The organism is Acinetobacter kanungonis, assembly GCF_009939195.1.
In the GTDB taxonomy this organism is placed as follows: Bacteria; Pseudomonadota; Gammaproteobacteria; order Pseudomonadales; family Moraxellaceae; genus Acinetobacter; species Acinetobacter kanungonis.
Map to the genome: position 1 here is coordinate 288,357 of NZ_JAACKC010000003.1, position 57,671 is coordinate 346,027.

Below are 57,671 nucleotides of genomic sequence, written 5' to 3' on the forward strand. Positions count from 1 at the left end.
CGTAACGACTTGAGAAAAAATATGAAAACAGTTGGAAATGATTTGGTTCGTCATCAATTACATGAAAATCGAAAATGGTATTTGGCACTCGGCATTTTGCTGACAGTCTTTGGTTTTGTTTTATTGGCTGCTTTACCATTCGCAACACTCTCGGCAGTGTATTTGTTTGGGATGTTGATGATGATTGGTGGTGTATTGCACTTGATTGCAGCATTTAAAATTTTTGAGGGTGGTTATCGCTGGCTGTGGGCGGCATTTGCTATTTTCTATCTCATCGCAGGTTATTATGCCTTTACCACACCTGTAAAAACCGCGATTGTACTGACCAGTTTCTTGGCGATTTTCTTGGTGATTGCGGGTATCGTGCGCAGTGTGAATGCCTTTATGTTGAAACCTTTGGCAGGTTGGGGCTGGACGCTGTTTTCAGGGATCCTCACCTTTGTGACTGGGGTGATCATTTTGATGTCACCGACAGCGCCGTTTTGGGTACTGGGGATGTTCCTTGCGGTCGATATTCTGTTCCAAGGCATCAACTACTTAACTTTGGCATCGTATATCAAACATGAAGTGCCAAAGAGTTCGGCTGATGTGTAAGGTGATTGTTCATTCAGCTTGAGAAGAGTGCTATATGCACTCTTTTTTATTGCGTATGATGGGGTGGGATTTTTAGCGAATTACAATTTTGCCATGACTAAAACTTTTGTCCTTGCGCCTGATTCATTTAAAGAAAGTATGACAGCCCAACAGGCTTGTCAGGCGATGCAACGCGGCTTGCAGCGGGTTTTTCCAGAGGCTGAGTATATTCATGTGCCTATGGCGGATGGCGGTGAAGGAACGGTAGATGCCTTGGTTGCTGCCGCACAGGGTGAGAGGCTGAGTTGTACGGTGTCTGGACCTCTTTTGGCACAGAAAGTAGAGACCTATTTCGGTTTGATTGATCAAGGGAAAACGGCTGTGATTGAAATGGCGAAAGCCAATGGCATCCATTTACTTGAGCCATCATTACGGAATCCATTACTCACCACCACCTTTGGAACAGGAGAAATGATCAAACTGGCACTTGATCAGGGGGTGTCTAAAATCATTATTGGTTTAGGTGGCAGTGTTACCAATGATGCAGGCATGGGCATGGCACAAGCCCTTGGCGTACGCTTTTTAGATGCACAGGGTCAGCCTGTTACTCAAGGTGGAGGGCAATTACATCACATTTTTCAGATGGATCTTTCAGGCTTGGATGTGCGATTACAGCAAGTTGAACTGGTAATCGCCAGTGATGTGAATAACCCACTTTACGGTGAAAATGGCGCATCACAGGTGTTTGGACCACAGAAAGGTGCAAGTCCAGAAATGGTGCAGCAATTGGATCAGAACCTTGCTTATTTTGCCAATCTAGTTCAATACCAACGCCAACTTGATTATGCCCATGTTGCAGGGGCTGGTGCGGCAGGTGGCTTAGGTTTTGGACTGATGACTTTTGCAGGCGCAAAAATCCGCTCTGGGGTAGAAATCATCATTGAAGAAATACGATTGGCTGAAAAAATTGAACAGGCGGATTATGTGCTGACTGGTGAGGGGGGAATCGATTTTCAAACCAAATTTGGCAAAACCCCCTATGGTGTAGCGCAAGTGGCAAAAAGACTGAATAAGCCTGTCATCGCCTGTGCAGGTGCGATTGGTAAAGGCATTGAGGAGCTATACACAGAGGGCTTTACGGCAATTTTTGGTATCGTAGATGGGGCCTGTGATTTGCAAATGGCATTAAGCCATGGAGAACAAAACTTAGCGCGAACCTGTGAAAATATTGCGCGCTTGCTGGCGATGCGTTGATAGTCATCCTATTGACATGGAAAAGTTGCAATCTTCATTCCCATACTGGATTCGGTTTTATGGCGGGGATTTGCTAAACTATGCTTCGATCTAGCACGATGAGACATTATGAGTTTAGCCAGCCTAATTGATGAATTAAACCCGCAACAAAAACAAGCTGCCACGACTGCATCGCAACACAGTCTGGTGCTCGCAGGGGCTGGCTGTGGCAAAACCAAAACCATTGTGGCACGTGCTGCCTATCTGATTGAGCAGGGAATTCCTGCCAATCAAATTCAAATTTTGACCTTTACGCGACGTGCCGCCAGTGAAATTGTGGCGCGAGTTGAGTTGGCTTTGGGTGAACAAGCCAAAGGGCTTCGCGCATCAACTTTTCATACCTTTTGTATGTACTTGCTACGTCGAGTGCCGAAAGCCTTTGGTTTGGAGCAATTCTCGATTATCGATCGCGATGATCAGTTGATGATGTTCCGCCTGATTCGCGGCAAAGACGACAAGAAAAATCCCAATCAGTTACCTAAACCACAAGAGCTATGTGATTTATATTCTTTTGCACGCAATACCCGTCAAAAGTTGAGTGATGCTTTAGAAAAACAGCATCCTGAGCATATCGTGTTTAAAGATCAAATTGCCAAGATCATGCAAGAGTACGAGACACGCAAGCGTGCGCGCGGTTTTCTGGATTATGATGATATTTTGGCGATTGTTGCCTCAGCACTCGCGCAATCTGAGGGCTTGGTCGATTATGTTGCCTCCATCTGCAAGCACATGCTAGTTGATGAAATGCAGGACACCAATCCGTTGCAATGGGCTTTGCTTGAACCGTTAAAGGATAAAGTCAGCCTGTTTTGCGTGGGAGATGATGCGCAGTCGATCTATGGTTTCCGCGGGGCTGATTTTGAAAATATCCACCATTTTAAAGAACGCGTTCCAGATGCGGTGGTGTATAAACTGGAAAAGAACTATCGCTCCACCCAAGAAATTTTAGACTTATCCAATTGGTTGCTCGATCAGTCAGAAATTCGTTATGAGAAGCGTTTGGATGCGCATCGTGGTGAGGGCATTAAGCCCCGCATGCATATTTTCCCGAATGAGTTTGATGAAGCGAAGTGGATTGCGATTGATATTAAAGAGCGTCATTACCTACAAGGGCATCAATGGTCGGATCATATGGTTTTGGTGCGTTCCAGTTTTGCTGCGCGGCATATTGAAGCAGCCTGTATTGCAGCCAATGTGCCGTACCGTTTTATTGGCGGGATGAAATTGCTGGAAACTGCGCATGTCAAAGATTTACTCAGCCTGTTACGGGTCATTGCCAATCCACTGGATGATATTGCGTGGATGCGCTTTTTGACCTTGTGGAATGGTGTGGGCGATGTAGGGGCGAGTCGTTTAGCACAGCAATTGTTGCTTGAGCCTGAGTTCGAGGCAATTTTTACCAAGTTGGAACAGTTTGGGCGTATTCCCGATGAAACTTTGCTGATCATGAAACAGATGACGGTGCTGAAACAAGAAGTACACGCTTGTGTCAGTTTGGGGATTCAAGCGCTTGAAATGCAATTGGCAGAAAACTACAAGAAGGACTGGAACCGTCGCCAAGGGGATTTTGACTTGGTGAAACAACTGGCAGCCAAACATGCACAGCTGAGCGAGTTTCTGGAAGAATACGTGCTTGATCCTGTTTCCATTTCAGAAATTGAACGCCAGTCGGATAGCGATGTGGTCACGCTGATTACCATTCACTCTGCCAAAGGCACAGAACAGAAAGTCTGCTATGTGGCGAATGTGACGCCAGGGCAGTATCCACATTCACGCGCACAAGGTGATTTTGATGAGGTGGAAGAAGAACGCCGTGTACTCTATGTGGCGCTCACACGGGCGAAAAATGAATTGATTCTGACCAAGCAGAATTTAAGCTTATGGGCGCGTGATCAAGTGGATGAGCAGGGACGCAAAGTAGAAAGTTATTTTCTAAATGATTTACAGCGTCAATTGTGTACCATGGAAACGCATCATAAAACCCGTCAACAGACGGTGAAAAGTGCTTTAATTGAACGTCAGTCAATTGATTTAGATTTTGGGATAAATCTCGATTAAACTATCGCTATTGCGAAGCTCAAAAGCCAATTTCATGCTGCTTTTGAGTATTTGCCTATTTTAAGGTTTAAAGATGAAAATTTTAGTTCGTAATTTAGAGCGTACTGTCAAAGAAGATGAATTGCTGAAGCTGTTTCAACAATACGGCACGGTAGAAACTTGCCAGTTAGTATTGGATGCTGAAACAGGTAAATCCAAAGGTTTTGCATTTGTGGAAATGCCCCATGGTCGCGAAGCGGTGAAAGCGATTAAAGCACTCAACACCTTGCGTTTACATGGCACGGGTATTCGCGTCAAGCAAGCTGAAGACAAGCCGCAGGCTTAAATAAAAAGGAGCAGAATATGCTCCTTTTTTTATGAGTAAAATAATGAAAAAGTTGTACCAAGCTTTATCTATAGTGGCGCCATCTGGTGAATATATTGTTCAAGGCGTAAAGACATTAGAAATTCGTTCTTGGCGACCTGAGCAGCTTCCTCTTAAAAATTTACTGATCGTGGAAAATACTCACTATTTGAATACGCATGGAGATGAAGAAGAAGGTCGAGCGATAGCATTTGTTGATATTCAATCCGTTCATGTGTGGAAAAACACTGAAATTGAACCTGCGAAAGCTTCTTATTGGGAAGATGGTTATTGGGCTTGGGTAATTGAAAATGTTAGACCTATCAATCCACCCATAAAAACTATGGCTCGTCGTAAAATTTATTGGATCGAACTGGAACAGATGTAATTTTTTTATTGTGCATTGAATTCAATTAAGTTTAATCTTAGTGCTGTAACAAATGCCCAAGAAATAGGAAATTCGTATGTCCCGTGTTGCTCGCTTCCATGCCGACCGTACCAATCAGAAATTATATTTTGCACGTTTGTCGTGTCAGCAAGCCGAGCAAATCGATCATGTTCAACAAGCACAGGCCTACCGTGAAGCAGCGGTCTTTCATTTACATGGAGCAGTTCTTGCATTTTTACAGGAATTAGTGCGTTATTACCGTCTAAATGATTTTCAGCCGACCTTGAAGTCGATTGAAGAACAGATGGCGGCCAAAGGTCAGGTATCACCTGAAGTCGTGGTGATGCAACAACTCTCGAAAGATGGTTTTATCGCAGAGCTTAAGCGCGCTTATCGCATGTGTCAGTATGCACCAGAACCAAGTGCGCCAGAGCCAGAGGATGAAACTTCTTCGAATCTCATTATTAAGGTGACGCAAACACCTCAGGCATGGTTGCCAGACACCAAAATTTTACGTGAGTGGCATCGTGATTTGACCCAGTTAATCGATGGTTTTCGTAATGAAATGGTGGAATTCTAGGCAAAACCAAGCAAATGCTTGAAGTTTCGTTTTTTGACCCGATATTAATAAGTCTAAGCGATGCAAAGCGCAACTGCCTTTGCCACCATGTTGAACATGGAGAAATATATGTCTATAGAGCAATTGAAAGAATTATTTGGGAATCAGGAAGCGGTTCTAGAATTAGTTCAACTAGAAGATGGTGAGTTGGCGTTGCGAAATGCAGGCTCGGAAAAAGATCCTTTGGTTAAAATTCAATTTAGCGATGAAGTTAAAGCATTGCTAGGTGATCAAACTGCCGTGATTGCACAACACATGATACAGGCAGCGTTGTTTGGCTTGCTTGAAAAACAAGTGAATGAATGGCAAGCCGAGGTTGTGGACGAAAAACCACAGTTTATGAGCTAAGTTTCATTAGCGAAAAAAGCGCACATGAAGTGCGCTTTTTTTATGTTTAAAGCTTAATGACTTGGTGCTTGGTGATGGGCAATCTCAATTTGATTGAGAATATGATTGCTCATATTTTTCGCCATTTCTTCTTTGGCTAAATACACTTCACCGATATTTTCTTTACGGATCACTTCGGCTTCTTGTTTGCTTTCTGCACAGATCAACACTTGAATCTGCGGGTTCAGGGTTTTGGCAATGTCGACAATTTTGTGAATATCAATAATATCCATTGGAGACAGCACCAATAGCCGTGCATGTTGAATGTGCGCTTGAATCAGGACGCCTGGTTCAGTGGCCACACCTGAAACGGCAGCAATGCCTTTTTCACGCAGGTCTTCGACGATCTCACGGTTTTCTTCGGCAATCACGACTTTAATCTCTTCTGCCATCAAGGTTTTGGTGATGCGACGTCCAACTTCACCGTGACCGACAATCACCACCTGATCACGCAGATAATCCTGCGAGACTTCATCAGGCAGCATGGCGAGAGGGTCACCACTACGTTCCAAGAGGCGTGCAAGGGAGGAGCGTTCACGAATCCAGTTCTGAATCGGTTCAATTGCAGAGAAGATAAACGAGTTCAGGGTAATTGAAATTAAGGCGCCTGCCAGAATTAAATTCTGTCCTTCCAGTGAAAGGAGTTTTAATGAGACGCCCAGCGTGGCGAGAATGAAGGAAAACTCACCGATTTGTGCGAGAGATGCACCCACCGTCAATGCAGTATTGATCGGGTAGCGGAAGAACAGCACCAATGCCATCGCGGCAATAGTTTTACCCACCATGATAATCCCGACCACAGCCAAGACATGTTCAGGCTGTTCCCATAAAATGCTTGGGTCGAACAGCATGCCGACTGAAACGAAGAACAGGATTGAGAAAATTTCACGCAAAGGTAAGGTTTCTTCTTCCGCACGATGGCTAAAGTCAGACTCCTTGACGACCATGCCTGCAAAGAAAGCACCAAGTGCCATGGAAACACCAAAGACCTTATATGCGCCAAAGGCAATCGATACGGCAGCAGCAACCACAGTCAGGGTAAACAGCTCACGTGAGCCTAGACGGGCAACAAACTGCATAATCAGCGGCACTAAACGCTTGCCGACAATTAGCATGAAGGCAATGAATCCAGCGACTTTCAAAAGGGTGAGTCCTAGCGTCAGCCAGATATTGCCACTCTCAGCATGCGCTGTCATAGGCTCTCCACCGAGCAATACGGCGGTAGCAGGAAGCAAGACCAAGACCAAGACCATGACCAGATCTTCAACCAAGAGCCATCCGACCGCAATTTTACCATTAACCGAATTGAGTAGACCTCGATCGCCTAAAGCTTTAAGTAATACCACCGTACTGGCACATGATAAGCTCAGACCAAACACTAGTGCCGAGCCAAAGCTCCATCCCCAGAGCATGGAAACACCAATCCCCAGCAAAGTCGCCACGGCAATTTGCAGAATCGCGCCCGGTAAGGCAATGCGTCGCACTTGTAACAGGTCATTCAGGGAAAAGTGCATGCCTACGCCAAACATCAGGAACATGACGCCCAATTCGGCAAGTTGGTTGGCGAGTTGAATATCCGCAACAATCCCCGGGGTGTTGGGGCTAATAATAATGCCCGCAATTAAATATCCGATCAGCGGGGGGAGGCGTAAACGTGCGGCAAGATAACCAAAGATCAGCGCTAAGCCAAAACCAAAAGCCAGTAATATGATGAGGTCTACATTATGTGGCACTAAAAACTCCTTAAACACAAGTTAAGGGTGAAAAGAAAATAAGCACAAAGAATGCCAAAAAGTTATTTAAGTTTATCAAGGCGCATAAAAAAAATGCAAAAAAAAACGACCCAAGATTAGGTCGTTTCTTTTTAAGAATCTAAAATTATTTGATTTTAGCTTCTTTGAAGATTACGTGTTGACGGATTTTTGGATCAAATTTTTTGATTTCCATTTTTTCCGGCATAGTACGTTTGTTTTTAGTAGTGGTATAGAAATAACCTGTACCAGCTGTAGAAACTAAGCGAATCTTATCACGCATTGTCCTGACTCCTTACTTAGATCTTTTGACCTTGAGCACGTAGGTCAGCAACAACCTTTTCAATGCCCAATTTGTCGATAATACGCATACCTTTAGTGGTTAAACGAAGACGTACGAAACGTTTTTCGCTTTCTAACCAGAAACGGTGGTGATGCAGGTTCGGCTCGAACCGGCGCTTAGTTTTGTTGTTGGCGTGTGAGACGTTGTTACCAACGACTGGACGCTTGCCGGTAACTTGGCAAACCTTAGACATGGTGTAACTCCATTGATTTAGCCAACAGCAAATCTGTATGGCCAGTCAAAAATAAACGGATTGAATTCATTCAAGGGGCGTTTTATACCAAAAATGCGCTTAAAAGACAAGCGATTTTTCGTAAAACGGGACACGATCTGGTGCAATAGATCATGCCTTGATCACTTAGCGAAGAAGAGTTTTCAAAATCAATTTGTGAATCGGCTTATTAAACGGTGGGAGAATGTATTTAAAGCTGTAAAGCTTTGGATTCGACATCATAGACCGTTCATGCGACAAACTGAAGAAACCTTCTGGACCATGATATTTTCCCATTCCCGATGCACCAACGCCACCAAATGGTAAATCGTCTTGTGCAACATGGGTTAATACCGTGTTTTGTCCAAAATGCCCTGAATGGGTACGCTGTGCGACATATTCCGCACGCGCCTGATCAAAGTCGAAGTAGTATAAAGCAAGTGGACGAGGACGGCTATTAATAAAGTCGATTACATCGTCAATTTGTTCATATTCCATGATGGGCAAGAGTGGACCAAAGATCTCATTCTGCATAATCTGCATATCTGGGGTGACGCCAGCAACCAGCGTAGGCGCGATTTTACGCACATCACTGAGTTGTTCTTGCAGCGGGTTAATCTCGATAATCTGTGCACCACGTGTTTGTGCATCATCTAAATAGCTTTGCAGACGCTGATATTGCTTGTCATTAATTATCGCGGTGTAATCCTGATTGTCCTTGAAGTGTGGATACATCTCTAAAACGCAGGCTTTAAACTTTTCAATGAATTCTGGAGTTTTGCCTTTGGGTAGGAACATAAAATCAGGCGCAACACAGGTTTGACCAGCATTCCAGAGTTTGCCCACCGCAACCCGCTGTGCGACATCGTCCAGATCAATAGAGGGATGGACTAAGACAGGGGATTTGCCGCCTAACTCCAAAATAACGGGGACTAAGTTTTCTGAAGCGGCTGCCATGACCGTTTTACCGACATTGGTCGAGCCTGTGAAAATAATTTTGTCAAAAGCCAAATGACTAAAGGCATCGGAAATGACACCACCACCATTAATGACCGCAACCAGTTCCTGTGGGTAAATTTCAGATAACGCGAGTTCAAGTACACGACCAAAATTACAAGAAGAGCTGGAAACCTTAATCATGGCATGGTTGCCTGCTGCCAATGCGCAAATCAGCGGACCGACAGACAGTAATAAAGGATAGTTCCACGGTGCAATAATGCCGACCACGCCTAAAGGCTGGTATTCCACCCATGCTTTGGCGGGCTGATGGATGATTCCGACGTGTCGCTTGGAGGGCTTCATCCATTTGGACAAATGCTTGCTATAATATTTAATCTGCTCAAGGCAAGTGAGTAATTCGCCGATTTTGGTTTCGGCAATAGAACGGTTACCATAATCGAGGTCAATTGCTTCTGCGAATTGATCTTGGTACTTAACCAAGATACGCTTAAGCCGTGCTAAACGATCAATACGTTCCTTTGCTGTGGGTAAAGGATAACGTTGGTAAGCATGTTTTTGTTGTTCAAGTACGTCGTGTAAGTATTGAAGATCAAAAGCATGTGGTGTCATTGCCGTTGTTTTTGTTTGACTGTTCATGACGCACTACCAGTTACATTAAAGCGGATAATTAAATTTTTAGAGCAAATGCTCTAAATAGTCAAGTCACTTACTGTGTTAGTTTTCTAACCCATTGAATATATGGTTACTTTAGGATGTCTCACTCCAAAACGGTGAAAACCAAAGAACGCATTTTGCAATTAAGTTTGCAGCTGTTTAATGAACGTGGTGAACGCTCAGTCACGACCAATCATATTGCGGCTGAATTGGGTATGAGCCCAGGCAATTTGTATTACCACTTTCGCAATAAAAACGAAATTATTAAGGAGTTGATGGAGCAATACCAGAGAGAAACGCTGGAAATGCTCGCACTTCCTGATGATCGGGCATTGGATGTGAATGACAAAATCAGTTATTTCCAAGTCTTAAGCAACCAACTGTGGGCCTATCGTTTCCTACACCGTGATGTGTATCACTTGGTGGAAAATAATGAAGATTTCCGCAAAATGTATCCGCGTTTTGCAGGGCAGGTGATGCAACAGGGTCAAAAGATTTATCAGGCTTTTGTAGATGCAGGGCTGATGCAAATGACGGCCTCTGAAATTGAAGCTTTGGTGATTAATCTGTGGATTGTACTCACTAACTGGACCAACTTCTTATATATGTCGGGTCATATCAGTGACTCGAACCATTTGGAAGAAAAGTGGGTCTGGCAGGCACTGCGTCAAATGGTGTTCCTTGAAGGGGCGTATTTACGCGGTGAAAGCCGTGAAACGTATGAGCGCTTACTGGAAAGTTTTGGTCCTTCAGAGCTATTTGCCAGTCTGTCACATGCGAAAAACAATTGAAGCTGAAACAAGCTATTTAGAAAGCGTTTAAAACGCGCTAGAATACTCGGCTTATTTAAATTAGGTGTAACAAGAACCAACATGAACATGACCACTGCTAACACGGCACGCTTACTGATTACTTGTGAAGATAAGCCAGGTATCGTGCAGGCTGTATCGAGCTTTTTGTATCATCAGGGAGCAAATATTACCGCACTTGATCAATACGCGACGGAAGCTACGGGCGGGCGTTATTTCATGCGTGTTGAGTTTGAGTTAGACCATTTGCAATCACGTAAAGAAAGTCTGATTCAGACCTTTGCGGTGAATGTGGCAGAGCGTTATGCCATGCAATGGCGTTTTGCGTTTGTTAGTGACGTGAAAAAAGTCGGTATTTTGGTGTCTAAAGTCGACCATGCTTTGCTTGAGCTGTTATGGCGTCATGCACGTGGTAGTTTGCCTTGTGAAATTACCAAAGTGGTGTCGAACCATCCTGATTTGCGTGAAGCGGTTGAAAACTTCGGTATTCCATTCGAAGTGGTACCAGTCAATAAAGAAAACAAACGCGAAGCTTATGCAAAAATTGATGAGTTGATGCAAGGCAATGATTTGCTGGTACTCGCGCGTTATATGCAAATTCTGGATGAAGAGTTTGTGAAGCACTGGGAAATGAAGATCATCAATATTCACCATTCGTTCTTGCCAGCGTTTGTGGGGGCAAATCCTTACAAACAAGCCTATGAGAAAGGGGTGAAATTGATTGGTGCGACTGCGCATTACGTGACGGCCGATTTAGACCAAGGCCCGATCATTGAGCAAGATGTGGAGCGCGTGAATCATGACTTTACTGTTGATCAATTGCGCGAATTGGGTCAGGACGTTGAACGTAATGTTTTGGCGCGTGCTGTGAAATGGCATTTAGAAGACCGTATTATTGTGGATGGCAATAAAACAGTTGTTTTCCAATAACTATTTTTAGCATATGCGAAAAAGGACCAGTTTTTTAACGGTCCTTTTTTTATTTTGATTCAAAAAACTCATCAAAACAGTGAAATTAATAGTTGCAAATGAAAACACTTCTCATTTATTATTGCGATACTTTAATTGTACTAACCGATGAGCTTGATTGTTAAATCCACGATTAAACTGTCGTGAGCAGTCGCTTCTTTTAGGTCGCAGATTCTAATGAGTCAAATTTCTACCCCGTCTATGCAAGCTCCAAATCCGATGAAAAAGAAAGTCATCTCAGCCTTAATTGCAGTTGCCATTGGGCATGTTGGGGTATTGTGGGCGGTCAGCCACATGAAAGCGCCTGAACTTCCGATCATAGACAAAGAGCCATTAAAAGTACGATTTGTCAAAATTCAAGAACAACCAAAACCTTTACCGCCAAAGCCGAAAGCTGAACCGAAAAAAGAACAGCCTAAGCCTAAGGAAGTAAAAGAGGTCAAAGTGGTGGAAAAACCGCAGCCACAACCTCCGAAGAAGGTGGAAAAAGTTCAACAAGTTAAAAAAGCAGAAACCGTCAAACCTGTTACACAGCCGACAATCCAGCCACAAAAACCAGCTGTGGTCAGTACACCTACGGTCGAAACCAAAGTGGTCAGCAAGCCTGCACCTGTAGCAGAACCCGTACCAGAAAGAGTGGCACCAACACCGACAACCAAGAGTGTGTCGATTGGTGGTTCTGGGGTGCAATGGAGTCGTTCACCAAAACCAAGTTATGGCAATAGTGACTTGAAAGGTGAGACTCGTACCATTGTGGTGCTGATTGAGGCGGATGAAAAAGGTAAAATTACCAATGCTCGTGTGACTAAATCGACGGGTGTTGCTGCTTTAGATGAAAAGATTTTACGCGCAGTGCGTAGTGCAAAATTCAAACCGTACAAGGAAAATGGTGTTGCTTATCCAATTCGTGCAGAGCAACCATTTGAATTGACATTGAATCCTAACGGCTAACTATTTCAGGAGTTCGAGTATGAACTTTTCAGTTTATTGGCAACATGCGGATGCGGTGAGTAAAACCCTGTATTTCGTATTATTGGCAATGTCTATCGCAACATGGACGATTTTTATTTTACGTCTGATGGGCACACGTCAACTTAAACAACAAGCCCATGCTCAACTTGCAGCGGCATTGTCGAAGTTAAAGGCGAAATTACAACCGCTCAGTTTTGAACAGCGTAAAGCCGTTGCTGAACAAGCGTTATTGCGCCAGATTTCTGTTGAAAAAGCCAATGCTGAAAAAGGCGTATCGGTACTCGGTACCATCGCATCGATTGCACCCTTTGTCGGTCTATTCGGTACGGTTTGGGGGATTTTCCATGCCTTGGTTGCGGTAGGTAAAAGTGGTCAGGCAGGTCTTGCTCAAGTGGCAACTCCAGTGGGTGAAGCCTTGATTATGACGGGTCTTGGTTTGGCGGTCGCGATTCCTGCGGTATTGGCGTACAACATTTGTGTGCGTGCCAACCGTACCTTGTCGAATGAATTACAAGATCAAGCGCACAGCTTATTGATTGACACCATGTTGCAACAAGAAACTGCGACACAACAAGTTGAAGCGAAAGCAACACAACAAGGTTTAGTTGGAGGTCAAGTTTAATGGCTTTTCAATTGGGTGAAGACAACGATTCGGGCATGAATGAGATGAACCTCATTCCGCTCATCGATATTATGTTGGTATTGATGATCATCTTTCTGGTGACTGCGACCGTTGCCAACCCATCAATTCCATTAACCTTACCCAAAACCACTGCGGATATTGTGAATCCACCACCTGAAGCGATTACTGTTAGTATCAATGCCAATGGTGAAGTGGCTTGGAATGACCAAATCATCACTTTAGACGAGTTACAGACCCGTTTTAATGATGCAGGTCAGGCAGAGCAAAAACCAACGGTACAATTGCGTGCAGATAAAGAATCACGTTATGACACCGTTGCTCAAGTAATGTCACGTGCGAGTGAAGCCGGACTCAGTGATATTGCTTTTGTGAGTGAAAATTAAGCCTCTTCGAGGTAAAAAAAGCGACCTCATCGGTCGCTTTTTTTATGCCTGCTTATTCGCTTTTGAGTAGGGACTGGAACTTACTGTGAAGTTTCAACAGCTTCGGTGGAATGGCAAAGTTACAGTAGCCTTGTGACGGATTACGGGCAAAGAAATTCTGGTGATACTCTTCCGCAGGATAGAATGTTGGTGCAGGACTGAGCTCAGTCACAATGTTGATGCCTTGAGCTTTCAATTCATCAATGATTTGCACGGCTTGTTGCTGTTGTTCTGCATTCAAATAATAAATCACGGAGCGATACTGTGTGCCAATATCGTTGCCCTGACGGTTTAAAGTGGTTGGATCATGTGTGGCAAAGAACACTTCAAGCAATTGCGTGTATTGAATTTGCGTTTCATCAAAATCAATCAGAATCACTTCGGCATGCTGAGTATCGCCACGACAGATATCTTCATAACTCGGATTTTCGGTCAGCCCACCTGCATAACCACTTACGACCTTGCTTACGCCTTTCAATTGTAGAAACACGGCTTCGACACACCAAAAGCAGCCTCCGCCAAATAATGCCTGTTGCATAACAATTTCCTTAATTCAATTTTGCTCGCCACTATAAGAGAACATTGTGGCACAACGATGTAAGTTGAGTTGTAAATATGAAAAAGGTCTGTAATACAGACCTTTATATAAAGATGAGATTAACGCGGCTGTTTGGCGCTGGCAAATTCAATCAGTAAATTACCATGACGATCCATCAGTTTCAGGGTGTTGTTATACACCTGATAGTTGGTCACATTCGCCAGTGCAGCATTAAATTGGTTGGGAATGGTGCTATCAATACACGCCATTTTGGTCGATGCCATCTGAGACAGCACCAGTGTATCGCCCGTCGCTTGATAGGTGCCCATCAAACGGTTACAGCCATCGGCACCAGCAACACGTTTGGTTGCTTCATTAAATTGCAGTGCTGGAATATTGCGGGCACTTGGATTGGTTTTAATCATTTGTGAACCAATTTGAATCGCGATCCAAGTATGGTTTTGCAGCATTTGTAGATTATTCATCTCAGTAGCCGAAGACGTTGGCGTAGATTGGCAACCTGTGAAAAGCAAGGCAGAGCCGAGTAGGGCAACACTTAAGGTTTTTTTTAACATGTTGTAATTCCACTTTTTTTGACTTTATCCGATATTTTATAAACAAAGCAGATGCAAATTTCCAGTTGATTATCGTATTTCTTGTTGTCCTTTGCCGCTGTGAGGACGCAACTTAATGCGTTGGTAGTCCTTGACGAATGGTGCGGGAATAATCTTGGACTGACGCTAAAGATTGAACTTTGGGATTGACATGGGCACGACGATACCATTCATGCATGCTGTAACGATGTGAGATTGCATTTAAGTCATAGAGATAATTCGGTAAATAGCCCGAAGCCAAAAGACGGTAATCGACAGGGAGTGGTTTTTGGGAAACCTCTTGAATCATGTCAAATACCAGCGTGGTGCAGTTACTGCTGAGCGTGTTATACCATTTGGGCTGCTGTGCCAGTTCACTGGCTTTATCTAAATATTCCAGAAATAACGCTTGGCTTTGCGCTTTGGACATCTTGATTGGAAAAAAATAAACCTGCTCATGGCGAATATTGCTGCGGGTATAAATGATGTCCGTTTCATTGGCTGCGACCAAATTCAGCTCATATTTCCGAAAAAAGCCACCGATTGCAGAAAACTCTTCGCCTTGTTCTTTCCGAATTTCAATGGAAAAGGTGAGCGGGGCTTGATTGGCAAAATCAAAACTCACCAGCGTGTGGGCAATTTGAGGTCCTGTCCAGTAGGAGGTAATGATATTGACCCCAGTAATTTGATTTAAATCCAGTACACGGGTTTGCCAAGCGGCTTGATAACTGCCATCTGCATGCCAGTGGAAATCACGCACATTGTGCAAGGTCACCTGATGGCCTTGCATCTGATAACTGAGTAGTCGAGAGACTTCAGGATTCCAGTCACGGTCTTGTCGCGCATCTAAGCCAAAGTACCAGCCCAGCGCCAAGACCAAGCCAAAAACATACAACAGAATGTCTTTGTTGCGACTGATCAGATGCTGACTAAAATAGATGCCCAAGATACTGAGGGAAAAGCATGCCCATGCGAGCATTAAGCCGTAGGTCACGACGGCATGAATCGGCTGCTGAATCCACAGGGCGAGGCACAGCCAAAGTGAAGATAGCAGTACAAACAGACTAAAAATACAGTGGATCAACCATTGTAGTGTTCTGAACAACAATGAACCTGATCCTTTTTGCTGCATCTTCAGCCACTCATGTAGATGGATTATTTGGTGTAGGTTGCAAACTCGAATGCAATCCCAGTTTTTTCATCTTGTTGTTTTTCTGAGCTGACTTTTTTAAATTCAGCTGGAATTTCAGGATAATACGCATCACCCTGTACATCAAGCTCGACATGGGTCAATTCCAGACGATCTGCAATCTGCATGGTTTGCTTAAAAATTTCACCGCCACCAATAATGAAAATGCTCTCTGGCTTTTCTGATGCTTGTACATCGGCAACCGCCTGATTCAGCGCTTCTTCAATGCTATACGCCACTTTGGTGCCTTCAAAATACCAGTGTGGATCGCGAGTAATCACCCAATTGACACGCTTGGGTAAGGTACGTCCCATCGACTCCAGCGTTTTACGTCCCATCACCACCACACCGCCTTGGGTGATGGCTTTAAAATGCTTGAGGTCGGCAGAAATATGCCAAGGTAAATCGTTATTTTTGCCGATACAGCTTTGCTGATCCATTGCTACAACATGCACGACTTCTAAATTTTGGAATGTCATTAATCACTGACCTGTTGAATTATTGTGATGAAACGATGCTCCCTGACGGCAGAAAGCATCTCACCTGTAGCTTAAACGGCAACAGGGGCTTTAATGGCTGGATGTGACTCATAACCGACAATTTCAATATCTTCGAATTTAAAATCGAAGATATCTTGAATCTCAGGGTTGAGTTTTAACTGACACAAGCCCAGCGGCTCGCGGCTGAGTTGCAGTTTGGCTTGTTCAAAATGGTTGGCATACAAATGTATGTCGCCACCTGTCCAGACAAAATCACCAACCCCTAAGCCACAGACTTGCGCAATCATATGCGTCAGCAAAGCGTAGCTAGCAATATTAAATGGCACACCAAGAAATACATCTGCACTACGCTGATACAGTTGGCAAGACAGTTTGCCATCCTGTACAAAGAACTGGAACAGAGTATGGCAAGGCGGTAGCGCGACTTGTCCTGCTTCTTGAGGATTCCAACCTGACACGATCAGACGACGTGAATTTGGATTGGTTTTAATCTCATTCACCAACCAAGCAATTTGGTCAAAACCGTCTTGTGCATACAGACCATTTTCGATTTGGGTTGCACCGAAGTTACGCCATTGATGACCATAGACGGGACCGAGTTCACCTTCAGGGCGACCAAAACGAGCCGTCTGTTCAGCCGTTGCCCATTCATCCCAAATGCTGACTTTGTTGTCTTGTAAGTATTTAACGTTGGTGTCACCTTTGAGGAACCACAATAGTTCAATCACAATCGAACGGAAGTGGACTTTTTTGGTGGTGAGTAAAGGGAAACCTTGATTCAGGTCAAAACGCATTTGATGACCAAATACCGAGCGCGTACCTGTACCTGTACGGTCGCCTTTATCACCACCGTGATCGAGGATGTGTTGTAGAAGGTCTAAATACGTTTTCATAAAACTCTCAAATAAATAATTTGGGCAAGCAAACCTGTTTTGGAATGACCTGATTGTCCCAATCTAAATTCTAAAATATGGGGTCGATTATACTGAATTGTGTGGTGTAAAGCACCCACGATTGGAAAGCTCAGTTAGGGTGGCTGATCTGATAAAAAGTTATGTGAAATGTATTGAATCAAGCAGATTAAACGCGTTTTTTTATGAGAAGTAAATTAGAGTATTGATTATTTTTTGTGCATAAGGGTCGCCCCAAGCGATCATGTAATGTCTAGAAAAAGAGTAAGTTATCTGTTGCTCTGTTACATGTTTATATTTTTTTACATTTTACGTATGAAAAATTAAGTTTCACGAGCTACTATCAGCACTCAGTTTTTTGTGTTTGATGTAAGAAGTTTGAGGTTTTAAGGATGATTTATGATGTTAATACGGGTATGAGTGATGTTCATGCTCCTGCCGAAACACAAATCATTATTCGTTCGAATGCGCAACAAAAACCAGATACCAAACGCTCAAACACAGAACGCAATCGTAACTACACCTCAAGTAATTCTCAGCGTGTTGATATTGATAAATTCACGCAGAAATTAAGCAGTATCACGCGCCGTACCAGCACCCAGAAATGTGCCAAGAGTATTCGTCTGGCATTACAGTCTGCGGGTGCAAATGTACAGGGTCATCCTGTTGCGGCTGCGGATTGGGGCAATACACTCGAGCGATTAGGCTACCGTCGTATTAGTCCATCGTTTGACCAACCGAAAAAAGGCGATATCTATATTATTGACCGCACCAAAGGTCATACTTATGGGCATATTGCGGGTTATTCAGGTTCGGGTTGGGTGTCTGATTTTCAGCAATCAGGTTACGCTGTGTATAAGAATGCTAATGTGCAATATAGTTATTATCGCCTAGATCACTAATCCATGTGTGTGAATCAGGCATAAAAAAGACCGTTTATTTGAAACAGATAAACGGTCTTTTTTTGACTGAATTTTAAGTGCAATTATTCATACGGTTGATCATGGCGTTTGGCACGATTGCTATAGATCGAAACCAAGAACAAACCAATCAGGTTAAAGCCAAGACACTGTAACCACATAATCCATTTATGCTGTTCAGGGAGAATGTATGCCAAGCTGAAAAGGCCAAACAGTTGAAAGATATAAATCCCGTTATGGAGCGTATTTCGATAAGCTGAGGCGGGTGCAAGCTTTAGATAGACGCTATACAGCTCATGCGTCAGCATACCCAGCATCAGGCTTAAACCGACCCACAAAGCGGGCAATTCTACGACTGTTGAACAGAGAAAAATTCCTATACAGACGGCAATACTGCTGACCAGCTTGATCTCGCGGCTACAACGCGGTGAATACCAAAAGTCCAGCATCAGTGTTGGTCTTGCTTATGCTGATTCAGCAGTGATAAGGGTGAAAACAGGCAAATGGCTAAAGTCATAAAGCCAATACCTTGTGCACCCGGGATCAGGATGTCCCCAGACTGGAGATGCATAAAGATTAAGGCCAAGAGCAGTGCCAGCGGAATCCAAGTCAGCACGCGATAGAACAGTCCTGTAGGATTTTTCGCTGCAAAATGGATTTTACAGTAACGGCAAATCAGAAACACAATTCCTGTTCCCATAAACATTAGAATCGCATCAGGTTGTAACGGTTGCATCCAATACAGTGCTGCTGTCACTGAGCCAAGCAGTACCAACAGTGCCAGTTTTTTGAACACCGCGATTTTGGGATCAAACCAGAATTCGAGCATAATTTTCAGGAGAGGGTCAGTATAAGAGTTTAAACTTTAGCATATGCCAGAGCACGACGCACGGATCGTGCTCTAGAGCATGGGAGGAAGGCGATTAAGTGTTTTTGAGCGGACCCCAATCGTAAATTTTCTTCTGATAGGCATACCACATCATCCAGATACCAATCAGAATCATTGGAATGGTCAGGAATTGTCCTTTACTCATCCATGCAATGAACAGTTGTCCATTGTCGGGTTCGCGGAAAAACTCGACCACGAAACGTGCAATCCCATAACCAATCAGGAACAGGGCGGATACTGCCATACGCGGACGCGGTTTAGAACTGAACCACCAGAGTACGATAAACAGAATAAGACCTTCACACAGCGCTTGATAGAGCTGTGACGGGTGGCGGACCAATTGCAGCGGATCGGTCGGGAAAATCATGCCGAGTGCAAAGTTAGGATCAGATACAGGGCGACCATACAGTTCACCACCAATAAAGTTGCCGATACGACCAAACATCAAGCCTGTCGGGACACACGGTGCAATAAAGTCTAAGGTCTGGAACCAGGTCATCTGATATTTTTTACACCAAAGCAACATGGCAATCATGACCCCAAGGAAACCACCATGGAAACTCATGCCACCTGTCCAGACTTGGAATAGCCACAATGGATTGGCAAGGAATTGTTCAAAGCCATAAAAGAATACATATCCAACACGACCACCAATCACGACACCCAGTGCGCCGTAAAAAATCAGATCGGAAACCATGTCCGAGGTCCAGCCTGTTCTGAGTTTGGCACGATACGTAGCAAGGCCCCATGCAAAAAGGAAAGCCAATAAATACATTAGTCCATACCAATGTACTTGTAAGGGACCCAATGAGATCGCAATTGGGTCGATATTTGGATAGGTGAGCATTCCTGTTCCTAGTCATTCTGTTTTGTACAGATTTTAGCGGAATACAATGAAAAATGTTGTACATTCAATGTGTAAAGATATAGAGCAAATTTTATGTGTATTGTGGCAATCGCATGGCATATTTTAGAACACACGCCGTTATGTCTCATTTCTAATCGGGATGAGTTTTATCATCGTCCTACACAAGCCTTATCCGCATGGTCGAACAGTCCAGTCATTGCAGGCAAGGATTTACAGTCTGGTGGAACATGGATGGGAGTGACCGCGACAGGACGTTGGGCAATTGTGACCAATTTTCGTGATGGACGCGATCAGCAAACTTATCCCACTTCACGCGGACATCTAGTACAAGCCTTTTTAGAGTCGGATCTGGCACCTATTCGTTTTGCCAAAGAACTGGAGCATCAACAACGAGAATATGCTGGGTTTAATTTGTTCTTGGGGGATCGGGAGCAGGCAATTTATATGAGTAATCGTGGGGAAGCACCACAAGTACTGGCCAAAGGGGTATATGTGGTGTCCAATGGTTTGATGACCGAGCATTGGGAGAAAACCCGACATTTGCGTAAACGCTTTACCCAAGAATTATTACCGATGCTGCAACGTGAACAAAGTTCAGAAGCCGAGCTGCAATATGCAGTGTGGGATATTTTGGAAGATGAACGAAAAATTATTCCAGAACTGTTACCTGATACGGGCATTAGTGCCGAGATGGAAGCACTTTTGTCGTCGACCTTTATTCAAAGTCCTGTCTATGGCACCCGTTGTTCCAACTTTTTAAGAATGAGGCATGAGCGCTGGGATTGGCAGGAGAAGTCACAGCAAGGCGTAACACAAGGGCAAAGCGTAGAACTGAATATTCCCTTATTGGATTCATCTGAAAGATAAAAAATGCCGACACTTGGTCGGCATTTTCTAAAACAGAATATTATGCACCCGCAATGACACCGCCATCTTTACGGGTAATCACCACAGTTGCAGAACGAGGGCGTGCAGTCGTGTTGCTAGCATCCGTTTGCGTTGCAGGCCAATGGCTGGTCGCAGCATCATAGCTGTCAGAATCTTCACCAGGATGCTGAACATTAATGAAGATAGCCTTGTAGTCTGGTGTCATGGCAATGCCTGTGATCTCACATTCCTTAGGACCCACCAAGAAGCGACGTAAGGTTTTGTCAGTGACTTGAGCACCAGCGATGGTCGCTTGACCATTGATTGCTGTTGTTGCTCCACCATCACCAATTTGACCTGGAAGTGCCGCCAACATCATACAGTTGGTGACATCGGTATAAGCACCATCATCAGTTTGAATCCAGAGTACACCACGTGGGTCGAACCACATACCATCAGGTGAAGACAAATCATTATTGTCAGTTAAACCTGACAAGTTAATGTTTGAATCCATTGAAGCTTCAGAGCCGAATAGATAGATATCCCAAGCGAAAGTTGTCGCGGTAGTTTTGTCGCCCGCTTCTTTAAAGCGAATGATATGACCATTGACGTTACCTTTGCCACCTTCAGGGTCACTATAGTTACGTGGGTTGGCTGCATCGGTTGGATAGTCAGTGCCGCGTTTCGAGTTGTTGGTCAAAGTCACATAAACTTCGCCATTTACAGGGTTGACTGTAGCCCATTCTGGACGGTCCATTTTGGTTGCACCCATAGCATCGGCTGCAAGTCGAGCAAACGTGACGACATCCGCTTGCGAGCTAAATGGATAGACACTATTGGATGCATCTAAACCATTCTTGCCGTAGCTGAGTTCTAGCCATTCACCTGAACCATCACTGTTGAATTTAGCGACATACAACGTACCGTTATTCATGTATTTGTCGCCAGCGGTATATCCACCATTCACATCTTGACTGTCCCAGTTGGCAGAAGATACAAATTTATAGATGTATTCACCACGTGAGTCATCACCCATATAGAAAGCTAAAGGTTCGCCTTCTACCGCACGACAAGCGCTATCTTCATGTGCAAAACGACCCAAAGAGGTACGTTTCACTGGGTTTGCACTACGACTGAATGGGTCAATCTCGACCATCCAGCCAAATGTATTTGGACCATTACGGTAGTCTTCAGTCGCTAGGTCAGCGACGACATTGGCATTCCAGCGGTCATAGAGGTCTTGAGATTCAAGTTGACCTTGTGCAGTTTCCCAGCCATAACGTGAGCTAGAACCTGCTTTTAGACCATAGCGCTTAAGGGCAATGATTTCTGAAGCACTGCGGTTTGCATCATCTGTTGAGCTACGAGCAAAATAGCCAATGAAGTTTTCTTCTGTGGTGAGGTAGGTGCCCCAAGGAGTGTAACCATTGCCACAGTTATTATGCGTACCACGGGTTTGTTTACCCGCTGGAGAAAACTTGGTTTTGACCAAATCTGAATCTGCTGCAACACCAGCAAAGTCCATCACGGTCGATGCAGTAATACGACGGTTAAACAGTGAGCTTTTTACAATCTCAACTTTTTGTGTAGCGCTGTCTTTCTTAATATGAACAACGGATACACCATGTGCATTGGTTTCACGAATCACTTCATCTTCAGGGCGGCGACCATCGACTTTGGTGGCGCCTGTCGGGTGCAAGAAGGTTTGGTTGATATATTCGTGGTTCATGACCAGTAAACCTTCGGTAGAAACCGTGTCATCGAATTTACTGGTACTGCTGTTTAAACCGAAGTAGTGCATACCATCATGGCAGTCACCAGAACGGAATTGGAAGCTTGGACCTGATGGAACATTGTTGTCATCCCAATCCGCATAGCTCGGATTAATTGAGTCACCTAGTGCATACAATACTGTTGCTTCATAGCCTTCAGGTACAGTCACAATGTCATTCAGGTTTTTATCGACCACAGAGAAGGTTAATTCTGTTGGTTTTTGCTCTGGATCTACAGTTGTGCTTGGCGGTGTTGAATTATCATCATCGTCACTACACGCGGTTAATGAGGATGCCAAAGCTAGCGCGACTGCACCGCTTGCGGTTTTCCCAATCAAGCTACGACGAGTCATACGTTGTTCTAAAATGTCACGGAAGTGCACATTATCAGAGGTGTTGTTATCTAGTTCCTGATCTTCATGATATGGCGTCAGCTCGGTCATGATTTTTCCTAATTCATCAATGAGTTATAAAGTCCTCATTAACTTATGGAATAAATATGACAAGACTTTTACCAAACAGTGAAAATCTGGTGAAGAAATCAAGTCATTTTGATGAAAAAGGCAGACCGAAGTCTGCCGAATTAAAGTGATGATATGTTTTATGCGAGGCGACGTTTTTTTTCAATCAGCTTGCCAAATAAAAGCCCCAACTCAAACAGCATCCACATTGGGACTGCCAACATAATCATCGACAAGGCATCGGGTGGGGTGACAAACATGGAGACAAAAAAGCATCCCACCACAATAAAGCGCCTTTTTTCGACCAGTTGCTGCGTCGAAACCAGACCAATTAAAATCAGCAACAGGGTGATCACGGGTATTTCAAAGGTCAGACCAAACACCAAAAACAGTTTTAAACAGAAGGTGAGGTAACTATTAATATCGGTCATCGGCGCCACAGTTTCAGGCGTTACACTCATAAAGAAATGCAAGATTGAAGGCAAAGCCACATAGTAGGCAAAGGCAATGCCTGCATAAAACAAGCTGATACTGCCCACCAATAAAGGTAGCGCCAGCGTTTTTTCTTTTTCATACAGTGCAGGTTTAATAAATGCCCAGATTTGATAAAGAATAAACGGCATTGCCAACATCAGAGCTACAAAAAAGTTAAGCTTAAAGGGTGCCATAAAGGTTGCGGTGACATCGGTCGCAATCATTGAAGATGAAAGCGGTAACTGCGCACGCAAAGGTTCAGACATTAACTGATAGGTCTGATTGGCAAAAGGCAATAAGCAAAAAAACAGGACAATCAATAAGCCGACAATTTTGAATAAATGCTGTCTTAAGGCAACCAAATGTTGGGTAATCGGCATTTCTTCTAAAGGGGCTTGCGTAGGTTGCATCGCACTGGGCAGATTTTGAGACTCTACAGGCATGTTCATACCGCCACCTTTAATTCAGGCAATTCAATCAGAGGATCCAGAGAAGTTGTGGGCTTCTCATTTTCAAGCTGTTTGAATGTAGAAGCAGGATGTCGATGAAGCATGGCCTGCTTTTGCTGTGAGCATGGAATATAAGTCAAAACTAAATTCTTATTTTGAGTAACGCTGTTTTGCTGTTGTTGTTCGACCGCGCTATGGTTTTGTTGTTGTAATTCCTGCATTTGGGCCTGCATTTTTTGCTCAAGCTCTTGAATGCGCTTCATTTCATTTTGCATTTGTTCACGTAATTCAGACATGCGTAATTCACGATCAATGTCATTTTGTACATTGCTGATCATGCGTTTCAATTTGCCATACCACTTGCCCGCAAAGCGTGCAGCTTCTGGCAATTTTTCTGGCCCAAGCACCAATAATGCAATGATGCCGAAGGTCAGCAGTTCAGTCATTCCAATATTGAGCATTGAATGATTACCTGTAACTTATGAGCGTGTTGAAGTTTTCACTTCAGCAGTATTTTGATGTTCTAAAGTACGTGGTTCATTCAGTGCTGAAGTCGCTTCATCGTCTTTTACTGATTTTTTAAAATCTTTAATGGCACCACCTACATCTTTACCCAAATTTTTCAGTTTCGATGTGCCAAACAGTAAAATCACCACAATTGCAAAAATCAGCACATGCCAAATTGATAAACCAGCCATCATAATTTCCTCATTTTTATTTATGCCTTATCTCAACAGCTCAAGATGACAGGGATGTGACGATAGGGTTGCAATTTCAAGACAGCGGATTAGGCGCATCGTCGGAGCAATGGGTGTTATGATGATTAGGTGAAATTTCAAGGAATATAAATGTGGCTTTGCTGTTGCCATTATTGGCATTTTTAACAGGTTTAATGCTTGCCACGACACCAGTTGCTTCGCAATTAAAAACAGTGCTATCTAGCCTGTTAGCCCGTTGTTTTATTCCCATCGTGATTATTTACAACATGGTGTTTTACCAAGCTGGCAGCTTGAGCTTGATGCTATTTAGCTTTGTGGTCGCTATTCTGCTGTTCTATTTTTTCCTTTATTTTTCGAAAAACAAGCTGAGTGCCTTGTGCTTTAGTTATGTCAATATGGCATGGTTGGGCTTTCCTTTTGCCATCGCTTTGTTTGGTGCAGAAATCAGTCCTGCCATGGTGGCGTTATATATCGGGGGTTCTATTTTTGGCAACCTCTGGGCGGTGACTGCAGTCAGTGATGCGCCGCAGCCTATCGCTGCTATTTTGAAAAAAGTAGCATTTTCTCCCCCAATCGTTGCTTTAAGTTTGGCAGCATTATTCTGGTTGTTTGGTATACAGCACTGGCTACAACAGCATGGGGTAAATTGGATTTATACCGCAGCGAAGTTGGGTATGAGCTTTTCAGGCATGTGTGTTTTGGGGATGTGGCTGCGGCACACCAAAGTCCAAGCCGCTGATTTGTGGCGAAGTAGCCAAACGGCTGCACTAAAATTATTGTGCGGTGTAATGCTTTGTGGTTTGACCTATCGTTTTGTTCCGATTCCACAGATTGAACACTACATTGGAGTCATGTTCTTGTTGTTTTGTTTACCACCCGCAGCCAATATTGTGGCGTTGGAAACCCATTATCAGGGCACGGGAACTTCAGCTAAATATATTGCTTCGGGAACAATGGTGAGTTGCGTGGTGGTGAGTCTCTATGGGGTTTTATTACATCTGTTGTCTTGAGGAGAATCCCTCTCTTCTGAATAGAGAGGGATTGATGCATCATTGAGCTGGAAAATTATTTTTCCAGACTGTGTTTGAATAACTGCATAGCTTGACCACGATGGCTGATTTTATTCTTTTCTTCTTTGCTCATTTCAGCACTCGAAATGCCCAGTTCAGGTAACCAGAATAATGGGTCGTAGCCAAAACCATTTTCACCACGTGCTGCTTCTAACACTTCACCTTTCCAGATGCCTTGGAAAATTTGTGGGAGTGGATCATCGGCATGTTGTACCAGTGCCAAAACACACACGAACATCCCTTCAATCGCTTCACCATCTTTGCGTAGCGGCTTCAATTGCTCTAATAGCTTTTCATTGTTGGCAGCATCATCGCCGTGTTTACCTGCAAAACGTGCAGAATAAATGCCTGGTGCACCACCTAAAACTGGGACACAAATACCAGAGTCATCTGCAATCGCTGGCTTGCCTGAAATACGGCTGGCATGACGGGCTTTGATGATGGCATTTTCAACAAAACTGAGACCATCTTCCACGGCATCTTCAATATTAAGTTGACCTTGTGGTACTACGTTTACTGGCAGTTGCAGTTCAGCAAAAAGTTTCTCAAATTCAGCAATTTTACCTTTGTTGTTACTGGCAAGCACTAATGTGCCTTGAGATAACCACGCATTTGCAGACATTGTATTTGTGCTCATGAATTGAAAATAAAGGTCTATATTTTAACTGAATTGGATTGTATAAAAGCAGCAAAATCCATGAAGATTAAAACCAACAGCTAACTTTGAATAAGAAAACAGAGATAAATGAATATGATTCGCCCAGCCACTCATACAGATTTAGAACAAATTGAAAGATTAATTCAACCTTATATTGCTGACTTTGCCATAAGTCGTGAAGGTGAAGAAAAATTTTCTTCAGCCGCTATTATAAAATTATTAAACACTGAACAGGTTCATTATTATGTGTATGAACAGAATGAATCAATTTTAGGCATTATTGCATATAAAGAACCCGCCCATCTCGTACATTTTTTCGTAGATATTACTGTACAGAAGCAGGGAATTGGTCGAAAGCTGTGGAATTATGTTGCCGCTGAACTACAGGAAAATATCACTACAATAAGCGTAAATTCAAGTTGTTATGCGCAGCCTATTTATCAAAAATTTGGTTTCGAGACTGTATCGGAAGTGATTGAAGCATATGGTTTAAGATATATGATGATGCAAAAGAGCAGAACTGCCGAAAAGAAAAAAGCACCCGAAGGTGCTGTTTAGAGTCAGTGCAATATTATTGCGCCTGAATCCATTTGTCGGCACGGTCACGTGCCAAACGAATCTGGTCTTGAGTCAAGTTAGCAGCCAAAGCGGTTTTCTTGCCTTCTGACATGCTAATCACTTTATTGTCGAGCATGCCATCACGCGTTGAAAGTTCATACCACTGGTAAGCACCAATGTAGTTTTTCTTTTGCTCTTCCATCATGGCAAGGTTGAAGCTGGCACGGTTGTCACCATGGCTAGCCGCCTTTTCAAAGTATTGGCGAGCCAAAGTTTCATTCTTGGCAACACCGACACCATCAGCATACATACGACCGACATTTAACTGGGCAGGGGATAAACCCTGATCGGCAGCAGCTTTAAACCAAGCAAATGCCTGACGGTCATCCTGCTTGATGTCTTTACCTGTTTGGTATTTGGTGCCTAAGTAAAACTGTGCAGCAGGTTGACCCGCTTTAGCAGCTTTGACCAAGTTATCAATATCCATGGTTGAAAATTGGGCAGCTTGACTAGAAATTGAAGCAGATGGCGAAACGTACTCAGCATGAGACTGAATGCTAAAAAGTCCAAAAACTAGTGTGCTTAATAATAATTTTTTCATAGCGAGCTCACTCGATAAATTGCGACTTCACCAAACAGATTCGGGATATGTTTACTAAGTAAACTACCTTGCTGATCCCCATTAACGGCGAGTCGATTAATTATTCGGATGTTGTTTTCTGCACAAAGTGCTTCAAAATCTCGAAAAGTACATAAGTGGATGTTTGGAGTATTATACCACATATACGGTAATGCTTCTGAAACAGGCATCATTCCTTTTAAAGCCAAGAAAGAACGGGTCTTCCAATGCGCAAAGTTTGGAAAGGTAATAATAGCCTGTTTCCCCACACGCACCATATCACGTAACAATACGTCTGGCGCATCTACAGCTTGCAAAGCTTGTGCCATCACCACATAGTCAAAAGACTGGTCGGCAAAACGGCTTAAACCTAAATTTAAGTCCTGCTGAATAATATTTAACCCGCGGCTGATCGCAATTGCAATCTTTTCCTGATCAATTTCTAAGCCATATGCACGAATATTGTGCTGTTTGCTCATGTGAGCCAGCAATTCGCCATCACCACAGCCCAAATCGAGCACTTTGGAGTCGGGTTTAATCCATGCTTCAGCCAGTTGATGATCGATACGCATTACACAGCCTCCTTAGGGGTAGATTTAAGGTGTTCTTCACCACCTAAAAATGCACGTAATGATTTTACATACAGCGGAATTGGGAACAAGAACGAGTCATGACCTTGTTCTGCCTCAATGTCGAGATAGCTGACAGGTTTATGGTTGCTAATCAATGCATCCACAATTTCTTGTGAACGTTCAGGCGTAAAGCGCCAGTCCGTGGTAAATGAGACTACCAAGAATTTACATTGGGTATTCGACATGGCTTGCGTCAATGAATGTTCATATTCACGTGACGGATCGAAATAATCCAGTGCCTTGGTCATAATCAGATAGGTATTGGCATCAAAGTTACGACTGAACTGTTCACCTTGATAACGCAAATAACTTTCGACTTGGAATTCGACATCAAAACCATACATAAATTTGCCTGACTTCAAGTCACGACCAAATTTTTGTTTCATGGCTTCTTCAGACAGGTAGGTAATGTGACCGACCATACGTGCCAAAATTAAGCCGCGTTTTGGATAGCTGTCATGTTCTAAGTAACGGCCTTGATGGAAATCTGGATCCGACAAAATGGACTGACGCGCCACTTCGTTAAAGGCAATATTCTGTGCAGAGAGTTTTGGTGCGCTGGCGATGATCACGCATTTCTGTAAGCGCTCAGGATAATCCACAGACCATTGCAAAGCCTGCATGCCCCCCAAAGAGCCGCCTATAATTGCATACCAAGTCTGAATGCCTAAGCGATCTGACAACATGGCTTGCGTTTTGACCCAGTCACGTACCGTCACTAAAGGAAAATCTGGTCCATAAGGACGATTATCATTTTCTGGATTAGGCGAAGTAGGGCCTGTTGAGCCGCTACAACCACCAATATTATTTAAGGCAACTACAAAGAATTTTGAAGTATCAATCGCTTTTCCAGGACCAATACATAAATCCCACCAGCCTGCTTTTTTATCATCTTCATGATGATAACCCGCTGCATGATGATGTCCCGACAAGGCGTGACAAATGAGAATGGCATTCGAGTGATCTGCGTTGAGTGTGCCGTAGGTTTCAACCATCATTTCGAAACGTGGTAAAACACGACCACATTCTAGTTCTAACGGCTCTTCGAATTGGAACTTTTGTGGGGTTACGAGACCCACTGAGTCAGCTGGAAAAGACACAGAAATACTTCGCCTTAAATTTTTTAGAACAATAAACAAAAGGATACCACTTGAGGGTATCCTTCTAAAGTCATTTTAGTGCTAAATATTATTGCTAATACTTATACTGCAGCAGCAATTACTTGGTCAGTGCTAAGCACACCTTGTGCAATTAAACGGTTGGTACATGCAAGGATGGCTTCAATTGAGGCAGTCACAATGTTGTCATGTACACCCGCACCAAAGGCAGATTTACCGGTACCTTTTACTTGAATTTCAATCAACGCCAAGGCTTTGGCATGTGCACCTGAACTGATGCTACGTTCTTCATAGTTCAAGACATCAATTGGTAATTGAAGCGCATTTAACATGGCCGAAATTGGACCGTTACCTTCGCCACGTAAATGTTGAATTTCACCATCAAGTTCGATATCCAACTCAATCACTTGGTTGCCATTTTCATCTGACAAGCGGTAATTTTTCGCTGAATAATGCGCGTCTTTGGTTTCAACATAGGTATCTTTGAACAAGTTCCAGATTTGTTGTGCTGAAACTTCAACACCTTCTTCATCCGCCACTTGCTGTACCACTTGAGAGAATTCGATTTGTAAACGACGCGGTAACACCACGTTGTAGTTCGATTCTAACAAGTAGGAAATACCACCTTTACCTGATTGTGAATTGACACGAATTACCGCATCGTAGTCACGACCCAAGTCTTTCGGATCGATTGGTAAGTATGGCATGTCCCAGATTTCTTCATTTTTCTGGTATTCAAAGCCTTTCTTAATCGCATCTTGGTGTGAACCAGAGAATGCCGTGAAGACCAAGTCACCTGCATATGGATGACGTGGGTGTACAGGCAAACCAGTACATTCTTCAACAGTCGCAATCACTTCATTAATGTTCGAGAAGTCTAAGTTTGGTGCTACACCTTGGGTGTACATGTTCAAGGCAATCGCAGCAACGTCGACGTTACCTGTACGCTCACCATTACCAAAGACACAACCTTCTACACGGTCAGCACCTGCCATAATCGCCAATTCAGAAGCTGCGATACCACAGCCACGGTCATTGTGGCAGTGCACAGAAATAATCACGCCGTCACGACGGGCAATGTTACGGTGCATCCATTCAATTTGGTCTGCGTAAACGTTTGGAGTCGATACTTCGACTGTAGCAGGTAAGTTCAAAATCACTTTATGGTCTGGGCGTGCATCCCAGATTTCAGTCACGGCATCACAGACATCTTTGGCAACTTCTAATTCAGTTGCAGAGAAACATTCTGGGCTGTATTGGAAGACCCATTCAGTTTCTGGTTGTTGTGCTGCATATTCTTTAACTTTTGTCGCTGCGTTAATCGCTAATTGTTTTGCACCTGCAACATCCACATTCAATACTTTTTGGCGGAATGTTGGAGAGTTTGAGTTGTAGATGTGCACAATCGCGCGTTTTGCACCTTGTAACGATTCGAAGGTACGTTGAATCAAATGGTCACGCGCTTGAACTAAAACTTCAATGTATACGTCATCAGGAATATGACCTTCTTCAATCAATTTACGAGTGAAGTCAAAGTCAATTTGAGACGCAGAAGGGAAGCCAATTTCAATATGTTTAAAGCCAATTTTGACCAACATTTGGAACATTTTAAACTTCTGTTCCATGTCCATTGGTTCAAAAATTGCTTGGTTACCGTCACGAAGGTCGGTACTCATCCAAATCGGCGCTTGGGTAATTTCGTTGTTTGGCCATTGACGGTCAGGCAAGTCTACACGCTGGTACATGCGACGGTATTTTTTACTTGGATCAGCCAACATCATGAGGAACTCCTTGTGTAGTGCCTGTTGCGCGGTCTTATTAAAATGCAACGCACTACTAATATATGGTGTCTATTTAAACAAAATTAAAGGGATATTCAGGGGGATTGCTTAAAAAAAGCAAAATTTTTATACGCGCGCGTGGCGCAGCATCAGGAGATTCAATTGAGGTTGAGCGTGAGTCGGAAAAGCAAAAATATCATTCGTTTTCATCATGTAACCATCAAGATCAATACAAAGGTTTCACTTATGCAAGTATTCGCATAGCATCAATGCAGTCTAGGCGAAAATTGCACTTGGTGCAAAAAGTTCATAATTTATTCTAATCGGATTGCAAGGGAAATGTTTTTCTAATTTTGCAGTATTATTTTAATATTAGAAAAAATTTCCCAAGATTGTTTTTCTTTATGAAAAATATACTAATAAAGTACGCTAAATAATTATAATTCCGACCACATACGAATCAGGTTGTGATAAATGTTGGTCAGTTTCATGACTTCAGGATAAGCATCATCATGATCTTTACGTAATTGACGAATGCTTTCATCAAGATTGAACAGCAGATGGCGTTTCTGGTCATCACGAATCAAACTCTGTACCCAGAAAAATGAAGCAAAACGTGTACCGCGAGTAATGCTACTGACTTCATGTAAGCTGGTTGCTGGATAGAGCACAACATCGCCAGCAGGTAATTTCACCTCATGATAGCCATAGGTGTCTTCAATCACCAAATCACCACCGTCATATTCATCGGGTTCACTTAAAAATAATGTACAGGATAAATCTGTGCGCATTTGTTGTGAGGTGCCGCGAATCAGGCGAATCGAATTATCAACATGAAAACCAAAACTTTCATGTTCATCATAACGGTTAAACAGTGGTGGAATAATTTGATGCGGTAATGCCGCGGCTTGAAATACTGGATTTTTCCAAATGGCTTGAATCACCAATTCACTCAGGTGATGGGTGAGTGGATCATTTTCCGAAAGTTGTTGATTTTGTTTAACTGAGGCAGAAAGGGTACCTGCTGTTACTTTCCCACCGACCCAATTTGCTGTTGCCATTAATTGGCGGAATTCAGCGACTTGTTCTTTGGATAAAACATTTGGAATGTGATGAATCACAGCCTATATCCTTCTTCATAAATGGTTATAAAAATAGCCTCTGGGCAGAGGCTATTTTATCTTAACTTAAGTTAATTCCATAATTAATTTATGGGATTAAGTCTTAGTACTTAAAGTTGATTGCCAATACGGCATTGCGACCATTGCCTTCAAATGCATAGTGAGCTGCGTGTGCGCTAGTGAAATAACGTTTATCTGAAATATTATTTACATTCAGCTGAACATTCACATTACGGTTCACATCATATTTCGCCATTGCGTTGTAAATGGTATAGGTCGGTAAGTATTTTGGTGCTGTCGTATTTACAAAAACTTGGTCACGATATTCTGCACCAGCACCCAAAGTTAACTTCGGCATAACACGGTAAGTTGACCATAATGTTGCGCTGTTTTTCGCGACGAATGGTAGTGGTTTACCTTCTTGTGCGATCGCATTGTATGCTGCTTTAGTGATTTCGCTGTCTAAGTAGCTATAACCCGTTGAAACTTCCCATTTGTTGGTAATTTTACCGTTTAAGCTGACTTCGAAGCCATCAACACGGCTTTCACCTGCATTCGCTGTTGTGGTTGAATCAATTTGAATGCGGGTATTTTGCTTTTCAGTACGGAAAATTGCAGCAGTTAAGTTGGCACGATTATTAAACAAGTCCCATTTGGTACCAATTTCAAAAGTACGAGCTTCTTCAGGCTTTAATGCATTAATAATATCCGTCGTACCTAAAGCATTGTCACTACTATCGCCTTCTGCAAGAACACCTACAGGGTTTGCAGAGGTTGCGAAGCTGGTATAAATACTACCATTTTCAGTTGGCTTGTAGACCAAACCTGCTTGATAAGTGAAAAAGTCTGAGTCACTTTCATAAATGGTGCCTTTAGGAATGGTAACTGTGGAGTTGTATACCCCAGCAGTTGTTCCATAGACGTCCTTATTATATTTCTTCTCAGTTTCAAATTTATCCCAACGGATACCTAAGTTAAGCAACCATTGTGGGTTAAATTCAATGCTGTCTAAAGCATACACAGACATGGTTTGGCTGCGAGTGGTAGACTGACCTTTAATGCTGCCAATGGTATCGGTAAACGAACCGTTACCAGGGTTGTTTAAGCTAGTACACCAGCCATTAAGTGCAGCAGCGCTTGAATCACATGAATTGATATTTGAAGTTAAGATTGTTGAAGTTGTTTGACCTGCTGCATTGGTAAAGGTATGCATGCCTTGATCAGTTTCTTGCAGGCTCCATTCGGTTCCCACATTAAACGAGTGTTGTAATGCACCAGTATTGAATTTACCGCGCAATGATAATTGGTCGCTATAAGCATCAGTATCTAAAATACGGGTTAGTGCACGACGAGCGATTGTGCCTCTATAGATATTACCATTTGAGTCATCAGCATTCGTATAAACATAATTAGATTTAGATTTGTTATACGTGGCAATGTTCGCCAAGGTTAGGTTGTCATTAAAATCATGTTCAAGCTTGAATGTGCCAATTTGATTTTCACGTTTATCAAAATCACGTGCTTTCCAACCATAGTAAGTCCCAGCTTTTACATCAACGGGTTTACCATCACCTGGATTTGCAGTCACACCTGTAGGTGTTTTTGTCGGGTTATTAAATGGAATGCCAGCATCAGGTTCATCATTACTACGTAAATAATAATAGCCTACAGAACCGCGAGTATCAGAGCCTAGACCAAAGGCGAGACTAGTTGCAATACCAGCACGCGCAAATTCAGCACCATCACTTTGTCCTGCTTTTTCATTTTCGTGCCCCATCACAATGACACGGCCCGCCATACCATTACCGAAGTCTTTGTTGGCATCTAATTGAATGTGTTGGTAGTTGTCGGTTCCGCCTTGAACGCTGCCTTGATAAGTGTCGCCTTCATGAGCAACTTTAGGAATCAGGTTAATGCTTCCGCCAACGCTACCACCGCCACCAAGAGCAGAAGATGAGCCTTTAATGACTTCAACTTGTTCAATGGCAAACATATCACGGCTTTGTGAAGTGGTATTACGAACACCATCAACATAAATAGAAGATTGACCGCTATAACCACGGATATAAGGCATATCTGTAAATGGTGTGCCACCTTCACCAGCACCTAAAGTAATGCCTGGTTCATAACGTAGTGCTTCTAACAAGGTATTTGAGTTGGTTTCTTTTAGTAATTTTTGTGAGAGGACAGAAACAGATTTAGGTGTGTCTTTTAGTGGAGCAACAAATTTTGCATTTGCAGATTGATCAACTTTTAAAGATTCTTCTTGGGTTGCTTCAGTATGAATTGTTGGAAGTTGTGTTGCATCATCCTGTGCAATTGCAGTGGTCGCTATAACCGATAAAGAAGAGGCAATTGCCGTCGACACTAATTTTTTACGCGTTTTAATAAAAGACATTTCTGAACTCACAAAGAGTAGTAAAAATTCGTATGCGAATAATAATAATTCTTATTTATTTTACCAATTGTAAATGATTGGAATTACCGATAATGGGTTGTAAGGAAAATGTAAAAATTAATGAGATTGTGTAACATTCTGTATATAAGTGCATGATTTTATATATGTATAGAAAAACCCTGCCAAAACAGGGTTTTTTATTGGGATTTTAAATATTAAAATTTAAAGGTCGTACTTAATTGGACTCTGCGACCTTCTTGTGTGTTGCTATAGTGGTTATACCAGCCAATATCTGCAACTTTTTCATAATCCGTGAAGTTTTTATCAAACACGTTATAAAGCGCAACACCAACGTCCCAATGATCATTCACAGTGAAATTCGAGCCAACATGAAGAAGCGCATATGCTTTGTAGTCACCTAAAGCATTGTAAATGGCTTTTTCATCTTTGGTCAGATTGGCATAAGTTTTTGTATAGCGTGCGCGTTCACTTCTGTATTCACCGCGAGCCCAAAGTTGAATGTTGTCATCAGCTTGCCACTTAAGTGATGCATTGACCATATGTTCAGGCGTGTCATTGAGAGGTGGGTTACCAAGCTTAGAATCTGTAATTTCAGTTTCGGTCCACGTGTAGTTAATACCGAAGTTCCATGCAGGATAGAACTCCCAATTTAACCCCGTTTCAATTCCATAGACTTCAGCATCTTCGGCATTGGTTGGTCGTGTGACGTTCCAAGAATCAGCTTTGCCAGTGGTTGGGTGATAGCCCATCACCCATGGTGTGCCAATAGAAGCCATATATTTTTCACAGTCTGCTTTAGACCAGCTACTTCCAGAGGTTGACGTTGTATTGGTATTACAGCTGAATTCAGTATTGCCGCTAACAATTTTATCTTCAATCTGGCTGTAAAAAGCGGTGATGTTATAGTCGAAGTTTGTATTGTTGGTGAAAGATGTCCCGAACTCAAAATTCTTACTGGTTTCAGGCTTTAAATTTGGATTACCAAAGAGGGGATTACGCCCTTGACCGCCAACATTATAAATACCGTTGGTGAGTCGCTCTAAGCGTGGCGCTTTATAGCCCTCAGAATAACCGCCTTTGAATGTCCAGTTATCATTCGCATTCCAAACTAAATAGGCACGAGGAGTCCAAAAGTCTCCAAAGGTATCGTGATCATCAAAGCGTAGACCTAGAGTAAGTGCTAAATGATCCGTCAGTGCCCATGTATCTTCAGCGAATAATCCGATTTGGGTAAATGAAATTTCTTTGTTTTCTCTTAAGCCATCTTGCAGACTGGCATCCCACCATTGACCGCCTAATGCTATATTGTGCCGATCAAAATATTGAGTGGTAAATTTGGTATCAAAAATCGTGTCTTCACTTTCCAGTAAACGAGGCGTGATGGCTTGAGACATATTTTGCGCACGTGCTGGAATCAAACGCCCAATGGTTTCAGTTTGAGTATTGGCAATACTAGATTCAAGTGTACCGATTTGATTACGCCAAGTATGGGCTAAAATTATTTTGTCACGGTTATATTCTTGAGCTTTATCATAGCCGCCATTTGCACCAAGCGTACCCAACTGTCCATTGCTGTTGTCATACCACTGTTCAGTTTGCTCATACTCAACAGAAAGATCATGTTGATCGGTTGGCGTTAAAGTAAGACGTACACCAATAGTTTCTAAATCTGACTTGGTTGGGTTATTGCCCATATTCAATTCAGAAGAACCACCCTCATCATCCGAGCGAGTCAGATGAGATTGATCGCGTTCAGCTTTACGTCCTCTTAATTGAATACCTAATAAATTTGGAATAATTGGACCTGTTACATAAGCATCAACGGAGCGTTGATTGCCAAATTCTGAACTATTTGGAAGTAAAGTACCTTCTAAAGTAACAGCACCTGTCCATTCATTGCTGACTTTCTTGGTGATGATATTAACAACGCCACCCATTGCATCGGAACCATATAAAGTCGAGGCTGGACCGCGGATGACTTCAATGCGTTCAATTGCAGAAATAGGGGGGATAAAACTGTTATTTGATTCTCCAAAGCCGTTTGGCGTAATGTCACCTGTACTGTTTTGGCGTCGTCCATCGACTAAAACTAAGCTGTATTCTGAATCCATGCCGCGAATACGAATATTTAAACCACCCGTTTTACCTGCTGTTGGGCTGATGTCGATACCTTCAACATCGCTTAAGGCATCTGCAATTGAATTAATGCGTTTATTCTTTAGATCTTCTGCTGTAATGACAGTCATTGTCGCTGGCGCATTCTTAATATCTTGTTCAAACCCCGCTGCGGAAACCACAATGGTGGATAATTGATGCGTAGAGGAGGAGCTTTCGGAGCTGCTTTCCGCAAAAGCAGAACTGGTGGATAAACCAAGTAGCGCAAGACTGAGTGGGCGAAGGTTGAACTTACTCATAAATAGAATTCCAAAGTTGGACGAGATAAATAACTGAAAATAAATATAAATATTATGTTTGTGCATATAATAATGATAAAGTTTATCATTTGCAATAAAAGTCGTTTAAAAATAGAAAAATGATCGGAAATTCAGAAAATAAAACAAAAGAAATCAGATAAAATCTTGTGGTTTAAACATCCAGTTTTGTATATCTTTAAATGTTGTCATATAATGTGGCACTTTTTTATAAACTGTTATTACTAAATTTCGAGGAAGCCATGCAAGTAACTTCTGAAGCGGTTTCGGGCGTTGCCCGTCGTTTAAATGTATCTGTACCGACGAGCCGTGTGAACGAGCAATTTGAAGCACGTTTAAAACGCACTGCTAAAACTGTAAAGATTAACGGCTTCCGTCCAGGTAAAGTGCCATTAAACGTAGTTCGCCGTGAATATGGCGCGGGTATTTACCAAGAAGTGGTAAATGACGTCATCCGTGACACAGTATTCGAAGCAATTCAACAAGAAAAAATCAATGCTGTTGGCATGCCAAACATTGATAAAGTGGAAAACAAAGACGACGCGCTTGTATACGAAGCGACTGTTGAAGTTTATCCAGAAGTTGACGTGAAATTTGACGGTCTAGAAGTTGAACGTAAAGCATCTTCAGTAGAAGACAAAGACGTTGATCAAATGATCGAAAACCTTCAAAAGCAACGTGCTTCTTGGACTGAAACGAAAGGCATGGCGAAAAAAGACATGCAAGTAACTTTCGACTTCGAAGGTACTGTTGATGGCGAGAAGTTTGAAGGCGGCGCAGCTGAAGACTTTAAACTTGTTTTAGGTTCTGGTCGTATGATTCCTGGCTTCGAAGACGGTATCGTTGGTATGAAGAAAGGCGAAGAGAAAGTGATTGATGTTACTTTCCCTGAAGATTACCAAGCAGCGAACCTTGCAGGTAAAGCAGCGCAATTCAAAATCACTGTGAAGCTTGTTGAAAAACAAAAACTTCCAGAAGTTGATGCTGAATTCCTTCAAATCTTTGGTTTAACTGAAGAAGAAGGCGTTGAAAAGTTAAAAGCTGACGTGCGTAAAAACATGGAACGCGAAGTGAAAAATGGTCTTCGTAACCAAGTGAAAGGCGCGACTTTTGATGCGTTAGTTGCTGCAAACGAAGTTGAACTTCCTGCTGCAATGGTTGCTCAAGAAATTGACCGTCAACGTCAACAAATGATCCAACAGTTCACGCAACAGTTTGGTGCTCAAGGTGCTAAAGCATTTGACAGCAGCATGCTTCCAGATGAATTGTTCAAAGAACAAGCTGAAAAATCTGTAAAACTTGGCGTATTGGTAAGCAAAGTATTGGCTGATGCTAAACTTGAAGTTGACCAAGCGCGCGTTGAAGCTTACATCGAAGACATGGCTTCTTCTTACGAAGATCCTACTGAAGTTGTTGAATACTTCAAAAATGACAAACAACAACGTTCACAAATCGAAGCTGTTGTTTTAGAAGATCAAGTGGTTGATCACATTTTAGCAGCTGCGAAAGTAACTGATAAAACTGTTAGCTATGAAGAATTGTTGAAAGAGCAACAAGCTCGTCAACAAGGCTAATTAGCTTAAGTGAAAAAAGGCGCGTAAAGCGCCTTTTTTTATCTGAGCAGGGTATCGGCTTGTCCCAAATTCACAAAGCTTATGCAAAAAATATCTGTTATTTAATGGGGAATATTTTGCAATTTCAGTCATTATCCCTCATATTGTGAATATGGGTTAAGTCACAAAAAATTTAGGAATAAATAAACGTATGTATGTTCCAACTATTGAAAACGCGTTAGTCCCAGTTGTAGTTGAGCAATCGTCTCGTGGTGAACGTTCATTTGATATTTTTTCGCGCCTTTTGCGTGAACGAGTTATTTTTTTAACGGGTGAAGTGGAAGACAACATGGCCAATTTAATTGTGGCACAAATGTTGTTTTTAGAAGCAGAGAACCCAGATAAAGATATTCACCTCTACATTAATTCACCAGGTGGTTCGGTAACAGCAGGTATGGCAATTTACGATACCATGCAGTTCATCAAGCCAGATGTCGTGACTTACTGTATGGGGCAGGCGGCATCAATGGGTGCATTCTTGTTGAATGCAGGTGCTAAAGGTAAACGTTACTGTTTAGAAAATGCACGTGTTATGATTCACCAACCACTTGGTGGTTTCCGTGGACAAGCATCGGATATTGAAATCCATGCACGTGAAATTCTATTCATTAAAGAGCGTCTAAACCGCTTAATGGCAGAGCATAGTGGTCAAGACTATGAAACTGTTGCAAGAGATACAGACCGTGACAACTTTATGACTGCTCAGGCAGCCAAAGAATACGGTCTTGTGGATGAAGTGCTTAGCAAACGTCCATAAGTTTTAAGATTTTAGTATTGGAGTAAATATGTCCGAACATCCTCAAGGACAAAAGCATTGTTCATTTTGCGGTAAAACGCAGTCTGAAGTCGGGAAACTGATTGCAGGTGAGGACGCGTACATCTGTAATGAATGTGTGGACGTATGCCTAGACTTAGTCCAAACCAGTCAGCAGGTTGAATCTGGTGATTGGGCGGCTAAGCCTTTGCCTAAACCTCAAGAAATTCGTGCGGCATTAGATCAATATGTGATTGGTCAGGACGTGGCGAAGAAAACCCTTTCAGTTGCAGTTTATAACCACTATAAACGTCTTAAAGTGACTCATGGTGGACATAAGCACGACGATGCAGTCGAGATTGCAAAAAGTAATATCTTGTTGGTTGGACCGACCGGTTCAGGTAAGACTTTACTTGCTCAGACACTTGCGCGTTTGCTGGATGTACCTTTTGCCATGGCGGATGCGACGACACTCACCGAAGCAGGTTATGTGGGTGAAGACGTTGAGAACATTGTGCAAAAGTTATTGCAAAAAGCCGATTACGATGTAGAGAAAGCACAAAAAGGCATTATCTATATCGATGAGATCGACAAGATTACCCGTAAATCTGAAAACCCATCGATTACCCGTGACGTTTCGGGTGAAGGTGTACAGCAAGCCTTGCTGAAAATGATTGAAGGGACAGTGGCTTCGATTCCGCCTCAAGGTGGTCGTAAGCACCCACAGCAAGAATTCATTCAAATTGATACGTCGAATATTCTGTTTATCTGTGGTGGTGCATTCTCTGGTTTAGAGAAAATTGTGCAACAGCGTCAAGAAAAGGGCGGGATTGGCTTTACTGCTGATGTGAAGAAGAAAGATGAAAGCAAACAGCTTTCTGACTTGTTCCGTCAAGTGGAAGCGACAGATTTGGTTAAATTCGGTTTAATTCCGGAGTTTATTGGTCGTTTGCCTGTCATCGCGACTTTGGATGAGTTGGATGAAGAAGCACTCATGCAAATTCTGACGGAACCAAAGAATGCCTTAACGCGTCAGTATCAGCATTTGTTCGATATGGAACATGTGGATCTTGTGTTTGAAGATTCGGCATTACGTGCGGTCGCGAAGAAAGCGCTTGAACGTAATACGGGTGCACGTGGTCTGCGTTCAATTTTGGAAAATGCTTTACTTGAAGTGATGTATGACTTACCAAGCCGCACAGATGTGGGTACTGTTGTGGTGAATGAAGCGGTGATTAATGGGATTGCGAAACCTGAATTATTGCCTGAACGTCAACCGAAGACAGCGACTGAAGATGTCAACAAAGTAGATTTGAAAGTGATTAACTCAAAATCTGCTTAATTGGTTATTCGTCTGAAACGTGCGGAAATTTATGATTTCCGCACGTTTTTTTATTTTCAAGAAAAAAGTGCAGTGGTAATCTTGGGCAAAGGCGAGGATGCCTAAAAGTGTAAAAGATCCAAAAATTAGCCCCAATAAATACAAAAAAATACGCGGTGAGGGACAATCATGCGTGCGCATTATTTGATGTTATGTAGCAGTTTATTTTTATTTGGATGCCATAAACAAGCCGTTTTAGAACAACCAGAATTAAGTTCTACGCTGCATCCAGTAGATACCAGTCAAGCACCAGGCTTGGTCGAGCAATATCGTTTCGGCATGACTTCGGTTGGTGGTTGGGTCAATCAAAAACTGGGTCAAGCTTACCATCCTGTGCAGGCACAGCATGGTCAGGCAGCCGTGGTGTACCTGTATCGCCCTGAGAGTAAATGGAATCGTCAAGAAATTGTGGCGTCAAGCCTGTTTATTAATAAATATCGAATCCCCAGCTTGTTGAATAATCATTATTATTGGCTGGAATTGCCTGCGGGGACTTATCGTTTATCTAGTAGTCGTCCTTTGGGTATTCAGCACTTTCAAAAGCCTAAATATTTAGATTTTAGTATCGAGGCGGGGAAGAGTTATTACGTGAAATATGATGAGGAAAACCTGAACACGCGTAAGGAAGTCTCGGGGCCTTTAATTTTGGTGCCTAACTCAATTGGGCAAAATGAAATTGCCTTTACTCAGCTTAAATCCTCAAGTTATAACTTTGTTGCACAAGACCCACAAACGGGCGAGCTAAGGCATAAAGCACAAAAAATTAAGGCAACAAAATATGATGCTGCCTCTGATGTACAGTTAACTCAACCCTTTAAGTTTTGGGATATCCGTACTTGGTAAACTGCTTAAGGTTTCTTCTGTGCTTGCTCAAATAAAGGGGCTAAGGTTTTTTCAATTTGGCGGTTAATTTCACGTTGAGTTGCTGGGTCTTGCATCATTTGTGCGGACATATCGATGCTATTGCGCATGACTTCACTCATCATTTTGCTGCTTTTTTTATTAATCGACTGTCCAATTGGGGTTTCTAGGAACTGAATATTGGCAAGCACTTCTTCTTCGGTAAAGGTTTTCTGATAAACATCTTTGAGCATTTGCATAAATTTAGGATCAGAAATCAGTTTATTACTAAAAGAGGCTGTAATGTCAGCAATTTGATTTGCCGCCTTTTGTTGCTCAGCATTTAGATTCGAGGTTTTAAAGATTTGTTTAATGGTATCTTCAGCTTGCTGTTGATAGATAGGGCGCATTTCTTGTTGAGACTGCGCCAAAGTCCCTGAAATGTCACTCAGTTTTAGGGCTTTTTCAACAGAGGCTTCGGTTGCGGGTTTTGCAAATGCAGTGAAGCTGAGTATAGAGAGGCTAAGAATTGCGAGTGTGTGCTGTACTTTTTTCATGATATTTAGAGTGAACTGTTGTTGTAAAAAGATAAATTTGGGCTAAAAAAATACCCTTAACAAGACCTTAGCATGTTAAGGGTATCGAAAAAAGCAAAACTTAGGGATTAGCCAGCTGCAGCATCCACTACAGGAATTTTACCAATTTTCGCTTGCCAGATTTTAGGAGCAGTTGCGTGTACAGACGTACCATTTACGTCTACCGCAACCGATACAGGCATGTCTTTTACGACAAACTTGTAAATTGCTTCCATACCTAAGTCAGCAAAAGCAACCACTTCAGCTTCACGAATGGCTTTAGAAACAAGGTAAGCCGCGCCGCCTACAGCCATGAGGTAAGTTGCTTTGTTGTCTTTAATTGCTTCAACCGCAGCAGGACCACGATCCGCTTTACCAATCATGCCGAACATGCCAGTCGCTTCTAATACTTGGCGAGTGAACTTGTCCATACGTGTTGCAGTTGTCGGACCAGCAGGACCAACCACTTCATCACCCACTGGATCTACAGGGCCAACGTAGTAGATAAATTTACCTTTAAGGTCAACTGGAAGCTCTTCACCATTGTTCAACATGTCAACCATACGTTTGTGCGCAGCGTCACGACCTGTATAGATTGTACCGTTAAGAAGTAATGTGTCGCCTGGTTGCCATGCGTTCATTTCTTCTTGAGTAATCGTATCTAGGTCAACACGTTTAGAAGTTGAAGAATCCCAAGTAACAGAAGGGTAGTCTTCAAGTTTCGGTGCTTGAATGTGTGCAACACCTGAACCATCTAACTGGAAGTGTGCATGACGAGTTGCCGCACAGTTTGGAATCATACCGACTGGTTTGCCTGCAGCGTGGCAAGGGTAGTCTTTGATTTTAATATCGAGAACGGTAGTTAAACCACCAAGACCTTGCGCACCAATACCAAGAGCATTAACTTTTTCGAAGATTTCGATACGAAGTTCTTCAAGTTTGTTCTGCGGACCACGACGAAGCAATTCGTCCATGTTGAGTTCTTCCATGAGTGATTCTTTCGCAAGCATCATGGCTTTTTCAGCAGTACCACCAATACCGATACCGAGCATACCAGGAGGACACCAGCCTGCACCCATGGTTGGAACAGTTTTGAGTACCCAATCCACGATCGAGTCAGATGGGTTTAGCATAGCAAGTTTAGATTTGTTTTCTGAACCACCACCTTTTGCTGCAACAGTAATGTCTACTTTGTTGCCTGGGACAAGTTTGTGGTAAATCACTGCAGGCGTGTTGTCTTTGGTATTTTTACGACCAAACGCTGGATCTGCTAAAACAGAAGCACGAAGTACGTTCGAGTTTTCTAAGTAACCTTGGCGTACACCTTCGTTAATTGCATCATCGAGGCTCATGGTTAAATCAAATTTAACATCCATACCCACTTCAACAAATACGTTAACAATACCAGTATCTTGGCAGATTGGACGATGACCTTCTGCACACATACGAGAGTTAATCAAGATTTGTGCAATGGCGTCTTTCGCAGCTTTGTTTTCTTCACGGTCGTACGCACGGCTCATCGCTTGGATAAAGTCTTGTGGGTGATAGTACGAAATGAATTGAAGCGCGTCCTTGACCGAAGTGATCAAGTCATCTTGCTTGATAATAGTTGTCATATCAAATATCTCTTGAGCGGGCTGTTAGCTAGCGGGCTAAATTATAAGGTATAACGCTGGCGTTGTGGGTGTTTTGCTGCATTTTTGGGCTAAAGTTTAATGGATAAAATCGGTCATCAAGATGGGAATATTACAGTGCCAATCTCAACCTAAAGTCAGAAACTGATTGTATGTATAAGATGATTAATCTATAAAGTATTGAATTTTATATTTTAAATTGGTTGAGATGGTGTTGTTGCTGAAAAATGACAAGACTGTCATAAAGTTGTAATAAAACTTTCACATAATAGGCGCATTCCAAACAGAGAGTATCGTTATGACATCTGCAATTCTTATGGTTGTTGGCTTTAGTTTCTTTATCGCAGCAACTTGGATGTACGGTCAAAAAGAAGATCAGGCTTAAGCTTTATCTTCTTTTTTATTTTAAGCTTTCTTCAAATCTTCAAATCTTCAAATCTTCAAATCTTCAAATCTTCAAATCTTCAAATCTTCAAATCTTCAAATCTTCAAATCTTCAAATCTTCAAATCTTCAAATCTTCAAATCAATTTCGTTTAGACATTTTCTGCATCTGAGAAGGCGAATAGCCAAAGTGCTTTTTAAAACGGTGGCTAAAATGGCTACTGGAACTAAATCCATATTGCATTGAAATTTCTGTGATATTGGCTGCGGTGCTTTGTAATGCGTGATGAGCCAATTCCAGACGACGTTGCATCACGTATTGGTGGGGTGGCATATGCATAGATTGTTTAAACATATGTGCAAAGTGATACTCACTCAGTTGGGTTTGTTGTGCCAAATCGGATAGGGTTAAGCTGACATGCAGATGTTGATCAATCCATGCTAATAATCGTTTGAGCATATAGGGCGAGAGCCCGCCTTTCACTTCAGGGGCTTGCCATTGGGTCTGGCTATAGTTTTTGATCAGATGATTCAGTAGCAGGGTGGTGGCAGTGCTCATCTGCAAATGATTTTCTCGATTTTGCCAAGCATCGCTCAGTAAAAAATGTCGATACAACATTGAAACTTGTGGATCGGCCACGAAACTTTGTGGATTTAAACTGATCTGACTGGGTTCTCGATCCCAGACTTGTTCTGCAACACGTTTTAAGTGCTGCTCGGTATAGTACAGGTGCACAAAGGTCAGTGAGTCGCGTAAGTCCCAAGTCGATTCAAAATCTTGCGGCATCAGACACATATGATCTGGTCCACCACCATTTTGCCAACCTTGAGCCGTCTTCTGGTAGCTGTGAAAGCCACCCTGAATATACATGCTTAAGGTATGGTGATTGCTACAGACACTGACCCGATCTTGATTATTTTGCCACATGGCAAGCTGCATGCCTGAACCCAATTCAACTGAATCCAGTAATTGGGCTTTATGTTGTTGTAATTGATCTAGAATCTGATAAGTCATCTTCTACACGCAGTGCCAAATTGAGTATCTAGTGTAGGACTTCTGCTTGATCTTGTCATCTGTAGACGTGATTCAGTAAAAAACCACAAGTTGGTGATAACTCTCCGCAAGATGCTGCAAGTTTCCTAGCATCGACATCCAGCACAATATGCCGTGTTGATTCAACTGGATAGTTTGGAAATGAATGCGCTGTTATATGCTTTGGTCGTGGTGATTTGGGGCACGACTTGGATTGCGATTAGTGTGCAACAACACAGCGGTATTGCTGCCAATGTCGCGGTGTTTTGGCGTTTTTTTATTTCAGCCATGGTTTTGTTTGTATTTATCTTGCTGTATCGAAAATTAGATAAATTGGCTGTCAAAGACCATTTATTCTGTATGTTACAGGCATGCTGCATTTTCGGGTTTAACTTTGTCTGTTTTTATGCTGCGGTGCAGTACATCAGTAGCGGCTTAGAAGCCGTGATTTTTTCCATGGCCGTTATTTTTAATACACTCAATGCCAAATTGTTCTTTGCACAGCCCATCTCGGCACGATTTTATCCTGCTGCTGTATTAGGAGGTTGGGGGATGATTGCCTTGTTCTGGAATGATGTGGTGGGCACAAAGTTCAATCATCAAACCTTGTGGGGAATTGGTCTGTGTATGATTGGCACCTATGGTTTTTCCTTGGGTAATATGATCAGTACTCGTCACCAGCGGCAAGGGTTGGATGTTTTTAGTACCAATGCTTATGGCATGCTGTATGGTGCTATGTTGATGGCCGTCATTTCGTTTTTTCAAATGGATGACTTTTTCCCGAATATCTCGTTGAGTGCAATTTCAGCTTTACTGTATTTGGCGATTTTTGGTTCGGTGATCGGTTTTACGGCATACTTCTATTTGGTCGGGCGGATTGGTGCTGGTAAGGCGGCGTATAGCACCTTATTGTTTCCCTTGGTTGCCTTGATCATTTCAACGCTATGGGAAGGCTACCAATGGCAGATTAATGCAGTGATTGGCGTGGTACTAATTCTCTGTGGTAATGCAATTTTCTTTGTACAAGCACCGCGAAAATTGAGTCGCTCTCGTATCTAAAATCCACTTGCGTAGCCTAAGATAGAGTCTGGAAAATGCAAGAAGATGCGCAAGCAAAATCATCAGGTCACTAAGATGCACAATCAACATCTGGCGAAAAATATTATTGAACTTTATCGCAAATATGCCCGTGAATGGGTGGCACTTCGTGGCGAGGATTTATATGAAAAAGTCTGGCTGGATCGTGTGCTGGCTTTAGTGCCAGCTCAGGCGAAAATTCTGGATATCGGTTGCGGTTCGGGAAAGCCAATCGCGGCATATTTACTGGCACAAGGTTGTAGAGTCACTGGGGTGGATAGTTCCGAAACGATGCTGCTGATGGCACAACAAAACTTTCCTGATCAGACTTGGATTCAGGCAGACATGCGGCAATTTCATCTAGAACAAAAATTCGATGCAATTTTGGCATGGGACAGCTTTTTTCATTTGACGCAAGACAATCAACGGCAGATGTTTGCCCAATTTGCACGACATGCTCAACTGGGAACAGTGCTCATGTTTAGCAGTGGACCTGCCCATGGCGAAGCGATTGGCGAATTGTTTGGTGAGCCTTTATATCATGCAAGTCTTACTCAAGAGGAGTATCGTGATTTATTAACGAAATCTGGTTTTCAGGTGTTGAACATGGTTGCGGAAGATCCTGAATGTACGGGACATACGGTATGGTTGGCACAAATGGTGAACCCACGCTAGAACTGCTGGTGTGAAGTATCAATTTGGATAGATTGGGTATCGAATTCGAGCCATTGAACTGCGCTGATCTTTCCATTTTTAGTAGACGGTTATGAAACGTTCTCAAACTTTGGTAGTTCTATCGTTGATGTCTGCAAGAGAAAGCAGAGTGCTCTTTGATGGAGTACCAACTTTCCATCAAAGCTAAAAAAACCACTCTCGAAAGAGTGGTTTGGAAAACTGAAACCGAATTAAGACGCTTTGCTGGCTTTGGCTTCAACTTGCTGTTCGGCCTGAATCGCAGTCAGGGCAATCGTGAATACAATATCGTCCACCAACGCACCACGAGACAAGTCATTTACAGGTTTGTTCAAGCCTTGCAACATTGGTCCAACACTTACCACATTGGCAGAACGTTGAACTGCTTTATAGGTGGTGTTACCTGTATTTAAGTCTGGGAAAATAAACACATTGGCACGACCTGCAACTTGCGAGTCTGGTGCTTTAGAGCGACCAACACTTTCAACGGAAGCAGCATCGTATTGTAATGGACCATCAATCAACAGGTCAGGGCGACGTTGTTTCGCAATGGCAGTCGCTTGCGCCACTTTTTCTACATCTGCACCTGCGCCTGATGTACCAGTTGAGTAAGAAATCATGGCAATACGCGGGTCAATACCAAAGGCTTTGGCTGAGTCTGCCGATTGAATCGCAATTTCAGCCAACTGTTCTGCGTCTGGGTCTGGATTAATCGCACAGTCACCATATACATACACTTCATCAGGCAACAGCATGAAGAACACTGAAGATACCAGTGAATATTCAGGTGCTGTCTTAATCAACTGGAATGCCGGACGAACAGTGTTTGCAGTGGTGTGGACTGCGCCTGAAACTAAACCATCAACTTGATCAAGTGCGAGCATCATGGTACCCAGAACTACAGTGTCTTGTAGTTGTTCACGTGCTTGTAAGTCATTGATTTTGCCTTTACGTAACTCAACCATTTGCGCGACATAGTTTTCGCGGATTGAATCAGGGTCGATAATTTCAAGGTCAAATGGCAATTCGATATTACGAGCTTTCGCCACTTCAATCACGGCTTCAGGTTTTGCCAAAAGAATACAGTGTGCAATCCCACGAGATTGGCAGATTGCTGCCGCTTGAATCGTACGTGGCTCATCACCTTCAGGTAGAACAATACGTTTCTTGGCATGAATTGATTTTTGTACCAATTCATGGCGGAATGCAGAAGGAGATAGACGCGGCTTGTGTGTGCCTTTGATTAGTTGTGCTAACCATTCTTCATTGATGTGGCTTGAAACGAAACGCGTCACTTGTTCAGCACGTTCAGTATCGTCTACAGGAATTTCATTGCTTAAGTTCATTAAGCTCTGAGCTGTTTCAAAGGTACTGAGTGGCGTATGTAAAATTGGCAAGCCTTGTTTAATCGCAGCTTGGCAGAAATCTAGAATCTGGCTGTTTGGTGCATGATGTTCAGTCAATAACAAGCCTGCTAAAGGTGTGCCATTGCTGCTGGCGACACTACTTGCCAATAACACATCAATACGGTCAGAGGCACTGATAATCAGTTCACCTGCCACAAACTTATCCAGTTCATGTTCAATATTGGCTGCAATTAAGCTGCTATGTAGCACACGACGTTGGAGTGCTTCACCTTGGTTGATCCATTCTGCTTGAAGATTTGCCGCCAGATCAGACATGCGTGGCACACTCAGCGTGTTGCTGAATGGCACCAAACCAATCGCAGGAAGTTGAGCGCTCCCGATATGCGCATGAGTTTTTTGAATATCTGCGACAAATTTGTTGGTATCGCTGATCAGACGTAAGCTAGGGTCGAAGGTCAGTGGAATTTGTGCAGAACCTTCAGGCAAGCCTTTGGTGCGCATGAATAATACGCCCGCAGTACGTTCACAGCTTGCACCACCAAAATGACGCAATTGTGCTTCGACTTTTTCAGCCGTTGCCGTGGCTTTATTGATGTCGGCATTGCTGACAATCACCACTTTGGCATCTAATGCTTTGGCTAAAGCAGCATTGAGTTCAGATGCAAAAGCATCACGGGCAGTTGGTAATAAACCTTCTACAATGATGATGTCATGTTTTTTAGCAATCTGACGATGCAGGCGTACCGCATCTTCCAGCAGTTCATCGCTTTCACCTGAGTTTAAGCGCTGTGTAACCGTGGCATACGGAATTGGCTCTACGGTTTCACTTTTGGTCAGATGTTGGAATAACGCAGAGGTACGATCTGCTTCAATTTTGCTTTCTTGAGAAAATGGTTTTAGGAAGCCTGCTTTTACGCCTTGGCATTCTAAAGCATAAATTAAACCCAAACATGCTGAAGTCAGGCCAACACCGTCACCAGTTGGGACTAAAAGAATTGTTTTCATAGTCGTAAATTTTTTAATTCAGAAAATGGGAAAGTCGAGCAATGCGCGATTGCTTAAGCAATCGCGGCATTTGATTCAGGCTTTTTTGCAGCTGTCTGATTAACCTCATGTTCAACCACACTTGCCGTTTCTTTGGCAATGCGACCTTCTTCATCAGTTGGAATCACCCAAATCTGTGGTCCTGTACCTGCATCGATACGACCTTCGGTACCACGTTTGAGGCTGTTGTTTTGTTCTTTGTTTAGGTTGAAACCAAAGTGCGGTAAGTACGCCATGGTTTTTTCACGGATGTAAGCAGAGTTTTCACCAATACCGCCAGTGAAGAACAAGCCATCTAAACGTGGTAAGCCACAGCTTAGCGCTGCTAAAGATTTTGCAAGGCGATAGCAGAATACTTCAATCGCTAAAGTTGCATCTTCATTGCCTTGTTCAGAGGCTTCAATCAATGTACGCATGTCGTTAGACAAGTTATCAGATAAACCAAGCAAGCCGCTTTCTTTGTTCAGCATCTTGTCAATTTTGTAGACATCCCAGCCAAGGTTAGAAGCCAAGAAGCTGTGTAAACTTGGGTCTACATCACCACTACGGGTACCCATCACAATACCTTCAAGAGGGGTTAAACCCATAGAAGTATCCACACTTTGACCATTCCAAATGGCACAAGTTGAGCTGCCGTTACCGAGGTGAGCTGTTAACCAACCGCCTTGTTTTAAGCTGCCCGCCAACTCTGAACCACGTTCAGAAACATAAGCATGACTGGTGCCATGGAAGCCGTAGCGACGTACGTTGTGTTCAGTATAGAGGAATTTAGGCACTGCATAGCGGTAAGCATGTGCAGGCATGGTTTGATGGAATGCGGTGTCAAATACGGCAACCTGTGGCAATTCTGGGAATAAACGCATGGTTGCGTCAATGCCAACAAGGTGTGCTGGATTGTGAAGTGGCGCAAGCGGCGTCGCTTCACGAATACGTTCGATAATTTCTGGTGTGAGTAATTCAGCTTTGGTCAAGGTACCACCATGTACAACGCGGTGACCAATGGCTTGAGGGTTATAGTGAGAAAGACGTTCTAAGATTGTTTCTAATGCTTTTTCGTGGTCCGCATGCGGAATAGACAGTTCTAGTGGTGCGCCACCAACAGTGACACCTTTAATGCGAGCTTCAGCAGAACCTAAGTTTTCTGCCAAACCAAAAATTCGATCTTCACGACGCTCTGAAACAAGTGCATATTTAATTGAAGATGAGCCGCAGTTAATAACTAATACTGATGTAGACACGTTTATATACCCGAATTTTAATTGAAATAAGTCGTCCCTAAAGTGATCTTTATGCAGTACTTATCAATGCAATCCAGATCAGTAATAATGTTTTATCATGTGTTGATTTTCTGTCCTAGATAGACTTTAGGAGATTAGACTTAAGCACTATCGACCAGTGAAATAATAATAAATAAAATTTATAGGTTGATAGTTTTCATTTATTAATGAAATAGTGCTCAAACCCAAATTTTCCTTTCTTTACACTTTTAACCCTAGCATGAGAAATGAATTTTGAGCAGGAGCGAAGTGTTGTTTTTATGCTTAGTTTTGATACTTGATTTCTGACCAGCGTACAATCACATAGGCAATTAATGCCACCATAAAAAAGACCAACATCATCCAAGCCAGACCTTGTAAGGTCTCGATGATCGTGCGGTAAATTTCCAGTACCCAGCGTTCTTGAGTCAGTTCAATCACAATTTTTTTGTCATTTTCGGTATAAGTCAGCGGCGTGATGTATTTTTCCATATCGTAAATACGAATGCCTGAGGATGTTCCGACCACCATGCCGGCAAATTTGGTGTATTTTGCCCAAGCTTCATGAATTGGATCGTGAATAATGCGCGCCAGAATCGCATTAATCGAATTGGAAAAAATTTTCATTACGGTAAATGAAACCAGTAATGCCAGTAAAAAGGTACAAATGATCAAATAGTAAAACATGCGATTTCCCATTTATCTTTTTCAATTTTTTTATCATGTTACAAGATTTAGGGCTGGAATGGTGTTGTCGCTGTGTTCAGCTTCATGGTTGAAACTGAACACTTAAAGATACTTGAGTTGGAGAGGAATTATTGGCGAATTTGTCCGTCGCCTAACACAATCCATTTTTGCGAAGTTAGACCTTCTAGACCGACTGGACCACGGGCATGAATTTTGTCGGTAGAGATGCCAATTTCAGCTCCCAGACCATATTCAAAACCATCGGCAAAGCGGGTAGAGGCATTCACCATTACTGAGCTTGAGTCGACGCGGGCAAGGAATTGGCGTGCCAAACTGAAGTTTTCAGTAATAATCGCGTCGGTGTGATGCGAACCATATTTGTTGATATGGTCAATGGCTTCATCCATTCCTGAGACCACTTTCACGGCTAAAATTGGACCAAGATATTCGGTGTACCAATCTTCTTCGCTCGCAGGCTTTACGCCGCTACCTAAAATACGCTGAGTTTCGCGACAACCACGCAACTCCACATTTTTCTCGGCATACAGCTCGGCAATGCGCGGTAAAAATTCTTCAGCGACTTTCTCATCGACCAACAGGCTTTCCATGGCATTACATACGCCATAACGATGGGTTTTGGCATTCAATGCAATCGGTAATGCCTTATGTAAATCAGCCTGTGCTTCAACAAAGACATGGCAGTTGCCATCTAAATGCTTAATGACTGGAATGCGGGCTTCATTGCTGATGCGTTCGATCAGTCCTTTGCCTCCACGTGGAACAATCACGTCCACATATTCCGACATGGTAATCAAATGACCCACTGCAGCACGATCCGCAGTGTTAATCACTTGTACTGAAGTTTCAGCTAAACCTGACGCTTTGAGTCCGTGTTGAATGGCTGCCGCAATGGCTTTATTCGATTCCAAAGCTTCAGAGCCACCACGTAAAATAATGGCATTCCCTGATTTTAATGCCAGCGCAGCGGCTTCTAAAGTTACGTTTGGACGTGACTCATAAATCATGCCGACCACACCTAGTGGCACGCGCATTTTACCAATTTGAATACCAGACGGGCGATAAGCCAAATCGGTGATTTCTCCAATCGGATCAATCAGAGCAATCACATCTTTCAGGCCCTGTAGCATGCCTTTAAAGCGTGTGGGGTTCAGTTCTAAGCGATCAAGCAAGGCACTGTCTAATTGATTGTTACGACCTTTATCCATGTCTATTTGGTTGGCCGCTAAAATCGCAGACTCATTGTTTTGTAATGCTGTGTAAATTGCAGACAAAGCATTGTTTTTCATTTGGGTAGAAGCGCTGGCTAACACGCGCGATGCTTGGCGTGCTTGTTGTCCTACCGTTTGCATGTATTGTTCAATCGACTCTTGCATGGCGGTTTGATCACTTAGAAATTTCAGTTCCGATAGTAACAGCCTGTGTACTGACAATGAAGCATATCAAGTGAAAATAGGCAAAACTTTAGCGTACAGGGTGCCTCCTATCGCTTTTAGGGGAAAAAAAGATAAGCGGTCATGGAATGAGTTGCAGCCAAAATCATCCTTTGTATATGATGGCTAGCGATAATGACATTGACGTCTTACACAAAAATAGAAAGAGTTAGCACCTAAAAATAGGTACATACATTGCAGAAGTAGTGTCTTGCAAAATAAAAATAAGACAAGGATGGAGGTAGGGAATATGAATTCCATTATCCAATTGGACGCGGAATTACACTCATCAATAAATCGTCACGGTTTCTTCGATTTATATCATAAACACAGTTTTAAACAGCCGGCTCGAACTACATGGATTGATGGTTGGAAAATCGAGTATATGGCGATTGCTGAACCTGAAACTCTGCACAAGACACCGATTGTGATTATTGGTGGCGCATTCCAGAACTTTAATTCTTATAAATATTGTGTTGAACAGTTGTTCGCAGCGGGACCCGTGATTTTAATTGATTTGCCTTCGATGGGTGCCAATCAGCAAATTACCAATGTCGATACAGGGCTTTCTGCGGGCACTTTGGAATTGAGTGATCTTTCCGCCATGTTAGGTCAGTGGCTGGATATTGTCGGAATGCAGCATGTTTCGGTGATGGGAATGTCCTTGGGCTCTGTGGTGGCATCGGGGTTGGCAGATTTACGCCCAGAGTTGATTGACCGCATGATTTTAATGGGTGTGATGCAGAAAACGCGGAAAAGCTGGCGTATGTTGCTAGAAGAATCCTTATTTTTGATGCAAGAACAGCGTATGGAGGAGTTTGGACAAGCGGTGATTTTGTATCTAGTTAATCATGCCAAACTGGATGTCACGCGTATGTCACCGACGGCAAAGCGCCTGTTCTTTCGGCAGATGGCGGACTTCACTGCAACCGAACAAGAGCGTTATGAAATTAACTGTAATCGCTTGTTACGCCTGACCGATGTTCCAATTCCAATTTGTAAAGTGCTGGTGGCATGCGGGCAATATGACAGTTTTACCTTGCCGCATGAAAATGCCAATTTTGCCTTGCAATGTCCCGACATGGAGTTCGCTATGATTGCCAATGCTGATCATGTGCCGCAATTGCAAAGACGCAAAGAAACCATGCATCTATTTGCGACTTATTTACGTGGCGAGTCAATTCAATCGCTCGAAGGCATTATCAATCTGACGCGGGCGCAATTGCTGACCATGGAACGCCGTGGCGAGCCACGGATTCAGGTGAGTCAGCCCTTTACCCAGCTTACGCATCGTTTTCTCGATGTGCAGTTTGCCACAGAAATCGTCGATCTCAATTTCTTCGGCTTGATGCTCAAGTTTCATCATCAAGACAGTCAGCGCGTTGCCGAATATCCTCGCGATTTAGCTCTGCATTTAAAAGATGAGGAAGGGGAGTTTTCGATTGAATGTTTGATTTTTGAAGCAGGGGAAACACATGTCCGTGCCTTGTTTAAACATGGTAGTTTTGATGTGGCGGAGCGACTCCTACGCTATATTCAGCGCCAACAGTCAGCGTTGATGCCTGCTAGTGCTTAAGCGTCAGTATGTTCTTAAAAAAGGGAGTTGATGAAACGCCCTTTTTTGATTTTTTACACATGGATTATCTTGAAGATAGCCGACTGGAAGCATGTAGCATCCAGACCAAATCACCAGAATGTTTTTCTGCCGAAGTCTCGTTGGTCTGGGCTTGAAAATAATATTTGGGCTGAACGATGTAGGAGGTTTGAAAACCTGCATCTGCCAGAAACTGCCGTACCTCTTGCGGATGCTTGAAGTGGAAGCTAAATGCACTGCGTGACATGAATTTTAAGAGCTTGCTGCTACTCCAGATAATATGTGCCAGTTTATTTTTGACAGGTTCAGGATACAGGTCACTGAGGTAATGAATTTCAGGGAAGCGCTGCCCATGGTGACTAATCGCTTGGAACAGTTGCGCCAACAACGCTTTGTCAAAATAGTTGATCAAGCCTTCACTGATGACCAAGAGTGGATATTGTGCATCAAACTGCTGAAAGATCTGTGCGAATTCATGGCTAAAAATATCGGCGCTAAGTACCTGCGGGCTATTCGGATCAAGTTGTTGCAAGGCTTGGGTCTTGAGCTGAGCCATATTAGGTAAATCTAATTCGCGATAAACCAAATCGGGGAACTTTTGTCGAAAATGCCAACCACGCGGAGAAAGTCCGCAGGCAATTTCCAAGACCTGTAATTTCGGATATTGCGCCAGTAACTGGTAAAGATGTTCATCAATCATGCAATGGCGCTGCTTCAAGGTACTACGCATGCTGCCGCCGACATAACGCTCTGCCCATGATTCTAAGGGATGTGCCAGTCTTGCCAGAAATTTGCCTTTGGCTGTCGCGAAAATAGGATTAGAAATTCCCATCTGATACCAAATATAGCCCGTGTAGTGTGCGGTAAATGAAATATGGCGATGTTGTGAAAGTCCTTCTGTCATGTCTTCCTGACCTACTTTTTTGTTTTGATTTTCGTACAGCAAGTGTTGCTGAAAGTTTTCACATCATAAAGAATAAGGAGCATTTTGTGATGCTCCTTCCGTCGAATAGTTAGCCTGCATTTTTAAAGGCGACAATTCTGTCTCGGATTTGTCGCCATTCATCACCGAGGTCTAAGTTTTCGCCAATTTCAATGTTTGGAATTTTACCGCGCATGCGTTCTAGGCGTTGTTGATTCGGTAATGGTAGTTCTGTGATACCTACCAACGCGACACATTGTGCAGCGCGATCATTACAGACCAGTCCCATATCACAGCCAGCCTGAAGTGCAGCTTGAATACGCGCATCGGCACCACCTGCAACACAGGCTGCTTGCATGCTTAAATCATCAGAGAACAGGACACCATCAAACTTTAATTCTTGACGCAGAATGTTTTGAATCCAGAATTCTGAGAAACCTGCTGGGTTCGGATCAACCTGATCGTAAATTACGTGGGCAGGCATCAGGGCATCCAACTGAGGCATCAGTTGAATAAAGCTTTGCATATCTTTGGCAAAGATTTCGGCATAAGGGCGAGAGTCAATTGCTGTCGCCACATGAGAGTCGGCTTTCACCGAACCATGTCCAGGGAAGTGTTTTCCTGTGGATGCCATACCTGCACGTTTCATGCCTTTTAGGAATGCACTGGCAAGTGGCACAATATCCTGCATATTTTTGGCAAAACCACGATCACCAATCACATCGCTAATGTCATTTAAATCGAGCACAGGTGCAAAGCTAAAATCAATACCAACCGCCAGTACTTCAGTCGCCATGAGCCAGCCACATTGTTCTGCCAAATCGAGTGCCTGTTCAGGATGGTCTAGATACAATTCACCGAAACGCCCCATGGCTGGGAGCAGGGTAAAACCCGTTCTCAAACGTTGTACACGTCCACCTTCCTGATCGACCGCAATTAAGATTTCTGGACGAATTTGACGCATATGATCGGTCAGTGCGCGAACTTGTTGTGGGGACTGAATATTTCGTGCAAATAAAATAACGCCACCGACTTGCGGAGCTTGCAATAGTTCAATATCTTCTTGGGTAAGTTCTGTGCCAGCGATGTCCAGCATCAATGCGCCAATCATATCGGTGTCCGTGTTTGAATTATTTAAATAAAGAGGCTGAAGGGATCAGCTTCCGCGAAACAATACCCGAATTCTGCAATGATTTGCTACATTTTGTCAGCACAGATTATGATAAAACTACACGACATAAACATATTCAGTTGTTTAAGATGTTGAATCTGCACCATTCATATTGAATAACGACGCAGAAATTTTGGTCGAAAACCAAGGAAGTACAAATTATTTATGAAACTTCAAACAATAGCTTGTGCAGTTGCCATTGCGACTGGTGGTTTGTTTTTTACACACGCAATCAATGAAGCCATTGCAGCCAACGATACCGCTGTAGTTTCGCAGTCTGTCGTGCCAACTAAAGAGCAAGCGCTGGTTTCGCGACAGTTGGCAACATTAGTCGATCGTCAACATTATTTGAATTTGCGTCTGGATGCAGAGACCTCGAACCGTATTCTCGATTTTTATCTGGACAGCTTAGATCCAGACCATACGATTTTCCTGAATTCCGAAGTTGAACAATATAAGAAACAGTATGGTGCGACTTTCGGTGCGGCACTAAAAGCAGGGGACTTAACCGGTCCTTATACCATTCATGCGCAGTACCGTGAGCGTCTGGCTCAGTTTTATGAGTTTATGCTGGCTGAGTTGAAAAAGCCGCAGAACCTAAATCAAGCCAATGTCTATATTGATATTGACCGTGAAAAAGCTCCTTATTTTAAGAATTCCCAAGAGCAGCGTAGCTATTGGCAAAAAATGCTGGTGTCGCAGCTGATCAATTTAACCATTAGCAAGCAAGAAGACCAAGCCAAACAGAAGGTCTTAAAAGATAATCCCGAACTTGCCAATGGTCAGGACTTAACCAGTCCAGAAGATTTAACCCCGGTTCAGACGCTGACCAAGCGCTATACCCGTCAATTGGAACGTATTAGCCGGACCAAGAGTGATGATGTACTGGATAAAACCTTGAATGCGATGATGCTGACTTACGATCCGCACAGCAACTATTTCCCGCCTGTGGATGCGATGGAGTTGAACCGTCAAACCACGTTGCAACTCGAAGGGATTGGGGTGTCGATTCGTCCAGAGCGTGGCAATGAAGACTACACCAAGATTGAAACCATTGTAGATGGTGGTCCAGCGAGTAAAACAGGACAAGTGAAATCGGGTGACCGCATTATTGGTGTGGCACAAGATGGCGAAAAAATGGTGGATGTGGTCGGTTGGCCAAGCAATGAAATTGTCGGGCTGATTCGTGGTAAACGTGGCACCAAAGTCACCGTGCGTTTACTGGCAACAGGTGCTCCAATGA

The 57,671-nt window shown here is 43.0% G+C and carries 57 protein-coding genes (1 of these 57 only partly in view); 24 read left to right on the plus strand and 33 right to left on the minus strand.

Annotation, left to right across the window (positions count from 1 at the left end; translation table 11 throughout):
- The first annotated feature begins 21 nt into the window (after positions 1 to 21).
- From GWK51_RS07620 to GWK51_RS07650, 7 genes are all read left to right on the plus strand, one after another.
- On the plus strand, positions 22 to 594 hold the full coding sequence (locus GWK51_RS07620; protein WP_100240553.1) for an HdeD family acid-resistance protein: 573 nt from the start codon (positions 22 to 24) through the stop codon (positions 592 to 594).
- A gap of 93 nt (positions 595 to 687) precedes the next feature.
- Positions 688 to 1,827: a glycerate kinase family protein gene (locus tag GWK51_RS07625; RefSeq protein ID WP_161933246.1), complete on the plus strand. Its 1,140-nt coding sequence runs from the start codon at positions 688 to 690 to the stop codon at positions 1,825 to 1,827.
- Positions 1,828 to 1,935: 108 nt separating this feature from the next.
- Positions 1,936 to 3,924 carry an ATP-dependent helicase gene (locus GWK51_RS07630; protein ID WP_161933247.1) on the plus strand — a complete coding sequence of 663 codons (1,989 nt, stop codon included), beginning with the start codon at positions 1,936 to 1,938 and terminating at the stop codon, positions 3,922 to 3,924.
- A gap of 73 nt (positions 3,925 to 3,997) precedes the next feature.
- Positions 3,998 to 4,249, plus strand: coding sequence for an RNA recognition motif domain-containing protein (locus GWK51_RS07635; RefSeq protein WP_100240555.1), 252 nt, complete (start codon positions 3,998 to 4,000; stop codon positions 4,247 to 4,249).
- Between the two features lie 43 nt (positions 4,250 to 4,292).
- On the plus strand, positions 4,293 to 4,655 hold the full coding sequence (locus GWK51_RS07640; protein WP_161933248.1) for an ASCH domain-containing protein: 363 nt from the start codon (positions 4,293 to 4,295) through the stop codon (positions 4,653 to 4,655).
- A gap of 76 nt (positions 4,656 to 4,731) precedes the next feature.
- Positions 4,732 to 5,235, plus strand: coding sequence for a DUF6586 family protein (locus tag GWK51_RS07645; protein WP_100240556.1), 504 nt, complete (start codon positions 4,732 to 4,734; stop codon positions 5,233 to 5,235).
- 108 nt (positions 5,236 to 5,343) lie between these two features.
- Positions 5,344 to 5,622: a hypothetical protein gene (locus tag GWK51_RS07650; RefSeq protein WP_100240659.1), complete on the plus strand. Its 279-nt coding sequence runs from the start codon at positions 5,344 to 5,346 to the stop codon at positions 5,620 to 5,622.
- A gap of 53 nt (positions 5,623 to 5,675) precedes the next feature.
- On the opposite strand, the gene GWK51_RS07655 is transcribed toward GWK51_RS07650, so the two are convergent.
- The 4 genes from GWK51_RS07655 to GWK51_RS07670 all read right to left on the minus strand — a co-directional run bounded on the left by GWK51_RS07655 (position 5,676) and on the right by GWK51_RS07670 (position 9,562).
- Positions 5,676 to 7,394, minus strand: a complete 1,719-nt coding sequence (locus GWK51_RS07655) for a cation:proton antiporter (protein ID WP_161933249.1) — start codon at positions 7,392 to 7,394, stop codon at positions 5,676 to 5,678.
- A 145-nt stretch (positions 7,395 to 7,539) separates the two neighbouring features.
- Complete coding sequence (rpmG, locus tag GWK51_RS07660) at positions 7,540 to 7,695, minus strand: 50S ribosomal protein L33 (RefSeq protein WP_003654787.1); 156 nt, start codon at positions 7,693 to 7,695, stop codon at positions 7,540 to 7,542.
- A 16-nt stretch (positions 7,696 to 7,711) separates the two neighbouring features.
- Positions 7,712 to 7,948, minus strand: coding sequence for a 50S ribosomal protein L28 (gene rpmB / locus GWK51_RS07665; protein WP_000048256.1), 237 nt, complete (start codon positions 7,946 to 7,948; stop codon positions 7,712 to 7,714).
- 165 nt (positions 7,949 to 8,113) lie between these two features.
- Entirely contained in the window at positions 8,114 to 9,562 is a 1,449-nt protein-coding gene (locus tag GWK51_RS07670) for a coniferyl aldehyde dehydrogenase (RefSeq protein WP_161933250.1), read from the minus strand.
- A gap of 116 nt (positions 9,563 to 9,678) precedes the next feature.
- Here GWK51_RS07670 and GWK51_RS07675 point away from each other — a divergent pair, with 116 nt between their 5' ends.
- The 5 genes from GWK51_RS07675 to GWK51_RS07695 all read left to right on the plus strand — a co-directional run bounded on the left by GWK51_RS07675 (position 9,679) and on the right by GWK51_RS07695 (position 13,356).
- Positions 9,679 to 10,371 carry a TetR/AcrR family transcriptional regulator gene (locus GWK51_RS07675; protein WP_100240559.1) on the plus strand — a complete coding sequence of 231 codons (693 nt, stop codon included), beginning with the start codon at positions 9,679 to 9,681 and terminating at the stop codon, positions 10,369 to 10,371.
- Positions 10,372 to 10,452: 81 nt separating this feature from the next.
- Positions 10,453 to 11,319: a formyltetrahydrofolate deformylase gene (gene purU / locus GWK51_RS07680; protein ID WP_161933251.1), complete on the plus strand. Its 867-nt coding sequence runs from the start codon at positions 10,453 to 10,455 to the stop codon at positions 11,317 to 11,319.
- 216 nt (positions 11,320 to 11,535) lie between these two features.
- Entirely contained in the window at positions 11,536 to 12,309 is a 774-nt protein-coding gene (locus tag GWK51_RS07685) for an energy transducer TonB family protein (RefSeq protein ID WP_161933252.1), read from the plus strand.
- Between the two features lie 19 nt (positions 12,310 to 12,328).
- Positions 12,329 to 12,952: a MotA/TolQ/ExbB proton channel family protein gene (locus GWK51_RS07690; protein ID WP_100240562.1), complete on the plus strand. Its 624-nt coding sequence runs from the start codon at positions 12,329 to 12,331 to the stop codon at positions 12,950 to 12,952.
- A complete protein-coding gene (locus GWK51_RS07695) occupies positions 12,952 to 13,356 on the plus strand; it encodes an ExbD/TolR family protein (RefSeq protein WP_100240563.1) in 405 nt (134 codons plus the stop codon). The genes GWK51_RS07690 and GWK51_RS07695 overlap by 1 nt, the downstream gene beginning before the upstream one ends.
- A 52-nt stretch (positions 13,357 to 13,408) precedes the next feature.
- Here the strand turns inward: GWK51_RS07695 and msrA are convergent, their stop codons facing one another.
- The 5 genes from msrA to thyA form a co-directional block, all read right to left on the minus strand.
- A complete protein-coding gene (gene msrA, locus GWK51_RS07700) occupies positions 13,409 to 13,933 on the minus strand; it encodes a peptide-methionine (S)-S-oxide reductase MsrA (RefSeq protein ID WP_161933253.1) in 525 nt (174 codons plus the stop codon).
- A gap of 119 nt (positions 13,934 to 14,052) precedes the next feature.
- Positions 14,053 to 14,508, minus strand: coding sequence for an META domain-containing protein (locus tag GWK51_RS07705; protein WP_161933254.1), 456 nt, complete (start codon positions 14,506 to 14,508; stop codon positions 14,053 to 14,055).
- Positions 14,509 to 14,620: 112 nt separating this feature from the next.
- Positions 14,621 to 15,658, minus strand: coding sequence for a lipoprotein N-acyltransferase Lnb domain-containing protein (locus tag GWK51_RS07710; protein ID WP_161933255.1), 1,038 nt, complete (start codon positions 15,656 to 15,658; stop codon positions 14,621 to 14,623).
- A gap of 23 nt (positions 15,659 to 15,681) precedes the next feature.
- Positions 15,682 to 16,194: a dihydrofolate reductase gene (locus GWK51_RS07715; RefSeq protein ID WP_161933256.1), complete on the minus strand. Its 513-nt coding sequence runs from the start codon at positions 16,192 to 16,194 to the stop codon at positions 15,682 to 15,684.
- A gap of 71 nt (positions 16,195 to 16,265) precedes the next feature.
- The gene (thyA, locus tag GWK51_RS07720) at positions 16,266 to 17,108 is read right to left on the minus strand and encodes a thymidylate synthase (protein WP_161933257.1); all 843 of its coding nucleotides are present in this window, start codon (positions 17,106 to 17,108) and stop codon (positions 16,266 to 16,268) included.
- 410 nt (positions 17,109 to 17,518) lie between these two features.
- On the opposite strand from thyA, the gene GWK51_RS07725 reads away from it, so the two are divergent.
- Entirely contained in the window at positions 17,519 to 18,028 is a 510-nt protein-coding gene (locus GWK51_RS07725; RefSeq protein WP_161933258.1) for a peptidoglycan amidohydrolase family protein, read from the plus strand.
- A gap of 83 nt (positions 18,029 to 18,111) precedes the next feature.
- Here the strand turns inward: GWK51_RS07725 and GWK51_RS07730 are convergent, their stop codons facing one another.
- From GWK51_RS07730 to lgt, 3 genes are all read right to left on the minus strand, one after another.
- A complete protein-coding gene (locus GWK51_RS07730; RefSeq protein WP_161933259.1) occupies positions 18,112 to 18,495 on the minus strand; it encodes a hypothetical protein in 384 nt (127 codons plus the stop codon).
- On the minus strand, positions 18,495 to 18,875 hold the full coding sequence (locus tag GWK51_RS07735) for a hypothetical protein (protein WP_161933260.1): 381 nt from the start codon (positions 18,873 to 18,875) through the stop codon (positions 18,495 to 18,497). The genes GWK51_RS07730 and GWK51_RS07735 overlap by 1 nt, the downstream gene beginning before the upstream one ends.
- 94 nt (positions 18,876 to 18,969) lie before the next feature.
- Positions 18,970 to 19,782 (minus strand): prolipoprotein diacylglyceryl transferase, encoded by an 813-nt coding sequence (gene lgt / locus GWK51_RS07740; protein ID WP_161933261.1) that lies wholly within the window; start codon positions 19,780 to 19,782, stop codon positions 18,970 to 18,972.
- Between the two features lie 93 nt (positions 19,783 to 19,875).
- Here lgt and GWK51_RS07745 point away from each other — a divergent pair, with 93 nt between their 5' ends.
- Entirely contained in the window at positions 19,876 to 20,670 is a 795-nt protein-coding gene (locus GWK51_RS07745; RefSeq protein WP_161933262.1) for an NRDE family protein, read from the plus strand.
- 40 nt (positions 20,671 to 20,710) lie between these two features.
- Here GWK51_RS07745 and GWK51_RS07750 read toward each other — a convergent pair whose 3' ends face one another.
- The 4 genes from GWK51_RS07750 to tatA all read right to left on the minus strand — a co-directional run bounded on the left by GWK51_RS07750 (position 20,711) and on the right by tatA (position 24,524).
- Positions 20,711 to 22,885: a PhoX family protein gene (locus GWK51_RS07750; RefSeq protein ID WP_161933263.1), complete on the minus strand. Its 2,175-nt coding sequence runs from the start codon at positions 22,883 to 22,885 to the stop codon at positions 20,711 to 20,713.
- 158 nt (positions 22,886 to 23,043) lie between these two features.
- Positions 23,044 to 23,826, minus strand: coding sequence for a twin-arginine translocase subunit TatC (tatC, locus tag GWK51_RS07755; RefSeq protein WP_161933264.1), 783 nt, complete (start codon positions 23,824 to 23,826; stop codon positions 23,044 to 23,046).
- The gene (gene tatB / locus GWK51_RS07760) at positions 23,823 to 24,287 is read right to left on the minus strand and encodes a Sec-independent protein translocase protein TatB (RefSeq protein ID WP_161933265.1); all 465 of its coding nucleotides are present in this window, start codon (positions 24,285 to 24,287) and stop codon (positions 23,823 to 23,825) included. The genes tatC and tatB overlap by 4 nt, the downstream gene beginning before the upstream one ends.
- 18 nt (positions 24,288 to 24,305) lie before the next feature.
- Complete coding sequence (gene tatA / locus GWK51_RS07765) at positions 24,306 to 24,524, minus strand: Sec-independent protein translocase subunit TatA (protein WP_142769536.1); 219 nt, start codon at positions 24,522 to 24,524, stop codon at positions 24,306 to 24,308.
- Positions 24,525 to 24,676: 152 nt separating this feature from the next.
- On the opposite strand from tatA, the gene GWK51_RS07770 reads away from it, so the two are divergent.
- A complete protein-coding gene (locus GWK51_RS07770; protein WP_161933266.1) occupies positions 24,677 to 25,555 on the plus strand; it encodes an AEC family transporter in 879 nt (292 codons plus the stop codon).
- 55 nt (positions 25,556 to 25,610) lie between these two features.
- Here GWK51_RS07770 and rdgB read toward each other — a convergent pair whose 3' ends face one another.
- Positions 25,611 to 26,237: an RdgB/HAM1 family non-canonical purine NTP pyrophosphatase gene (gene rdgB, locus GWK51_RS07775; RefSeq protein ID WP_161933267.1), complete on the minus strand. Its 627-nt coding sequence runs from the start codon at positions 26,235 to 26,237 to the stop codon at positions 25,611 to 25,613.
- A 123-nt stretch (positions 26,238 to 26,360) separates the two neighbouring features.
- On the opposite strand from rdgB, the gene GWK51_RS07780 reads away from it, so the two are divergent.
- A complete protein-coding gene (locus GWK51_RS07780) occupies positions 26,361 to 26,831 on the plus strand; it encodes a GNAT family N-acetyltransferase (RefSeq protein WP_328703733.1) in 471 nt (156 codons plus the stop codon).
- A 13-nt stretch (positions 26,832 to 26,844) separates the two neighbouring features.
- On the opposite strand, the gene GWK51_RS07785 is transcribed toward GWK51_RS07780, so the two are convergent.
- From GWK51_RS07785 to GWK51_RS07815, 7 genes are all read right to left on the minus strand, one after another.
- Entirely contained in the window at positions 26,845 to 27,432 is a 588-nt protein-coding gene (locus tag GWK51_RS07785; RefSeq protein ID WP_161933268.1) for a tetratricopeptide repeat protein, read from the minus strand.
- Entirely contained in the window at positions 27,429 to 28,022 is a 594-nt protein-coding gene (metW, locus tag GWK51_RS07790; protein WP_161933269.1) for a methionine biosynthesis protein MetW, read from the minus strand. Before metW ends, GWK51_RS07785 begins: the two co-directional genes overlap by 4 nt.
- The gene (metX, locus tag GWK51_RS07795) at positions 28,022 to 29,182 is read right to left on the minus strand and encodes a homoserine O-succinyltransferase MetX (protein ID WP_142769531.1); all 1,161 of its coding nucleotides are present in this window, start codon (positions 29,180 to 29,182) and stop codon (positions 28,022 to 28,024) included. The genes metW and metX overlap by 1 nt, the downstream gene beginning before the upstream one ends.
- Positions 29,183 to 29,283: 101 nt before the next feature.
- Positions 29,284 to 30,981, minus strand: a complete 1,698-nt coding sequence (leuA, locus tag GWK51_RS07800) for a 2-isopropylmalate synthase (protein WP_142769530.1) — start codon at positions 30,979 to 30,981, stop codon at positions 29,284 to 29,286.
- Positions 30,982 to 31,418: 437 nt separating this feature from the next.
- The gene (locus GWK51_RS07805) at positions 31,419 to 32,102 is read right to left on the minus strand and encodes a Fe2+-dependent dioxygenase (RefSeq protein ID WP_142769529.1); all 684 of its coding nucleotides are present in this window, start codon (positions 32,100 to 32,102) and stop codon (positions 31,419 to 31,421) included.
- Positions 32,103 to 32,205: 103 nt separating this feature from the next.
- Positions 32,206 to 34,500 carry a TonB-dependent receptor gene (locus GWK51_RS07810; protein ID WP_161933270.1) on the minus strand — a complete coding sequence of 765 codons (2,295 nt, stop codon included), beginning with the start codon at positions 34,498 to 34,500 and terminating at the stop codon, positions 32,206 to 32,208.
- Between the two features lie 215 nt (positions 34,501 to 34,715).
- Entirely contained in the window at positions 34,716 to 36,935 is a 2,220-nt protein-coding gene (locus tag GWK51_RS07815) for a TonB-dependent receptor domain-containing protein (protein WP_161933271.1), read from the minus strand.
- A 260-nt stretch (positions 36,936 to 37,195) separates the two neighbouring features.
- On the opposite strand from GWK51_RS07815, the gene tig reads away from it, so the two are divergent.
- From tig to GWK51_RS07835, 4 genes are all read left to right on the plus strand, one after another.
- A complete protein-coding gene (gene tig, locus GWK51_RS07820; RefSeq protein WP_142769526.1) occupies positions 37,196 to 38,527 on the plus strand; it encodes a trigger factor in 1,332 nt (443 codons plus the stop codon).
- A gap of 190 nt (positions 38,528 to 38,717) precedes the next feature.
- Positions 38,718 to 39,323, plus strand: coding sequence for an ATP-dependent Clp endopeptidase proteolytic subunit ClpP (clpP, locus tag GWK51_RS07825; protein WP_016168229.1), 606 nt, complete (start codon positions 38,718 to 38,720; stop codon positions 39,321 to 39,323).
- A gap of 28 nt (positions 39,324 to 39,351) precedes the next feature.
- The gene (gene clpX, locus GWK51_RS07830; protein WP_161933272.1) at positions 39,352 to 40,662 is read left to right on the plus strand and encodes an ATP-dependent protease ATP-binding subunit ClpX; all 1,311 of its coding nucleotides are present in this window, start codon (positions 39,352 to 39,354) and stop codon (positions 40,660 to 40,662) included.
- Between the two features lie 168 nt (positions 40,663 to 40,830).
- The gene (locus tag GWK51_RS07835; protein ID WP_161933273.1) at positions 40,831 to 41,544 is read left to right on the plus strand and encodes a DUF2846 domain-containing protein; all 714 of its coding nucleotides are present in this window, start codon (positions 40,831 to 40,833) and stop codon (positions 41,542 to 41,544) included.
- 5 nt (positions 41,545 to 41,549) lie between these two features.
- Here the strand turns inward: GWK51_RS07835 and GWK51_RS07840 are convergent, their stop codons facing one another.
- From GWK51_RS07840 to GWK51_RS07850, 3 genes are all read right to left on the minus strand, one after another.
- Positions 41,550 to 42,098, minus strand: a complete 549-nt coding sequence (locus GWK51_RS07840) for a DUF2059 domain-containing protein (protein ID WP_161933274.1) — start codon at positions 42,096 to 42,098, stop codon at positions 41,550 to 41,552.
- 107 nt (positions 42,099 to 42,205) lie between these two features.
- Positions 42,206 to 43,732, minus strand: coding sequence for a fumarate hydratase (locus tag GWK51_RS07845; protein ID WP_100240589.1), 1,527 nt, complete (start codon positions 43,730 to 43,732; stop codon positions 42,206 to 42,208).
- A gap of 543 nt (positions 43,733 to 44,275) precedes the next feature.
- The gene (locus GWK51_RS07850; protein WP_161933275.1) at positions 44,276 to 45,148 is read right to left on the minus strand and encodes a helix-turn-helix transcriptional regulator; all 873 of its coding nucleotides are present in this window, start codon (positions 45,146 to 45,148) and stop codon (positions 44,276 to 44,278) included.
- Positions 45,149 to 45,328: 180 nt separating this feature from the next.
- Between GWK51_RS07850 and GWK51_RS07855 the strand changes: the two genes are divergently transcribed.
- Positions 45,329 to 46,225: a DMT family transporter gene (locus tag GWK51_RS07855; RefSeq protein WP_161933276.1), complete on the plus strand. Its 897-nt coding sequence runs from the start codon at positions 45,329 to 45,331 to the stop codon at positions 46,223 to 46,225.
- A gap of 75 nt (positions 46,226 to 46,300) precedes the next feature.
- Positions 46,301 to 46,918, plus strand: a complete 618-nt coding sequence (locus GWK51_RS07860) for a class I SAM-dependent methyltransferase (RefSeq protein WP_161933277.1) — start codon at positions 46,301 to 46,303, stop codon at positions 46,916 to 46,918.
- A 230-nt stretch (positions 46,919 to 47,148) separates the two neighbouring features.
- Here the strand turns inward: GWK51_RS07860 and pta are convergent, their stop codons facing one another.
- The 4 genes from pta to GWK51_RS07880 form a co-directional block, all read right to left on the minus strand.
- Positions 47,149 to 49,308: a phosphate acetyltransferase gene (gene pta, locus GWK51_RS07865; RefSeq protein ID WP_161933278.1), complete on the minus strand. Its 2,160-nt coding sequence runs from the start codon at positions 49,306 to 49,308 to the stop codon at positions 47,149 to 47,151.
- A 53-nt stretch (positions 49,309 to 49,361) separates the two neighbouring features.
- Positions 49,362 to 50,585: an acetate/propionate family kinase gene (locus GWK51_RS07870; RefSeq protein ID WP_100240592.1), complete on the minus strand. Its 1,224-nt coding sequence runs from the start codon at positions 50,583 to 50,585 to the stop codon at positions 49,362 to 49,364.
- A gap of 303 nt (positions 50,586 to 50,888) precedes the next feature.
- Complete coding sequence (locus GWK51_RS07875; RefSeq protein WP_016168218.1) at positions 50,889 to 51,290, minus strand: hypothetical protein; 402 nt, start codon at positions 51,288 to 51,290, stop codon at positions 50,889 to 50,891.
- Positions 51,291 to 51,418: 128 nt separating this feature from the next.
- The gene (locus GWK51_RS07880) at positions 51,419 to 52,684 is read right to left on the minus strand and encodes a glutamate-5-semialdehyde dehydrogenase (protein WP_142769517.1); all 1,266 of its coding nucleotides are present in this window, start codon (positions 52,682 to 52,684) and stop codon (positions 51,419 to 51,421) included.
- A gap of 307 nt (positions 52,685 to 52,991) precedes the next feature.
- Here GWK51_RS07880 and GWK51_RS07885 point away from each other — a divergent pair, with 307 nt between their 5' ends.
- Entirely contained in the window at positions 52,992 to 54,317 is a 1,326-nt protein-coding gene (locus GWK51_RS07885; RefSeq protein WP_161933279.1) for an alpha/beta fold hydrolase, read from the plus strand.
- 64 nt (positions 54,318 to 54,381) lie between these two features.
- Here GWK51_RS07885 and GWK51_RS07890 read toward each other — a convergent pair whose 3' ends face one another.
- A complete protein-coding gene (locus GWK51_RS07890; RefSeq protein ID WP_161933280.1) occupies positions 54,382 to 55,239 on the minus strand; it encodes a class I SAM-dependent methyltransferase in 858 nt (285 codons plus the stop codon).
- A 109-nt stretch (positions 55,240 to 55,348) separates the two neighbouring features.
- Positions 55,349 to 56,368: a beta-N-acetylhexosaminidase gene (gene nagZ / locus GWK51_RS07895; protein WP_161933281.1), complete on the minus strand. Its 1,020-nt coding sequence runs from the start codon at positions 56,366 to 56,368 to the stop codon at positions 55,349 to 55,351.
- Positions 56,369 to 56,593: 225 nt separating this feature from the next.
- On the opposite strand from nagZ, the gene GWK51_RS07900 reads away from it, so the two are divergent.
- A protein-coding gene (locus GWK51_RS07900) for a carboxy terminal-processing peptidase (RefSeq protein WP_161933282.1) crosses the window boundary here: on the plus strand, positions 56,594 to 57,671 show its beginning. Its footprint extends 1,112 nt past the window's final position; 1,078 of the gene's 2,190 nt are visible here — the first part of the coding sequence; it begins with the start codon at positions 56,594 to 56,596; its stop codon lies off the right edge, out of view.

Coding starts and splice junctions, on each gene's coding strand:
- metW (WP_161933269.1), bottom strand. CDS start 28,022: ATGCGTATCGATCATCAACTGGCTGAAGCATGGATTAAACCCGACTCC.
- GWK51_RS07745 (WP_161933262.1), top strand. CDS start 19,876: ATGTGTATTGTGGCAATCGCATGGCATATTTTAGAACACACGCCGTTA.
- GWK51_RS07695 (WP_100240563.1), top strand. CDS start 12,952: ATGGCTTTTCAATTGGGTGAAGACAACGATTCGGGCATGAATGAGATG.
- GWK51_RS07650 (WP_100240659.1), top strand. CDS start 5,344: ATGTCTATAGAGCAATTGAAAGAATTATTTGGGAATCAGGAAGCGGTT.
- GWK51_RS07860 (WP_161933277.1), top strand. CDS start 46,301: ATGCACAATCAACATCTGGCGAAAAATATTATTGAACTTTATCGCAAA.
- rdgB (WP_161933267.1), bottom strand. CDS start 26,237: ATGTCTGCAAATGCGTGGTTATCTCAAGGCACATTAGTGCTTGCCAGT.
- GWK51_RS07840 (WP_161933274.1), bottom strand. CDS start 42,098: ATGAAAAAAGTACAGCACACACTCGCAATTCTTAGCCTCTCTATACTC.
- GWK51_RS07625 (WP_161933246.1), top strand. CDS start 688: ATGACTAAAACTTTTGTCCTTGCGCCTGATTCATTTAAAGAAAGTATG.
- GWK51_RS07810 (WP_161933270.1), bottom strand. CDS start 34,500: ATGTCTTTTATTAAAACGCGTAAAAAATTAGTGTCGACGGCAATTGCC.
- GWK51_RS07780 (WP_328703733.1), top strand. CDS start 26,361: ATGAATATGATTCGCCCAGCCACTCATACAGATTTAGAACAAATTGAA.
- rpmG (WP_003654787.1), bottom strand. CDS start 7,695: ATGCGTGATAAGATTCGCTTAGTTTCTACAGCTGGTACAGGTTATTTC.
- rpmB (WP_000048256.1), bottom strand. CDS start 7,948: ATGTCTAAGGTTTGCCAAGTTACCGGCAAGCGTCCAGTCGTTGGTAAC.
- tatA (WP_142769536.1), bottom strand. CDS start 24,524: ATGGCTGGTTTATCAATTTGGCATGTGCTGATTTTTGCAATTGTGGTG.
- tig (WP_142769526.1), top strand. CDS start 37,196: ATGCAAGTAACTTCTGAAGCGGTTTCGGGCGTTGCCCGTCGTTTAAAT.
- clpX (WP_161933272.1), top strand. CDS start 39,352: ATGTCCGAACATCCTCAAGGACAAAAGCATTGTTCATTTTGCGGTAAA.
- GWK51_RS07835 (WP_161933273.1), top strand. CDS start 40,831: ATGCGTGCGCATTATTTGATGTTATGTAGCAGTTTATTTTTATTTGGA.
- GWK51_RS07635 (WP_100240555.1), top strand. CDS start 3,998: ATGAAAATTTTAGTTCGTAATTTAGAGCGTACTGTCAAAGAAGATGAA.
- GWK51_RS07735 (WP_161933260.1), bottom strand. CDS start 18,875: ATGCTCGAATTCTGGTTTGATCCCAAAATCGCGGTGTTCAAAAAACTG.
- GWK51_RS07890 (WP_161933280.1), bottom strand. CDS start 55,239: ATGACAGAAGGACTTTCACAACATCGCCATATTTCATTTACCGCACAC.
- pta (WP_161933278.1), bottom strand. CDS start 49,308: ATGAAAACAATTCTTTTAGTCCCAACTGGTGACGGTGTTGGCCTGACT.
- GWK51_RS07725 (WP_161933258.1), top strand. CDS start 17,519: ATGATTTATGATGTTAATACGGGTATGAGTGATGTTCATGCTCCTGCC.
- thyA (WP_161933257.1), bottom strand. CDS start 17,108: ATGAAAACGTATTTAGACCTTCTACAACACATCCTCGATCACGGTGGT.
- GWK51_RS07640 (WP_161933248.1), top strand. CDS start 4,293: ATGAAAAAGTTGTACCAAGCTTTATCTATAGTGGCGCCATCTGGTGAA.
- GWK51_RS07630 (WP_161933247.1), top strand. CDS start 1,936: ATGAGTTTAGCCAGCCTAATTGATGAATTAAACCCGCAACAAAAACAA.
- tatC (WP_161933264.1), bottom strand. CDS start 23,826: ATGAACATGCCTGTAGAGTCTCAAAATCTGCCCAGTGCGATGCAACCT.
- nagZ (WP_161933281.1), bottom strand. CDS start 56,368: ATGATTGGCGCATTGATGCTGGACATCGCTGGCACAGAACTTACCCAA.
- GWK51_RS07855 (WP_161933276.1), top strand. CDS start 45,329: ATGAATGCGCTGTTATATGCTTTGGTCGTGGTGATTTGGGGCACGACT.
- GWK51_RS07675 (WP_100240559.1), top strand. CDS start 9,679: ATGTCTCACTCCAAAACGGTGAAAACCAAAGAACGCATTTTGCAATTA.
- lgt (WP_161933261.1), bottom strand. CDS start 19,782: ATGCTCACCTATCCAAATATCGACCCAATTGCGATCTCATTGGGTCCC.
- GWK51_RS07710 (WP_161933255.1), bottom strand. CDS start 15,658: ATGCAGCAAAAAGGATCAGGTTCATTGTTGTTCAGAACACTACAATGG.
- GWK51_RS07750 (WP_161933263.1), bottom strand. CDS start 22,885: ATGACCGAGCTGACGCCATATCATGAAGATCAGGAACTAGATAACAAC.
- msrA (WP_161933253.1), bottom strand. CDS start 13,933: ATGCAACAGGCATTATTTGGCGGAGGCTGCTTTTGGTGTGTCGAAGCC.
- GWK51_RS07785 (WP_161933268.1), bottom strand. CDS start 27,432: ATGAAAAAATTATTATTAAGCACACTAGTTTTTGGACTTTTTAGCATT.
- GWK51_RS07875 (WP_016168218.1), bottom strand. CDS start 51,290: ATGTTTTACTATTTGATCATTTGTACCTTTTTACTGGCATTACTGGTT.
- GWK51_RS07705 (WP_161933254.1), bottom strand. CDS start 14,508: ATGTTAAAAAAAACCTTAAGTGTTGCCCTACTCGGCTCTGCCTTGCTT.
- GWK51_RS07880 (WP_142769517.1), bottom strand. CDS start 52,684: ATGCAAGAGTCGATTGAACAATACATGCAAACGGTAGGACAACAAGCA.
- GWK51_RS07815 (WP_161933271.1), bottom strand. CDS start 36,935: ATGAGTAAGTTCAACCTTCGCCCACTCAGTCTTGCGCTACTTGGTTTA.
- GWK51_RS07645 (WP_100240556.1), top strand. CDS start 4,732: ATGTCCCGTGTTGCTCGCTTCCATGCCGACCGTACCAATCAGAAATTA.
- GWK51_RS07885 (WP_161933279.1), top strand. CDS start 52,992: ATGAATTCCATTATCCAATTGGACGCGGAATTACACTCATCAATAAAT.
- leuA (WP_142769530.1), bottom strand. CDS start 30,981: ATGATGTTGGCTGATCCAAGTAAAAAATACCGTCGCATGTACCAGCGT.
- GWK51_RS07715 (WP_161933256.1), bottom strand. CDS start 16,194: ATGACATTCCAAAATTTAGAAGTCGTGCATGTTGTAGCAATGGATCAG.
- GWK51_RS07690 (WP_100240562.1), top strand. CDS start 12,329: ATGAACTTTTCAGTTTATTGGCAACATGCGGATGCGGTGAGTAAAACC.
- tatB (WP_161933265.1), bottom strand. CDS start 24,287: ATGCTCAATATTGGAATGACTGAACTGCTGACCTTCGGCATCATTGCA.
- GWK51_RS07845 (WP_100240589.1), bottom strand. CDS start 43,732: ATGACAACTATTATCAAGCAAGATGACTTGATCACTTCGGTCAAGGAC.
- GWK51_RS07685 (WP_161933252.1), top strand. CDS start 11,536: ATGAGTCAAATTTCTACCCCGTCTATGCAAGCTCCAAATCCGATGAAA.
- purU (WP_161933251.1), top strand. CDS start 10,453: ATGAACATGACCACTGCTAACACGGCACGCTTACTGATTACTTGTGAA.
- GWK51_RS07670 (WP_161933250.1), bottom strand. CDS start 9,562: ATGAACAGTCAAACAAAAACAACGGCAATGACACCACATGCTTTTGAT.
- clpP (WP_016168229.1), top strand. CDS start 38,718: ATGTATGTTCCAACTATTGAAAACGCGTTAGTCCCAGTTGTAGTTGAG.
- GWK51_RS07850 (WP_161933275.1), bottom strand. CDS start 45,148: ATGACTTATCAGATTCTAGATCAATTACAACAACATAAAGCCCAATTA.
- GWK51_RS07730 (WP_161933259.1), bottom strand. CDS start 18,495: ATGCTGGACTTTTGGTATTCACCGCGTTGTAGCCGCGAGATCAAGCTG.
- GWK51_RS07620 (WP_100240553.1), top strand. CDS start 22: ATGAAAACAGTTGGAAATGATTTGGTTCGTCATCAATTACATGAAAAT.